This is a genomic window from Vibrio genomosp. F10 str. ZF-129 (assembly GCF_000287055.2).
In the GTDB taxonomy this organism is placed as follows: Bacteria; Pseudomonadota; Gammaproteobacteria; order Enterobacterales; family Vibrionaceae; genus Vibrio.
Genome location: NZ_AJYQ02000068.1, coordinates 1 through 49,937, shown reverse-complemented (window position 1 = coordinate 49,937; position 49,937 = coordinate 1). Strand labels below are relative to the sequence as shown.

General features: G+C 44.2%; 36 protein-coding genes. 11 read left to right on the top strand and 25 right to left on the bottom strand.

Going from position 1 to position 49,937, the window contains the following annotated elements; translation table 11 throughout:
- Positions 1-91: 91 nt before the first annotated feature.
- The 3 genes from A1QO_RS07125 to A1QO_RS07115 are packed head-to-tail and all read right to left on the bottom strand — an operon-like array spanning position 92 to position 3,573.
- Positions 92-1,372, bottom strand: a complete 1,281-nt coding sequence (locus A1QO_RS07125) for an ABC transporter substrate-binding protein (RefSeq protein ID WP_017040474.1) — start codon at positions 1,370-1,372, stop codon at positions 92-94.
- 16 nt (positions 1,373-1,388) lie between these two features.
- Positions 1,389-2,825 (bottom strand): ATP-binding protein, encoded by a 1,437-nt coding sequence (locus tag A1QO_RS07120; protein ID WP_017040475.1) that lies wholly within the window; start codon positions 2,823-2,825, stop codon positions 1,389-1,391.
- Positions 2,826-2,868: 43 nt separating this feature from the next.
- The gene (locus A1QO_RS07115) at positions 2,869-3,573 is read right to left on the bottom strand and encodes a response regulator (RefSeq protein WP_017033421.1); all 705 of its coding nucleotides are present in this window, start codon (positions 3,571-3,573) and stop codon (positions 2,869-2,871) included.
- Positions 3,574-4,292: 719 nt separating this feature from the next.
- On the opposite strand from A1QO_RS07115, the gene A1QO_RS07110 reads away from it, so the two are divergent.
- The 4 genes from A1QO_RS07110 to gnd all read left to right on the top strand — a co-directional run bounded on the left by A1QO_RS07110 (position 4,293) and on the right by gnd (position 8,728).
- Positions 4,293-4,556, top strand: coding sequence for a YdcH family protein (locus A1QO_RS07110; protein ID WP_026026572.1), 264 nt, complete (start codon positions 4,293-4,295; stop codon positions 4,554-4,556).
- Positions 4,557-5,035: 479 nt separating this feature from the next.
- Positions 5,036-6,538, top strand: a complete 1,503-nt coding sequence (gene zwf / locus A1QO_RS07105) for a glucose-6-phosphate dehydrogenase (RefSeq protein WP_017033419.1) — start codon at positions 5,036-5,038, stop codon at positions 6,536-6,538.
- On the top strand, positions 6,535-7,251 hold the full coding sequence (pgl, locus tag A1QO_RS07100) for a 6-phosphogluconolactonase (RefSeq protein ID WP_017033418.1): 717 nt from the start codon (positions 6,535-6,537) through the stop codon (positions 7,249-7,251). The genes zwf and pgl overlap by 4 nt, the downstream gene beginning before the upstream one ends.
- Before the next feature lie 28 nt (positions 7,252-7,279).
- Positions 7,280-8,728, top strand: coding sequence for a decarboxylating NADP(+)-dependent phosphogluconate dehydrogenase (gnd, locus tag A1QO_RS07095; protein WP_017040975.1), 1,449 nt, complete (start codon positions 7,280-7,282; stop codon positions 8,726-8,728).
- 129 nt (positions 8,729-8,857) lie between these two features.
- Here the strand turns inward: gnd and A1QO_RS07090 are convergent, their stop codons facing one another.
- Complete coding sequence (locus A1QO_RS07090; protein WP_017033417.1) at positions 8,858-10,018, bottom strand: MFS transporter; 1,161 nt, start codon at positions 10,016-10,018, stop codon at positions 8,858-8,860.
- 337 nt (positions 10,019-10,355) lie between these two features.
- Here A1QO_RS07090 and A1QO_RS07085 point away from each other — a divergent pair, with 337 nt between their 5' ends.
- Complete coding sequence (locus A1QO_RS07085; RefSeq protein ID WP_017040479.1) at positions 10,356-11,015, top strand: nitroreductase family protein; 660 nt, start codon at positions 10,356-10,358, stop codon at positions 11,013-11,015.
- Positions 11,016-11,040: 25 nt separating this feature from the next.
- On the opposite strand, the gene A1QO_RS07080 is transcribed toward A1QO_RS07085, so the two are convergent.
- Together A1QO_RS07080 and A1QO_RS07075 are read right to left on the bottom strand one after the other, a co-directional pair.
- Entirely contained in the window at positions 11,041-11,997 is a 957-nt protein-coding gene (locus A1QO_RS07080; protein ID WP_017033414.1) for a LysR family transcriptional regulator, read from the bottom strand.
- A gap of 132 nt (positions 11,998-12,129) precedes the next feature.
- A complete protein-coding gene (locus A1QO_RS07075; RefSeq protein ID WP_017040974.1) occupies positions 12,130-12,321 on the bottom strand; it encodes a hypothetical protein in 192 nt (63 codons plus the stop codon).
- Between the two features lie 169 nt (positions 12,322-12,490).
- Between A1QO_RS07075 and A1QO_RS07070 the strand changes: the two genes are divergently transcribed.
- Positions 12,491-14,881: a bifunctional diguanylate cyclase/phosphodiesterase gene (locus tag A1QO_RS07070; RefSeq protein ID WP_017040973.1), complete on the top strand. Its 2,391-nt coding sequence runs from the start codon at positions 12,491-12,493 to the stop codon at positions 14,879-14,881.
- 77 nt (positions 14,882-14,958) lie between these two features.
- Here A1QO_RS07070 and A1QO_RS07065 read toward each other — a convergent pair whose 3' ends face one another.
- Complete coding sequence (locus A1QO_RS07065; RefSeq protein WP_026027030.1) at positions 14,959-15,579, bottom strand: LysE family translocator; 621 nt, start codon at positions 15,577-15,579, stop codon at positions 14,959-14,961.
- A gap of 178 nt (positions 15,580-15,757) precedes the next feature.
- Here A1QO_RS07065 and A1QO_RS07060 point away from each other — a divergent pair, with 178 nt between their 5' ends.
- On the top strand, positions 15,758-16,417 hold the full coding sequence (locus A1QO_RS07060) for an alpha/beta hydrolase (RefSeq protein ID WP_017033410.1): 660 nt from the start codon (positions 15,758-15,760) through the stop codon (positions 16,415-16,417).
- Positions 16,418-16,471: 54 nt separating this feature from the next.
- On the opposite strand, the gene A1QO_RS07055 is transcribed toward A1QO_RS07060, so the two are convergent.
- The 12 genes from A1QO_RS07055 to A1QO_RS07000 form a co-directional block, all read right to left on the bottom strand.
- The gene (locus tag A1QO_RS07055) at positions 16,472-17,884 is read right to left on the bottom strand and encodes a sensor histidine kinase (protein ID WP_017037673.1); all 1,413 of its coding nucleotides are present in this window, start codon (positions 17,882-17,884) and stop codon (positions 16,472-16,474) included.
- Entirely contained in the window at positions 17,874-18,530 is a 657-nt protein-coding gene (locus A1QO_RS07050) for a response regulator (RefSeq protein WP_017037674.1), read from the bottom strand. The genes A1QO_RS07055 and A1QO_RS07050 overlap by 11 nt, the downstream gene beginning before the upstream one ends.
- 3 nt (positions 18,531-18,533) lie before the next feature.
- Entirely contained in the window at positions 18,534-19,223 is a 690-nt protein-coding gene (locus A1QO_RS07045; RefSeq protein WP_017033313.1) for a tetratricopeptide repeat protein, read from the bottom strand.
- Positions 19,224-19,237: 14 nt separating this feature from the next.
- Positions 19,238-20,077, bottom strand: a complete 840-nt coding sequence (locus tag A1QO_RS07040) for an SDR family oxidoreductase (protein WP_017040971.1) — start codon at positions 20,075-20,077, stop codon at positions 19,238-19,240.
- An 8-nt stretch (positions 20,078-20,085) separates the two neighbouring features.
- Positions 20,086-20,784: a TenA family transcriptional regulator gene (locus A1QO_RS07035; protein ID WP_017037677.1), complete on the bottom strand. Its 699-nt coding sequence runs from the start codon at positions 20,782-20,784 to the stop codon at positions 20,086-20,088.
- Positions 20,785-20,794: 10 nt separating this feature from the next.
- The gene (locus tag A1QO_RS07030) at positions 20,795-22,366 is read right to left on the bottom strand and encodes an AMP-binding protein (protein ID WP_017040970.1); all 1,572 of its coding nucleotides are present in this window, start codon (positions 22,364-22,366) and stop codon (positions 20,795-20,797) included.
- A 7-nt stretch (positions 22,367-22,373) separates the two neighbouring features.
- Positions 22,374-22,985 carry a thermostable hemolysin gene (locus A1QO_RS07025; RefSeq protein WP_017040969.1) on the bottom strand — a complete coding sequence of 204 codons (612 nt, stop codon included), beginning with the start codon at positions 22,983-22,985 and terminating at the stop codon, positions 22,374-22,376.
- A gap of 272 nt (positions 22,986-23,257) precedes the next feature.
- Positions 23,258-24,088, bottom strand: a complete 831-nt coding sequence (locus A1QO_RS07020) for a hypothetical protein (protein ID WP_017040968.1) — start codon at positions 24,086-24,088, stop codon at positions 23,258-23,260.
- Positions 24,073-24,945 (bottom strand): ABC transporter ATP-binding protein, encoded by an 873-nt coding sequence (locus A1QO_RS07015; protein WP_017040967.1) that lies wholly within the window; start codon positions 24,943-24,945, stop codon positions 24,073-24,075. The genes A1QO_RS07020 and A1QO_RS07015 overlap by 16 nt, the downstream gene beginning before the upstream one ends.
- Positions 24,942-25,328 (bottom strand): GntR family transcriptional regulator, encoded by a 387-nt coding sequence (locus tag A1QO_RS07010; RefSeq protein WP_017033320.1) that lies wholly within the window; start codon positions 25,326-25,328, stop codon positions 24,942-24,944. The genes A1QO_RS07015 and A1QO_RS07010 overlap by 4 nt, the downstream gene beginning before the upstream one ends.
- 87 nt (positions 25,329-25,415) lie before the next feature.
- Positions 25,416-27,179: a glycerophosphodiester phosphodiesterase gene (locus tag A1QO_RS07005; RefSeq protein ID WP_241790423.1), complete on the bottom strand. Its 1,764-nt coding sequence runs from the start codon at positions 27,177-27,179 to the stop codon at positions 25,416-25,418.
- A gap of 325 nt (positions 27,180-27,504) precedes the next feature.
- Positions 27,505-28,680: a linear amide C-N hydrolase gene (locus A1QO_RS07000; protein ID WP_017040966.1), complete on the bottom strand. Its 1,176-nt coding sequence runs from the start codon at positions 28,678-28,680 to the stop codon at positions 27,505-27,507.
- Positions 28,681-28,825: 145 nt separating this feature from the next.
- Between A1QO_RS07000 and A1QO_RS06995 the strand changes: the two genes are divergently transcribed.
- The 3 genes from A1QO_RS06995 to A1QO_RS06985 all read left to right on the top strand — a co-directional run bounded on the left by A1QO_RS06995 (position 28,826) and on the right by A1QO_RS06985 (position 40,943).
- The gene (locus A1QO_RS06995) at positions 28,826-29,854 is read left to right on the top strand and encodes a GGDEF domain-containing protein (protein ID WP_017040965.1); all 1,029 of its coding nucleotides are present in this window, start codon (positions 28,826-28,828) and stop codon (positions 29,852-29,854) included.
- 136 nt (positions 29,855-29,990) lie between these two features.
- Positions 29,991-30,230, top strand: a complete 240-nt coding sequence (locus A1QO_RS06990; RefSeq protein WP_017037683.1) for a hypothetical protein — start codon at positions 29,991-29,993, stop codon at positions 30,228-30,230.
- A 318-nt stretch (positions 30,231-30,548) separates the two neighbouring features.
- Positions 30,549-40,943 carry a retention module-containing protein gene (locus tag A1QO_RS06985; protein ID WP_017040964.1) on the top strand — a complete coding sequence of 3,465 codons (10,395 nt, stop codon included), beginning with the start codon at positions 30,549-30,551 and terminating at the stop codon, positions 40,941-40,943.
- A 242-nt stretch (positions 40,944-41,185) separates the two neighbouring features.
- On the opposite strand, the gene A1QO_RS06980 is transcribed toward A1QO_RS06985, so the two are convergent.
- The 4 genes from A1QO_RS06980 to A1QO_RS06965 all read right to left on the bottom strand — a co-directional run bounded on the left by A1QO_RS06980 (position 41,186) and on the right by A1QO_RS06965 (position 46,133).
- Positions 41,186-41,479, bottom strand: coding sequence for an isoamylase early set domain-containing protein (locus A1QO_RS06980; RefSeq protein ID WP_017037685.1), 294 nt, complete (start codon positions 41,477-41,479; stop codon positions 41,186-41,188).
- Positions 41,480-41,814: 335 nt separating this feature from the next.
- Positions 41,815-42,744: an agmatinase gene (gene speB, locus A1QO_RS06975; RefSeq protein WP_017039712.1), complete on the bottom strand. Its 930-nt coding sequence runs from the start codon at positions 42,742-42,744 to the stop codon at positions 41,815-41,817.
- Entirely contained in the window at positions 42,745-44,655 is a 1,911-nt protein-coding gene (gene speA, locus A1QO_RS06970) for an arginine decarboxylase (protein ID WP_038131378.1), read from the bottom strand. It lies immediately after the preceding gene.
- Between the two features lie 266 nt (positions 44,656-44,921).
- On the bottom strand, positions 44,922-46,133 hold the full coding sequence (locus A1QO_RS06965) for a glycosyltransferase family 4 protein (protein ID WP_017039714.1): 1,212 nt from the start codon (positions 46,131-46,133) through the stop codon (positions 44,922-44,924).
- Between the two features lie 364 nt (positions 46,134-46,497).
- Between A1QO_RS06965 and A1QO_RS06960 the strand changes: the two genes are divergently transcribed.
- Complete coding sequence (locus tag A1QO_RS06960) at positions 46,498-47,421, top strand: glycosyltransferase family 2 protein (protein ID WP_017039715.1); 924 nt, start codon at positions 46,498-46,500, stop codon at positions 47,419-47,421.
- Positions 47,422-47,594: 173 nt separating this feature from the next.
- Here A1QO_RS06960 and A1QO_RS06955 read toward each other — a convergent pair whose 3' ends face one another.
- Together A1QO_RS06955 and A1QO_RS06950 are read right to left on the bottom strand one after the other, a co-directional pair.
- The gene (locus A1QO_RS06955; protein ID WP_083249880.1) at positions 47,595-49,202 is read right to left on the bottom strand and encodes an ABC-F family ATPase; all 1,608 of its coding nucleotides are present in this window, start codon (positions 49,200-49,202) and stop codon (positions 47,595-47,597) included.
- Positions 49,203-49,554: 352 nt separating this feature from the next.
- The gene (locus tag A1QO_RS06950) at positions 49,555-49,776 is read right to left on the bottom strand and encodes a hypothetical protein (RefSeq protein WP_017040199.1); all 222 of its coding nucleotides are present in this window, start codon (positions 49,774-49,776) and stop codon (positions 49,555-49,557) included.
- Positions 49,777-49,937 lie beyond the last annotated feature (161 nt).

Below are 49,937 nucleotides of genomic sequence, written 5' to 3'. Positions count from 1 at the left end.
ATCAAATCAAATCAAATCAAATCAAATCAATCAAACTGTATTTTTGTTCTTATGGTTAGTCTTTGGTGTTGTCTATGCTTTTCCACATTTCTTAGTTGCTCTCGGCGATAGAGATGATCCGCTTAACGACTTCGTTCTCAGTGACGCTCGCATCGCGATAATAGCGGAAGATCTCTGAGTTGATGGCTTGTTGAGCCATTGGGTTTACGGCCATAGAATCCGTCATACTTGGTGCGGCCAAGCCATGCTCCATTGCATAGTTGAAGTCTTGATAGGATTGGATTTGGCAAGGGTTAAACGACGTAATATCAATATCAGAACGAACGGGTATTGATCCTTTAGCTTTATTGAATCGGGTTTGAAACGATTTGTCTGCAAGTATATTAGCTAATTCGATGGCGTCTTGTTGTGAGAAGTTTTTACTCTCCATAAAGATGAAGCTGTCCATGTTGTAGAGGTAAATGTTGTGTGACTGCGGTGCTGGATAACAACCGATATGAGAAGGAACAGAAACCCCAGCGGCCAGTAAATCGCCTAAAATCCAATCGCCGCCAAGCTGGAACAACGCTTTGTCATTCGCGAGTGCAGCGGTCGCCGTGTCCCACTTTTGATTAGCCAACGGCTCACCGTGAGATTCATTAAGTAACAGGCTTAAACGCCTTAATTGCTTAAGTGCATGACGCATCTGTATTGAATCAATATTGTTTCGGTTTAGATCCACTAAGGCGGTTTTGTAAAAATCGACACCACCTGATGCAATAACAAAACTTTCAAACAATTGGGCGATTTGCCACGGTTGTTCACCGATCGCCAGAGGAATAATCCCTTGCTGCTTGGCCCTGTGCATTGCATCAAACATGTCGGGCCAGGTTTTTGGTGTATCAAGCGCCAACTGATTGAGCAGACGATGATTTACCCATAGCCAATTTAACCTATGTAGTGTTAATGGTAGCGCCACGTACCCATTTTCAGTTTTATTGATGTTGACAGATAATGGGTAGAGCACATCATCCCACTCGTGCTTTAGAGCGACTTCATTGATGCTGTGTAAAATCCCGATGGCATCCCACGCCTTGATACTCGGTCCTTCTATTTGAGCAAAACTCGGCGTATTCCCTGCCAATGCTCGTGCTTGCAATACGGTCATCGCACTGTCACCGCCACCACCTAAAACAGAGGATGTAGTTATTTTTTGTGGTGATTGAGATAAATGTTCTTCGAGTATTGTCAGTGATTTTTTTTCACCATTTGACGTCCACCAATGTAAAAACTCAACCTCTGCCATTGCATGGAAGCTGGGCAATAGCAGACTGGTACCAAGTGCAGTCAAGGTACATAACGTCGTATAAGTGCCGCGATAAAAAAGTGTCATAGCGAATCTCTGGGAATTAATCTCTTGGAAACAGTAATGTGGCGCAAAGGCCACCGCGCTGGGTTATGGTTAGTTCAAGGCTGCCCCCATGGGCTTTGATGATGCTTTGAGAAATCGTTAGTCCTAAGCCATTACCTTCTTGATCTATGTCGGAAGCCGCTCGAAAATAGGGTTCACAGAGTTTTTCAAGGACGCGACTATCAACATCGGTCCCTTTATCTTCTATGGTTATTCGTAATTCTGTCACAGAATCAATAAGCAAAATGTTGGCCTTTTTACCGTATTTTAATGCGTTGTCGACCAAGTTCTGTATGCATCGCTTGATGGCTAAGGGCTTCCCAGCAAACGGGGCATTGGCGTGGCCATTAATGGTAACAAGACTTGGGTCTTCACATACGTACGAGGCGATATGGTGAAGCAACTGCTCAATATCAATGGGTTCAATCTCTTCGTGAATATCGGTTTCTTTAATGCATTGCAGTGCCCCTTTGACCATCAAATCTAAGTCATTGGTAATGCGAGTGAATCGCTCTCGTTCTTTGTCATCATCGAGCATTTCAGAGCGTAGTTTTAAGCAGGCAATAGGGGTTTTTAGATCGTGAGAAATAGCACCAAAGAGCATTTCTCGGTCTTTGATATGGCTATCAATCCTGCGGTTCATTTTGTTAAAGGCTCTAACCGCGGCTCTCAGTTCGGTACTGCCTTCCTCTTTCACTTCAGGTACTTTTAATCGTGTTGACATTAAGGTTGCCGCTTTTGCCAATTGTCTAATAGGGCGGATCTCTCGACGCACAACAAACCATGTGCAAAGCATCAATAACACAGCGGACAATAATAGGGTGAACCATTCACGCAGCTCAAAATAACTGGTTTCGAGTGCCGCATATGGGGCGGGTAATACTGCGGCTAAATAGAACCATTCGCCGCGGGCTACCTCAACTTGCATCACTAATATTGGCGGATTGAGATCGCCATAAGAAAGAGAATAGTGAGCCCATAATAGGGGGAGCCCGTCGATAGAGAGTTCATTGTTGAATACGCGTAAATCATCACGCAGGGTGAATTCCACTTTTATGTCTGGTGTTCCTTCCAGCTCATTGTGAAGGACAGATTCCACTTCATTAATAACAAGTGTTTTTCGTGCACTTTGAGGCAGCGGTTTCACCGGGATTTCATGGTTATTAAGTGAAACAAAAAATCGAGTCCCCCCCATACTGCGTAGCTGGTTAAGAACCAAATGGCGATATTCCGAAGGTAACGTTTGGAAAAAAGAAATGGTGGAAGAGGCACTGCGTGCCAAGCTATTAACGGTAGTAATTAGCCCTTGTTGGTCGCGTTTGCTTGAGTGCTGGTACCAAATTATACCCGCGAGAATTTGAGCCAACATAATCACCAGAAGTAAAAATAAGCTTGTGCGTACCGCTAACGAATTAGACCATAGCTTAGCTTTCATTGTGTTTAACCTTATTAGCACTGAGCATTATTGATAGCGCGCGTTATTCATAGATCGCGTTGGCGGTCAGCATGTAGCCCTTGTTGCGTACTGTGATAATGAGGGAACGATCCTTATCTTCTAGGTGATGACGTAACCGGCTGATTTGCACATCAATTCCTCTTTCTAGTGGTTCTGCTTCCCGCCCCCAAATCTCACGGGCGATATCATCTCTAGAAAGAATGGATTCAGCGTTACTTACGAACAGAGAAAGAAGTGTAAGATCGGCACCGCTGAGTTGCTTAACGGTGTCACTAGGTATATGAATGAGCTGACGGGTCACCGTATCTATCCGCCAGTCATCAAATCGAACTTTACGAGCTAATTTGGTGGGATTTGAAACGAGACTGCGACGTAAAATAGTTTTGATTCGAGCAAGCAACTCACGTGGGCTAAAGGATTTGGTAATGTAATCATCCGCGCCCATTTCTAGCCCTGCTACACGGTCTGCTTCCTCTGTGACCGCAGTCAGCATAATAATGGGCACATCAGATAAGCGTCGCAATCGCTGACACAAAGTAAAACCATCATCGCCAGGCATCATGATATCCAGAATAATTAAATCAGGCTGGTGGTTGCCTAAAATGCGCCACATTGCCTCGCCATTCTCAGCTCCGATAACCTCAAACCCCGCTCTTCCGAGGTAGTCAGTCAGCGCTTCACGCAGCTCCATATTATCGTCAACAACCAGAATTCGCTTACTATCCATACTGTTTGATCCATCGTGTTTTTGACAGAAAGTGTTATCAACGCATGGACAACTCGATACAATTTTCTGGCGCGATAAAAGCAGTCGGCTTTATAACAAGCAGCGGCTTGTTTAATCGGTAGTATTGCTCGTCTTGATAAGTGCTTTCACGTTGATAAATGTATTTGCGGATCGATAAGAGGATTTATGCCATTTAGGAAATAATCTTATCAATACAATGAATAGCATGATGCACTGACCCATTCGTGAACTCAATTGTTGTTAATGGAATTTGCCACTCGCAGAGCACTTTTTTTGTAAGTAAAAGCTTACAAAATCCTATTCATTTGTAACCTTCGCTTTTCAATCTTTCGATATGATCATTGGGTGTTCAGCAATTAGGCCGTTACAGCCGACATTCATTACAGCCGACATTGTTATGGCATGAATTATTACCAGCCATCTTTGGTACGCAGTCCGATAGTATAAAAACTGAAATACACGGAGTGCTAGCGATCTCCTGATCTTACCACCCCCCTATGTGCTAGACGTGCATTAGCAAATCAAATAATGCGCTATAGCATGCGGTAAGATTCCAGCCAACTCTTTGAACACGTCGTTCTTATGGGTTGGCTTTTTCGTTGTTGCTTTCGTTTTGGCTCAGGTTGTGTTTTGAACCACATTTTTGTCGGTCGAATGGCTCTACAATAGCGAAAGAATCAATGAAAGAGTGAATGCCGATGCTAAATGAAAACCATGCTTTTATCTTAGATTTCCCAGAGCTGAAATTAGACATTGTCCAGCTTAACCACGACGATCCCACCTTTAAAGCTGAGCTTCAGCGATATCATCAGTTAGATTACGATATTAGACAGTTAGAGATATCGGGCAGTCCTATCGACGACAACAGTATGCATACGCTCAAGCTCCAGCGAATGGAATTAAAAGACGCACTCTACGTTCAACTGACGAAACATCATGAACAGGCGGTGAGCAGTTCATAGTTTGTTTGTTCTGTGTTTCTGTTTTAGCTGAACGCTGTTTTGCTTTGCCACCGTGTTATTAAGCTTGTTTATTCTGCTGTGATAATGTGCGCAATCACACGCACATAAAGCTGATCCAAAAGAGTTCTAAGCCCATCCAATAAGCGTATTAAATGGATTAATACGCTTACATTCATGACTTCCCTAACTCCTTCAATGCGACGAAAACGATTCAATGAGCTGACGGTATGTTTCGATCTGTATTTTCCTGCTGCACGCCGAAATGAGAAAAAAACAGGACTTACCTCACAAACCTGACTTGATGTAAATCAATTTGTAATAGACAATACGCGCCCATATCTAGGTGACTTTTCAACTCTGTTACCAATCAACGTCATCGGTTTTATCTATCATTATGATAGGCAGAGCCTAGTATCTATTTAAGGATGTCGCTGTTACCTTTAGCGCATACTTAATACCTCGTTTGCAAAGGAAAGATGATGGTAATACCTGAAAATAGCAGCATCGTAATTTTTGGTGCTTCGGGCGATCTTACTTATCGTAAGTTGATCCCTGCTTTATACCACCTTTATGCAAATAATCAGTTACCAGAATCTTTTGCGATTCTTGGCGTAAGTCGAACTGATTATAGCGATGAATCTTACCGCTCCAAATTAAAGCAATCGCTTCAGGAAATGGAAAAAACCGAACCAGAAGTGTTGAATGCCTTTATCGAGCATCTGCATTACCAAGCAATTAACACCTCGGATGCAGAAGATTATGGTCGATTAGCAACGCGCTTAGAGCAAATCGAACAAGAGTATCAATTCGACAACCACAACACATTATTCTATCTGGCGACACCGCCTAGTTTGTACGGCGTTATACCTGCAAATTTAGCCAAACATGGCTTGAATGATGAGTCCAATGGTTGGCGTCGTCTTATTATCGAAAAACCTTTTGGTTATGATCTCGAATCAGCCCAGAAGTTAGATGAAGAAATTCATCATCACTTCAAAGAGCACCAGATTTACCGAATTGACCATTACCTAGGTAAAGAAACGGTTCAAAACCTTCTGGTTCTGCGCTTCTCTAACGCGATGTTCGAACCATTGTGGAACCGTAACTTCATTGATTACGTTGAAATCACAGGTGCTGAGTTCTTAGGTGTAGAAGAACGTGGTGGTTACTACGATGGATCGGGCGCGGTGCGTGATATGTTCCAAAACCATTTGCTGCAAGTTTTGGCAATGGTAGGGATGGAGCCGCCTGCACAAATCAATGCCGATTCAATTCGTGATGAAGTGGTGAAAGTGCTTCAGTGCTTGAAACCGCTTGAAGAAGAAAACCTGCGTAAAGACCTCGTGTTAGGTCAATACACCGCGTCAGACGTTCGCGGCCAGCACTTACTAGGCTATCGTGAAGAAAACGGCGTAGCTGATGACTCGCGCACTGAAACCTACATTGGTTTAAAAGCGTACATCAACAACTGGCGTTGGAACGGTGTTCCTTTCTATGTGCGTACGGGCAAGCGTTTACCAACGCGAGTGACTGAAATTGTGATTCACTTTAAGAACACGCCGCACCCTGTTTTCGGTCAAGATGCGCCTGAAAATAAACTGATTATCCGTATCCAACCGGATGAAGGCATTCAGATGAGTTTTGGTTTGAAAGAGCCAGGCGCAGGATTTAAAGCGAAAGAAGTGAAAATGAACTTCTCTTACTCTGACCTGCCAGAAACTCAGATGCTCACGGCTTATGAGCGTTTACTTCTTGATGCGCTAAACGGTGATGCGACCTTGTTTGCACGTACCGATGCGGTGGAAGCATGCTGGAAGTATGTGCAACCTATTCTAGATTTCAAACAAGATCCACAAGCACTGTTTGGTTATGCGTGCGGAACGTGGGGCCCTCAAGAAGCGTTTGAACTTCTGGAAAGAGACAATCGAGCATGGCGTTTCCCATGTAAAAACTTAACGGATACGGACTACTGCGAACTATGATCAATCACAAGATCTTTGCAACGCCAGAATTGGTCGTTGAAAACCTAGCAAACGAAATGAAAGCGTACAGCGAGCAGGGCAAACCTGTTCACATTTCATTGTCTGGTGGCAGCACGCCAAAAATGTTATTTCAGCTTTTAGCCGAGGCACCATATGCGGAAGGTATTCAATGGAATAACCTTCATTTCTGGTGGGGCGACGAACGTTGCGTAGCACCCGATGACGCTGAAAGTAACTTCGGTGAAGCCAACGCACTGCTATTTTCAAAAGTGAACTTGCCTGCTGGGAACATCCACCGCATCCGTGGTGAAGATGAGCCGAAAGCAGAAGCAGAGCGTTTTGCAAAAGAGATGAGCGATGTGATTCCAACTGAAAACGGAACGCCAGTGTTCGATTGGATTCTGCTAGGTGTTGGTGCCGATGGTCATACAGCGTCACTCTTCCCAGGCGTGACTGACTACCAAGATGAGAACCTATCTGTATTAGCTTCTCACCCAGAGTCGGGCCAGATCCGCGTTTCTAAGACGGCGAAAGTGTTAGAAGCCGCAAAACGAATCAGCTACCTAGTACTGGGTGCAGGTAAAGTTGAGATCGTTAAAGAAATTCATACAACACCTGCTTCAGAACTGCCTTATCCGGCAGCGAAAATCCAGTCTAAAACTGGTGAAACAGAGTGGTTCCTAGATTCAAATGCAGCAAGCGCTATCGCGTAATCGCGACTAGCCGCAAGGAGATAAAATAATGAAAGGTGATATCGGTGTAATTGGCCTAGCAGTAATGGGTCAGAACCTTATCCTAAACATGAACGACCACGGCTTTAAAGTTGTGGCTCACAACCGTACTGCTGCTAAAGTAGACGAGTTTCTAGAAGGCCCTGCTAAGGGTACTAACATTGTTGGTGCTTACTCTCTAGAAGAGCTCGTTGAGAAACTAGAAGCGCCACGTAAAGTGATGCTTATGGTTCGTGCGGGTGACGTTGTCGATACGTTCATCGACAAGCTTGTGCCACTTCTAGACAAAGGCGACATCATCATTGATGGTGGTAACACTAACTTCCCAGACACTAACCGTCGTGTTGCCGCTCTTCGTGAGAAAGGCATCCACTTCATCGGTACGGGTGTTTCTGGTGGTGAAGAAGGCGCTCGTTTCGGTCCTTCTATCATGCCTGGCGGTTCTTCTGAAGCTTGGGAAGCGGTTAAGCCTATCTTCCAAGGTATTTCTGCGAAAACTGACGCGGGTGAGCCTTGTTGTGATTGGGTTGGTAACGACGGTGCTGGTCACTTCGTTAAAATGGTTCACAATGGCATCGAATACGGTGACATGCAGCTTATCACTGAAGCCTACCAGTTCATGAAAGATGGTCTAGGCCTGAACCACGACGAAATGCAGGCTGTATTTGCTGACTGGAACAAAACTGAGCTAGACAGCTACCTAGTAGAAATCACGGCAGACATCCTTGGTTACAAAGATGAAGACGGTGAAGCACTCGTTGAGAAGATCCTAGACACTGCTGGCCAAAAAGGCACGGGTAAGTGGACTGGTATCAACGCGCTAGACATGGGTATCCCACTAACGCTCATCACCGAGTCTGTATTCTCTCGTTGCCTGTCTGCACTTAAAGACCAACGTGTTGAAGCTGAGAAATTGTTCGGCAAAACTGTTGCTCTAGTTGAAGGCGACAAGCAAGAGTGGGTTGATGCACTGCGTCAGGCTCTACTTGCTTCTAAGATCATCTCTTACGCTCAAGGTTTCATGCTAATGCGTGAAGCGTCGAACGAAAACGGTTGGGATCTAAACTACGGTAACGTTGCTCTTATGTGGCGTGGCGGTTGTATCATCCGTTCTGCATTCCTAGGCAACATTCGTGATGCTTACGAAGCGAATCCAGAGATCGCATTCCTAGGTTCAGATGCCTACTTCAAAGGCATCCTAGACAATTGTATGGGCGCTTGGCGTAAAGTGGCCGCTAAGTCTATGGAATCGGGTATCCCAATGCCATGTATGACTTCTGCACTAACGTTCCTAGACGGCTACACAACAGCTCGTCTTCCAGCGAACCTTCTACAAGCTCAACGTGACTACTTCGGTGCTCACACTTACGAGCGTACTGACCGTCCACGTGGTGAATTCTTCCACACAAACTGGACAGGTACAGGCGGCGACACGGCTTCTACCACCTACGACGTATAATCGTTGGTTAATGTTGGAACCATAAAAACAAAAGGATGCCAAACGGCATCCTTTTTTAATAATGATAAAACGAAACAAACTAAGCGCTGTGAGTAAAGTCTAGAATGACAATACGATAGGAGAATTGCATTATTCGCCTGCCATGATTTGACGTTTGCCTTTCATGCTAGCAAACAACATGTATAAACAGGTCGACAGTAATGCCACGAATAAATACCCAATCAATCCATATTGTGACTGCATAAACCAATCCGCGAGTACAGGCCCAAGTATTGAGCCGATGCTGTAGCTAAATAGCATCACCTGAGTGGCTGAAACAATGTAGTTTGCATCAAGACCATCGCATCCAAGGTTGATGGCGATCGGGTAGAGTGCAAAGCTCGCCATTCCTAATATGAATAAGCAAACAGCAAACGTACCCATGTCTGTACTCATGGCAGAAAGTGCCATGGCTGTGACACCTAATAAACAAAACATGGCCATAAGAAGTGTTCGGCCGAGGTATTTAGACAACCAAGGAACCGTAGGTTGAACGGCCATCCCACCGAGTATCACCAGTGCCATCAAGCTGCCTATTTCACTATTTCCAATTCCGCGGTGGCTAAGCTCTAACGGCATTAGCCCATAAACAGCACCTAATACTAAGCCAGAGACGATGCACCCCATTATGGCAGCATGGTTCAACTTAGCTATTTGGCGGATAGACAGCCTCGATGCTTCTTCGCTTTCTGGTTGCTCCGATTTTCCGAAAATTAAAACCATGATGGCCAGTGACAACAAAGAAAAAATAGCGATGTAAGGAACGCTACCATTAACGCCGATATAGCCAATACCCAGTTGCCCTAAAGAAGAGCCGCCATACAAGGCCCCCATGTAAAGACCTAAGCGTTTTCCTCTGCTGGATTCATCACCATGTAACAGCCATGATTCTACGATAACGAAAACACCAGCGACTGCGATACCCGCCACAAAGCGAGCGCCTAACCAGATGGATGAATAAGAGAGAACCGGTAACACAACAATAGAGACCATAAAGATCAATAAGCACGAAATAAACGCATTACGATGCCCAAGCTTCACTACCATTGGTTCAATAGCGATCGCACCGATTAAAAGCCCCGCATAAAATACACTGGCTAGCCAACTGGCCAAGCTACTTTCTAGGCCATAGTGAGGCAGCATCAGAGGCATCAAACTCATCAAATAACCAGATGCAATTGCGTAAAGAGAGAGCGCAATAACCGGTACAGAGATGCGAGCTTTAGGCTCGGTAGTAAGAATGTTTTCCAATGCAGGAGCCTCCGAAAAAAGTAAGTAGGGTGTTTTTCGGGGCGAATATGGACGGGATTGGGAAAAAGGTAAAACGAATCATTTTTTTCTTAACGACAAATATAATTTATCGTTGAAATCGTTATGAAAATAAAGACGTAATAGCGCCAAAAAGAACAGTTCAAACCTTATCGACTCATTTTAATCTCACGCTATGATTGTGGAACTTTATTTCCATAGTCATTGGCTGTTCACGCTCTGTTTGTTTGGTCGTTTTTTGTTTATCTTAATTCCATCAACAACATATTGAGCAGATGGTCTCTCAATAACTTTTGTCCATTCAGTTTAGGAAATAGATATGACGCACCCAATCATTGCCGATCTCAATACTCGCTATACGGCTAAAAAATACGATGCAAGCAAACGAATTTCAGCGGAAGATATGGACGTGATCAAAGAAGCGATCCGCCTATCTGCGTCTTCCATCAACTCGCAACCTTGGAAGTTTATCGTTCTTGAAAGTGATCACGCCAAAGCGCGTTTTCACGGAACGTTCGCCAATATGTTCCAGTTCAATCAACCTCATGCGAAAGAAGCCTCCCATACAATTCTATTCGCTCATCATCCTAAGTTTGATAAAGAGCAGTATCGTAAAGTGGTTGATGCAGAAGTCAGCTCAGGTCATCTTCCTGCGGAACGTTACAATGACATGCTTGAAGGCGCGTTTGGTTTTGTTGAGTTAAATACCGATGACACGGGTTTCAATGGCCATTGGACAAAAGCGCAATCGTATATTGCTTTAGGTAATACGCTGCATACGCTTGCTCGTATGGGTATTGCCTCAACGCCAATGGAAGGGGTCGATGCCAAGCTTATCGGTGAAGAATTTCAAGAGGAGCTGAATGGCTACGTGTGTGATTTTGCACTTGCATTGGGTTACCACAAAGAAGTCGAAGATTACAACCATGGTTTACCGAAAGCACGCTTACCAATGGACGACGTTATTTCGGTGTTATAGCTGACACGCACGCGATAAACCCGCGCTATTCATTTCGCTTGTACAGTGTATCGAAATGGGCGATATGTTGCTCCCAAAGTGGTTTATCGCCAATATAATTTTGCACGGCTTTGATGAACTCAGTGATCAAAGCCGTTTGTTTTCGATGAGGGTAAAGGGCGTACAATCCTAGTCCTTGGTTGCAAAGCGTGTATTGTGTGAGCAGTGGTTTGAGGTTCATGTCTTCTATTGGACACGATAAGTTAGAAGACGCAATCATGGCATAACCGAGAGACTCTTTTACTGAGCTGATTAATGTACTCACATCGTTAACTCTATATTTTCCCTTCATTTTATAGCTGGTCAGCTCGTTGCTTCCTGGCGTTTCTTTAAATCTGAGCGTGTCTACTGTTATGTTTCCATTGCTATAGATGACCGATGGCAGTTTGGTTAATTCTTCAGGGGTGGTCGGTTCGCCATGCAGAGCGATGAAGTCGTTAGAGGCGAGTATGACCGAGCGAATATCCGCTATTTTTCTCGCAATCAAACTGGAATCTTCTAATCGACCAAATCGGAAAGCAACATCTAATTGATCAGAAATAATATCAGAGCGTTTATCGTCCATTAACAAAGTCACCTCTATCTCTGGATAACGCTTCATAAACTGGGTGATCACAGGTTGCAGGTAGTATTGCCCAATATGCAAAGGGGCAGTCATTCGGATCCGGCCTTTTAGCTCGGTATGGTAGGACTCGGCAATGGTCTTTACGTTGCCTAATGTACTCACCAAACTATGGGCTTGCTCTAGGATCTCTTCTCCGGCCGATGTTAACGAGAAAGAACGGGTAGACCGGTTAAGAAGCTGCACACCCAGCTCTCTCTCAAGCTTTTTAATCTGTTTAGATAGGGAGGAGTTATCCATGTCATGAAGCGCTGCCGCCTTGGTAAACGAACCTTGCTGTACAACATCAATAAAAAGTGAAAGCTGATTAACCAACGACATGACATTTCCTTAAAAACAACCGACCATTCACTATACAACAGATAGCGCTATTCGCAGAAATCCGTTAAACCAAACAGCAAGAAAAGTCGTCTATTCAAAGTCAGGCTAGGGCGCACCTACTCCTGTTACGAATTATGCGCCTTTTTCTTTGGTCCTATTTTTTACGATATCAGCGAAATAGATAAAAGCGCTGAATAATAAAAAGGCCGCTGAAACAAAGAAGAGTAAGGGCATTTTTAATATCCATGCAAAGGTAGCAGCAAGAAAAGCACTAAAGCAAACTAACCGGCTAGATGACATAACACGACCCAGTTTTGTGTTCATAACGCCTCCCGAATAAGGTCTGTTTTCCTCATGGGCAGTATCTCATTGTCGGTGAGAAATTAATCTAAATCGTTATCAAAAAACCTGATTTAGTGATCCAGATGGCGTGTATTCAGACCATATCGCGAATATTAAATAAATAAGAATCATTATCATTGGCGAGAGGGCTATGATAGAGTTGTATTTATGTAATCTATCAATAGAGCGTGACACATTGAAGTTCCTGTTTTTTCGTAAATCTTTCCTCGTAATCTGGGTGATAGGGCTTGTCGTCGCCTTTTTCAGTTTTCGCACTGTCGAGTTTTATGAGTCCCGTAAGTTGCACGATCAACTCGAAATCCAATTTCACGGTAAGGTGAAACTGCTCGAGCAATCAATACGCTCATTGTCTGAGTTGATCTATGCAACTCAAAAGTTTATGCAAAACGGTAACAGCCCATCTCAATCTCAGTTTCAACGATTCCTTGATACCCGAACGGGAATAGGGTCGGGCATTCACTCTGTACTGTGGGTGCCTTTGGTGGCGTCCGATGACGTGATGGAATTTGAACAGCAAGCCAAAAAAGAGGGGCTACTCGGTTTTCGATTATTGCCCAGCATGGATCAAACGAGTTCATGTGCGTTTGGGTTAGGCAGCGCAACGTTACCTGTTTATTATGTTTCACCTCAGTTTGAAGCCAGTGACTTTTTGGGGCAAAGGCTGGATACTCACTGCGATTATTCAACAGCGATGAAATCGTCACTCCTGGATCAAGGTATCGCGACGAGTGTCTTTGAAGATGAGAACAACCCTGGGGTAAAATTGTTTCTTCCCGTTTTAGGGAGTGAAAATGAACTGCAGGGATTCGTGGTGGCCAGCGTTCTATTCCATGAGTTTTTGGGTGTAACATGGAAAAGTGAAATTAATTCTAACAAGCTCAATATTTCGGTTGCCAACACCAGCACACAAAACGATTCCGTTATTTTTCAATCGCATGTCAATTTAGCTTTAGAGAAAGCCTCTTATTATGATCAGGTGCTTGTTTATACCCAGGTGGTCGAGCTACCACTCATAGGCCAAAACTGGACAATATCGATCTCGATGATTGATGACAAAACGAGACTACTGATTTACGGCTCGACTGCAGTGATCCTTATACTGTTATTGACCGTGTCGGTTTCGATTGGTGTCAGTTTTTATGCCCACCGTTTGCAAATTTCAGATCGAATTGTTAAAGAAAAAACCGAAAGTCTTGAAATTCAGGCCACAAGAGATGAATTGACAGGCCTATTTAATCGGCAGTCATTGAGTGAGAAAATAGAGCATCAATTAGAACTCATTGGCCAAGAAAAAACGCGTGGCTTTTCTATTCTATTTGTCGATCTCGATAGATTCAAAGTCATCAACGATTCAATGGGGCATATTGTTGGTGACCATGTATTGCAGCAGGTCGCGTTTCGTTTAAAGAATAATGCACGGAAAGGCGATATCAGCTTTCGGTTTGGTGGGGATGAGTTTGTCATTTGCTTACCCAATCAAGTGGATGAAAAAATCGTAGGAGATTTATGTCAGCGATTTTCTGATCTTTTGTCTAAGCCATACAGCATTAAAGGGCAAACCTGTCATTTAGGTGCGAGTATCGGGGTGTCTATTGTTACCTCGCCTTCCGAGTCGCTTGCGAGCATCTTACGAGAAGCCGATACGGCGATGTACAAGGCCAAACAATCCGGCACCGAAAAAGTGGTGTTTTTTAATGACTCTATGTTTATACAAGCGAAACAGCGCTTTGTATTGGAGCAAGAGCTGGCTATTGCCATAGAAAGCAATCAGTTATCTTTGGTATACCAGCCTATCTTTTGTCAAAAAACAGAGAGGGTGTCTGGGTTTGAGGCTTTGCTTCGTTGGAACCATCCTGAAAAAGGGCTCATATCCCCGGCCGAATTTATCCCTGTGGCGGAAGAAGCCGGTTTGATCATCAAAATGGGCGACTGGGTAGTCAGGCAAGTCTGTGAGATATTAGAATTGCTTTGGCATGACTCATCATTAAGCTATATACCTCGGATCAATATTAACGTGTCGGCCAAGCAATTTGAGTCGAATCACATCATCCATACTTTGCAATGTGCGTTAAGCAAAGCTCAGTTTCCAGCCAATTTATTGGGTATTGAAATAACAGAGTCACTGCTTCTTAGCGATTCATCATGTACGGTCAATGCGCTAAAGGAAATAAAAGACTTAGGTGTGAAGATCTATCTCGATGATTTTGGTACGGGCTATTCGTCTTTATCGGTGCTTAGTGAGTATCCCGTGGATACGGTCAAAATCGATCAGAGCTTTGTGCGTCAGATTGATAACGTAGGTCATAAGTCGAGTCGCTTGTGCAAAGGGATTATTTCAATGGCCCATTCAATCTCGCTCGAAGTGGTGGCTGAAGGGGTTGAAACGGACATGCAGTTGGCTACTTTACGAGGTTGCGGTTGTAACTATGTTCAAGGTTTCTTAAAAGCAAAACCGGTGAGTAGTGATGTTATGGGGGAGTATTTGACTTACAAACCAAGTTACGCCCTTCAAGCGAGCTAGAGGGCAGTGAGCCACATTTCATTAATGGCTTCACTGCTTTGACCGGCGAAAGAGGGCGCCGGTCTGCATACCTTGTATTAAGTCAAAAATAACCAAACACCGACGCCCATCATTAGGGTTCCTGCAATTCTGTTCATTAATCGCACATTTTGTGACTGACCTAATAGACGCTTCAACCCTTTACCACCAGTGGCGTACAGCGTCATGCAGATGAACTCGAACAAAAGAATGATCGAAACCAAGACAACCAATTGAGGCGCTAAATCAGCACTTTGATCGATAAAGGGCGGCAAGAGTGAAATCATAAAGGCCCAGCCTTTCGGGTTGGCAATGGCTGTCACAAAGCCTTGAACCACCAAGTCCCAATCACTGTGTGTGACGGGCGATGTGTCATCGAGGTTGATGGCTAGCTTTCCTCTCGAACGCCACATCTGTATGCCCAAATAAAATAGGTAGCTACCACCAATGAATTTGAGTGCGACAAACAACCAGGGGTAATTGAGCATGACCGCTGCAATACCCAATACCGCTGCAACAGCAACCAAGCCGACGCCCACAAGTTCACCGGCCATCATCCATAAGGCGCGGCGATAGCCAATGCTCATACCCAATGTGAGTGCGAGCGTCATACACATGCCTGGAGTGATCGAGACAAAGAAAAAGGTTGGAATGAACATTCCCAGCAAAGCGGTATTCATAATCGTTATATTTTTATTATTAAATGTGTCGTTAACATAAAGCAATGCCTGACTAAAGCCAATATCAATATGAGTTGATGAAGCATAATGAGTCGATGAGGCAAACAGATGTGGGCGCAATAACCGATTAGCGGTAGACTAAAGCGATTTTCCTATATCAACGGCAAAGAGAGCAACAATGACGACTTTATTGACAGCGGAAGTTGAACCAAAGACCACAGCAAATGCTTCTGTTATTTGGTTGCACGGATTAGGGGCCGATGGCCATGATTTTGAACCTATCGTAAGAGAGTTAGCTCTTCCTAAAGCGTGCGCGATTCGATTTATATTTCCTCATTCACCTTCGATTCCCGTCACCATCAATGGCGGAATGGTCATGCCTGCTTGGTACGACATTTTAGATATGAGCGTTGAGCGTAAGGTCGATTTACCACAATTAAATGCGTCTGCAAGCGCGGTGCAAGCATTGATTGACCGTGAGATTGAGCGTGGGATCAAATCTGATCGCATTATTCTTGCTGGTTTTTCTCAGGGTGGCGCGGTTGCTTACCAAGCGGCACTGACATACCCACAGCCGCTGGCAGGGTTACTTGCGATGTCGACGTATTTTGCGACCAAAGAGACGATTGAACTCCACGAGAGTAATAAACATATTGATATCAATATTATGCATGGAACTCTTGACCCTGTGGTGGTTCCGCAATTGGGTGAGCAGGCACTTAACGCTCTTCAAAGTAAAGGCTATCAGCCCGCTTATCATCAGTATGCGATGGAGCACTGTGTTTGTGCCCAGCAAATTAACGACATTTCACAGTGGATACAAAGACGTCTGAGCTGAACAAAGCGGCGGTAGGTCTCGCCGTTGAAAGTGAGAGTGTTGGCATCAACAAGACTAGCCGTTGGCAAAGCTCACGACAAAGGTATTTACACTGTTGGTTCTTGGGGCAATCTCAATCGTTGCACTATGCAATACAGCAATGTCGTTGCAAATTGCCATTCCCAAACCCGCTCCATCGCCTTTTTCTGATTGGCCGCGATAAAACTGTTCAAACATTCTTTCACGTGTTTCTTGGGGTATTTCTGGTCCACTGTCTGTAACGAATACTTTGGTCGAGTGTTGCTCTTGAGTAACACTGACCAGAATTTCACTGTGTGTTCCTGAGTACCGAATGGCGTTATCAATGAGGTTCCGAAATAGCACCTCTAGCAGCATTTTATCGCCAGAAAGTTGAGCTTGAAATGGGTTTAGACTGATGTCTTGATTTTGTCTCAAAGCGAGTGGGGCGAGATCTGCAATAACGGTTTGTAAAAGAGGCATGAGTTCGACGGGATCAAAAATACGCTCTGAAAGACTGTCTACTTTGGCTAGGGTAAGCAACTGATGAATCAGTCGATCGGTTCTTTCAATGCCTTGTAAGATATTTTGTAAGTCACCGTGTAATTGCTCTGGGTCGTTACTTTGCAGTGCATTTTCTACGTTTAGGCGTAAGATCGTTAACGGTGTTTTTAGTTCATGTGCCGCGGCATGGGTAAAACGTTTTTCTCGTTGCCACGCGAGTTCAAGTTCTGATAGCAACGAGTTTAGGGCATCGACTAATGGATCAAGTTCTAAGGTGTGTTGATTCACATGGATTCGGTCCAAATGGTGAACATTGCGTTGGGTTATGGCCGTTCTCAGCTCGCTAATTGGACGAAAGTATTTGTCGATCAACCAAAATAGTAACAGCAATAAAGTCGGTAGGAGTAAAAACTGTTCAATGGAAGTGGACAGGGCAATTTCACTAATGATTTCTTGCCTGATTGCTTGTTTTTCGGCGACAACAACGTATTCACTTTGGTCAGTGGAGCTAGGAAAAGAGAGCTGGAATGTTCTCCATTCAATTCCTTCCTGTAGCACGTCTGCGTAACCGCTGTCATTCGCGGAAGAAGATAACGGATTAACGTGGGAGGAAGAGCTCCAAAGCAGTGCATTGTTGCGGTAAAATTGAAAGACGAGATTTTGTTCATAGGGGTGGCCGAATGTTGTCGCCTCGTCTTCATCGTGTTGCGCGAGCTGATCGATATTGGCCATCCATTGTTCGAACTGTGTGATGTGGCTAGACAGTGTTTGTTTGTCTGTTGCAGTAGACAGAGTAAAGAGCATTAGCTTGGCGGATTGTCCAAGCCTTGCATCGTAAACTTCTTCAACTTCATGCTTCGCAGATTGAAAGCTAAAATAGAGAGCGATAATGAGCAGGGCGCTGACCAACATGCAGACAGACAGAGTGAGTTGGCGTTTGATCGAATACGGCTTTTTATTTTTCAAGAATGTACCCTACACCACGAATGTTTTTAATGACAACGTTTGGCGCCTTTTTACGTAGATTATGAATGTGCACCTCAATCGCATTATCACTGGCGCCTTCATCCCAGCCATGAAGTGATTGTTGTAACTGCTCTTTACTTTGAACACGCCCCACGTTGGTCATGAAGCTGGTGAGAATTTTGAACTCATTACGAGTGAGGTTGAGCGGTGCACCGTCATAACGAATCGACTGTTCCGATAACGACAACGACAGCAATCCCACTTGAATGATTTCGTCGGCGCAGCCAGATTGGCGTCGAATTAACACTCGTAGCCGGGCCAGTAACTCTTCTAACGCGAAAGGTTTACCCAAGTAATCGTCGGCGCCACCATCTAAACCTTGAACTCTGTCTCGTATGTCGTCTCTGGCTGTCAGTATCGTCACTGGCAGTGTGAATCCTGCTCGGCGAATATTCCGCAGGACTTCTAAACCATCAATGTCGGGTAGAGTGAGATCCAAAATCACGGCTGTAAATACCTCCGTTTTTAGAGCACTTGTCACTCCTGATCCCCTTTCAACCCAGTCTACGGTGTATCCATGGCGAGTTAATGACGTCACCATAGAGACACCCAATAGTTTGTCATCTTCTACGAGTAATAAGCGCATAGGCTATTTCATTTTCCTTAGTGTTGCTTCAATGTCTAGTTTTCTGCCCTCATCGGCCAATGGGCGATCAGGGCGTATTGGCGCTTGCATGGCGCGAGCAAGATAGATCTTCGCTTCTTTCTCTCGGCCTTCTTCAGCAAGGTAATCCCCATAAAAATAGTTTGGATCGATACCTTTTGGATTGATCTCTAACGCTGTTTTTAACATTTCTTCGGCTTTGTCATCATCACCAAACCCAATTGGCCATCCTGGCACCTTATAGTATAAAGAGCCTAAACTGGTGTAAGCAGAGCCATTTAATGTTTGCGGCGACGTTTCAATGACCTTTTCAAGTAGAGATTTCGCTTCTTTGGCCAAAGATAGAGCCCCTAAACCGCCCTGAGCGCCTGCTAAGGAGGCCTTATTGATTGCAAGCCAAACCGTCAGTTCAGAGTTATCTGGTGAGCGGCTCAGATAACGGTCAGTTTTTGCGATGGCTCGATGGAAGCAACGCTCTTTATCATCGCTATCAGGAGTGCGGTATTGGCATTCAGCCCAGGTTTTTTGCACATCTTCAAGCGGAGGCATGCTGGCAAACGCGTTCGCTGAAAACAGGGCTAAACCAATCGTTAAGGTGCAGTATGCCTTGAGGGTGTTCGAGATTGTGAAGATTCTACATACTGTTAAATTAAAAGCCAGTTTTGTGGTATTCATCATTAATATCCTTATTAGTGGCTAACTCGGGTTACAAATTGGTGAATGGTTTTGTGCTGTTTTCGAATGGCCGATGAAACAACGCTAGGAAACAGTTGGTTGATACGTGCAAATAGTTTTTCTGGCCAGCCTATCCACTTTGCTGGAATTTCCTTCTCTAACATTGTGACAACATGCTGTGCGACAATTTTCGGGTCATCGGTTTGGTTGCCTAATTGTTGATTCATCTCGTCTACGGCATCACTATTTAGCGACGTTTTAGTTGCCCTTGGCGCTAAATATAACGCTCGAATACCCGTGAAAAAAAGTTCCCTGTCGAGTGATTCTGTAAAGCGATGAAGCCCTGCTTTAGCTGCGCAGTAGGAGGTATAGCCCGGGTAACCAATAGATCCGAACGTTGAACCAATGTTGAGGATAATTCCCGGCTGATTTAGCCAAGTGAGTGCCGATTGGCTCAAAAGAATCGGAGCGATAAGGTTGAGCTGAATCTCTTTCTCAATTTGTCCTGAATGCTTGTGGCTCAGCAATGAAAAGTCATTGCATCCGGCATTATTAATCAGAGCATCGATTTTTTTCCCCAGACGCGCGTGTTTGTTTCCCGTGTGTTTGTTTTCCGCGTACTTGTTTTGCGCGTATTGGTTTATGACATCAAGCCCTTCTGAGGTCGTGATATTTGCGATCAACACCGTGTGATTGTTTTCACTCGGCAGCGATGCTTTCAGCGCCATTAGTTTTTGTTCGTTTCGTCCTACGAGAATGAGTTGAGCACCGCTGTGGGCTAACTCAGTGGCAATGGCCTGACCTATACCGCCAGTCGCCCCGGTAATTAAAATCGTGCTGTTGTTAATTTTCATGGTTTACCTCACGCGGCTTGTTGACTTTTTTGCTTGTTTACTGGGGCAGCGGGTAGGGCTCTAAGCATTTGCCCGTAGAGTGAAAACACCATATTGGCGGAGTCAATGATGGCTTTCTGGTCTTCGCTGCGGGTGACTTTGTTCATCAATAGCTCAAAGAAGCGCAAATGGTCTTGATCTAACACACTGTGGGAGACGAGATAAGTCATCGCGGAAGGGGGGAGGTTCAGGGTGGATTGGATTTGTTCTGCCATTCTCCCCCCAATACCAACACTGGTCCCTTCTAAAACCCAAACCATACCAAACAATGCCATTGGGTTATGCCGATCAATAGAGTTATAGAGGTACGCCACCATCAGTTCAATCGCCTGACCAATGGCACCTTCACCCAGATTATTACGCACGGATTGCGCATCACCATTACACGCTTCGATATCATTCAATATCCATTCTTGATGGCCTTTTTCTTCATCAATGTATTCGGCAATGGCTTCACGAACCCATTCATATTGGTCTGATAATCGCCCGCCACACGCCATAAGTAACGGTACGGTGTGTTTTACGTGGTGATAAGCTTGAGTAAGGAAGGCAATGTATATCTCTTTAGAAATGTTCCCTTGTTGAACCTCAGTAATAATTGGCGCGGTCAACATGGCCTGCTGAGCCGATGAAGTGTGTTGTTTAAGTTGTTCGAAAAATAGAGTCATAATGTTCCCCTTAAGAAGCGATAGATTGTTGGAATGGTAGGTCAATTATTTGGACCTTTTGGCCATCCAGTGTTAATTCAGATGTTTTACAAGACAGAAACTGAGAAACGCTTTGCTCGATTTGATCTCGTTTGAGTTTTCCATTTTCGGTGTACCAGTGAGTGATCGCCTGTGGATTTTCAATAATCAGCAACATCCTGATCTGCGCGTAATCGGGGAGAGTGCTATTTAGCGCTGCTATTTGCGCTTTAATACTGTCGCAATTTCCGTCGTTAAGGTCGTCGCTAATGCCGTTGTAACTTGCGGCCACCGCACATAAGGCTTGTTGAGTATCGCCCGTGACAATTAATGGTGTACTTGGCAAGAATGATAGGGCTTCAGATTCCACCCATTCCGGCGAAATGTTTCGTCCGTAAGCGGTGACGATGAGGTTTTTTTTACGGCCAGATAAGGTGATGTAGCCGTGATCGTCTATTTGCGCTAAATCTCCTGTGGCTAACCATTCTTGGGCGAATGCCTCATTTAAATAGCCAAGGGCCGTATTACCACTGACTAACAGTTCTCCATCTTCTGCAATACGCACCTGCACATGGGGTAACGGCTTTCCACTGGTGCCTGGTTTGAAATGAGAAGGTGTATTTAGGCAAACTACCGATCCACATTCTGATAACCCATACCCTTCAAAAGCGGGAATGTGTAAAGAGTGCGCCGCATTAATTAGCTGCGATGAAACCCTTGCGCCACCAACCGCGACAAACGTCAAGGAGGCTGAAAGCTCAGGTTGTTGCTGAATGATCTGGATAAGTGCAAGTAACAACGCAGGGGTTAACACCAAGCTATCGGGCTTTACTCTTGCTAAAGCTTTCGCAAACATAGTCGTGTCAAACTGGCTGGACCCCGTTAACCCCGTTTGCTCTCCGGGAAGGATGTATGAGGTTCCTCCTAAGAGTAACGGGACGTATATGCCCGTGATGTTTTCTAAAAGTGTAGAAAGAGGCAGCAAGACAAGGTGTGTTCGAGCGATGTGACGGACACTTTGCGCCAGCGAGTTGGCGACTTGATAAAGGTGCTCGTTACTCAAACACACGCCTTTGGGTTGCCCTGTTGATCCAGAAGTGAAGGTGATTTTGCCTGTTCCTGTGAGATAAGAAACCTGCTCAGGGGCGGTTCTGAACATGAGAGGAAGCCCAGCGATGACAATATTGTTAACCTGAACCGCACTGAACTTTTTTTGTGATAAGTCTGAGAATGCTTGCCAATCGCCGATCAAAGCATCAACGCCAGATTGATGTAATGTATGCTCCACCTGCGCGATAGAAAAAAAGGTTGGAATAGGCACAACGACAATATTTGCATGCATGGCCGCTAGGTCGATTATTGCCCAGTTTGGGCTGTTTTGTGAACGTAATGCCAGTACTTTGATGTTCTGTGCTGTTAACGCTTTTGCTGTTTTTAGGATTTTTTCTTGCAGTTCAATATAACTGATTCTAACCGATTGACCTGAGTTATCCTCACCAACAAAAGCTAGGTTTTCTGGTGTGGTTTTCGCCCATTTATTGATGGTTTTTAGAAGAGTATTCATGGCTCACCTATGCTTGCTTGCGCATTCTTTTTTGAATCAATTGAAGACGTTCGAGCCCTTTACGTAAATTCCCAGCAAGCACTCGGGGTTGGTGTTCGTAATAAGATCCCCATGTTGATTTTGCATCAGGGATTTTGTTTTGGTCGGCGTTTGCGATGATTTTCGGCTCTAGACCAAGGCGAACCATCATGGCGTGTAGAGGATCGGTTGCGGTAAAAATGCACCACTCAAAACCGTTATCCACTAACATTTCTGCAATGAGATAGAAGTGAAGGGACGACATGCCGTTCGCAAACGATGCTAAGTGTCCAAATTCGACTAAGTTGGAGCGTTCTACGGTACAATCAAAGGTTGAAGTCACCAACGTTTGGGCATCATCATCTAGGTATTGCTCCAGGAAGAGCCGTTGGTCTTGTGCAGTACTAAAACCACAAACAGAAAGAATGTCGTCATGATTCATGAGCGTTAAATACGCAGGCATAAATTGTTTTAGGTCAGCATTGAATGCCTGGTGATAACGTTGAGAAACATGGTTGATAACTTGTTCCCAGAGTGGATGCATAGGGGACACAATCTCTAACGTTACGTTCTTTACAGAAGTTTTCGTGTTGTGTTTCATGAGCGCTTCCTTTGCTTTATGGATTATGAACACAATAAAACGCGAAACTTAAGAAACTCTTAAGAAACTCTTAAGAAACTCTTAAAAAATGGGAAAAAACTAAATAAAGGGTTGATAGGTCGTGGCTAATCGTCGATCCATCAAGATTTCAGGTAAAGGAGTGTTGAAAAAAGAAGCCGGAAAAACAAGAAGATAGTGATTAGAGGTGAAAATAAAAAGCGAGGTACTCCCTCGCTTTAGTGGTGGTTCAAGCTAGCTTAATTAAATCAAATTTAACGTACGGTACGGCTGAATTTCAAGCTCGTCATCCATGCAAGTAACCCGATGGCGCTGTAAATACCGACATTGAACCAACCAGCCTCTGGAATCGCAGTGAATGGGTGTGGAGCCAAAAGCGCATGCAGGGGTAGGTAGAAGACCTTTGAGAAAAACTGATCCAAGCCGTCGTAGTTGAACATCGCTATCGGCATCCATCGCAATGCGTAAACGGCAATTAAGATGACCAAAAGCGGCGAGTTTACCTTTTGCGAAACGGACATCGCAGCGAGTGCCAATGGCAACAGTAGAATCCCTACCAGCACCATTCGGAGTAGAAACTCAACCCAATTCAGTAATACGTACCCGAGTGAAGCTTGACGATAGAGCAGAGCCAATTGCTGGTCAGTGGCGATGTTTAAAACCCACAACATTAAGTCTGCGGATAAGACCAGTATTGAACACACTAAAGGGATAACCAACAAACCAAAAGAAAGCTTAACAAGGTGAGTTTTGGTGTCGCTGACCGGCATACTGCGCCAAAACATAATGCTGCCTTCTGAACGAGCTTTACGCAGCGTTCTAGGGAAGTATTGTGTGCCAAGTAAGATGGATAATAACCCTGCACCACCCATTATCAGCATATTGATATCATCGCCCATTTCTCGGTGTATATCGCTAATATCACCACTGATGCTCATTTGAAAAAACAGATCGTGCTGTAAGGTCGAGCTGCTCATCAGACTGACAAATAGCAGCAAACCACAAGCAAACATAAACAATGGAATACGCGTAATCAGCGGATTTTCTATCCACTCTTTACGCAGCATGGCTAAGATTGAATGCATGACACTGACTCCTTCTGTAAAGCTAAAAACAGATCCGCTAACTTGACACTATAAATGCTGCCCAGCTCTTCTACTTGCGCTGCATATTGAGAGGAAAGTAGCCATTTAGTCGTGCCCAGTCCTTTTTGTGAAGAGAGCGGTGTTAGCGCTTCGATTTGCTCGCGATGCTCGTCGCTGGCATCCAAGATAAAATACTCTTCGCTGATGCGCTCCATCGATGTTTGAAGCACTGGCCGACCTTGTTTGAGAATCAGTACATCGGTGAGCAGATGTTCGATCTCAGCGACTTCGTGGCTGGCGATGATTAGCGCGCGTTCGCCATCGTGGAACCATTCCAATAAGTGCCGATAGAAAGTATCTCGGTAGACTAGATCCAGCCCCAGAGTCGGCTCATCCAAGATAAAAATTTGAGTATTGGTGGCAATGACAATGGCCAAATGCAATTGCACTTTCATTCCTTTTGAGAGGGATTTAATGCGAGCACGCGGCTTAATATCGGTCTGATCAAGCAGTTCATCTGCTTTGTGACGGTTGAATTCTGGGTGAACACCTTCGGAGTAGTCGAGAAGCTGTGCCACCGTCATCCAACCGGGAAGAACATTCACATCCGAGATATACGATAAGCTCTGCATAATTTTATCGCGCTGCATAATGGGCTCAAAACCCTTGATGCGAATCGTGCCTTGATACTCATGTGCTCCAAGAAGAGCGTTAATAAGGGTCGATTTTCCTGCGCCATTATGACCGAGCAGTCCAAGCACTTGGCCCGCATGCAGATCAAAACTCACGCCATGCAGAACATCTCCCTGCTGGCGATATTGCTTAGCGACGTTTTTTACACTGATTAATGCGCTCATTGGTCACCTTTTATGTGCGTTTCAAGTAAATGAGGTTTAAGTTGTTGACTGAACTCTTCGAGTGACATGTTGAGCCGTTCTAGAGTGGCCGCGATCTGCGGAATTTGTTGTTGAAGAAAGCGTGCTTTTTCATCGGCGAGCAGTTTTTGCTTGGCACCGTTGGCGACGAACATGCCTTGCCCCCTCTTTTTTTCGACTAATCCTTCATCAACCAACAGCTGATAGCCTTTCATGACGGTCAGATGATTAATTTTCATATTCGCAGAAACACTGCGCACGGAAGGTAAAGCTTGCCCTTCTTGCCAAATCCCTTGCAGTATCTGTTGAGTGATTTGATCAGCCAACTGACGGAAAATCGGTTGGTGATCATGCCAATGTGTCATGAACGGTTCCCTTGACTGAATTGGTGTTATAGTTATGTATAACACCAATTCAGTAATAAGAGAAGAAAATCGAGTCAATAATTCAGTTTATAAGGACAACCAATGCCGTAATGTGAGTAGGGCACGCTCGGAAAATTCCATATCATCAATCGCTGATTTGGCTTCTAAAGCCAGTTTGGGCTCATCCGTAATAATACCATCCACGCCCAGCAATAAGAGTCGCTTCATAGCGGCTGGGTTGTTAATGGTCCAAACCAGCACTTCTTGCTGACGTTGTTGTATTTCGATAATCCGCCACGGCTCTAGCCACTGTTCGCTGACCATTAACATATCTACTTCGCGTTCTAAGCTGATTTCACCAACGCTGGCCGCATAGATCAGGGCGTAACGAAGATTTTCTGGACGCGAGTGCTTTAACTGACTCATCAGGTGTGTCAGAAGTTCGACATCAAGGCTTGAAACAATCATTGCTTGCTGATAATTCGGCAATAACCTGGCCATCGCAACGGCAAGATCCAAGCTTTGGTTATAGCGTTTTAGTTCGATGTTAAATTCTATATCCTGGGCATAGTTATCTAATAGCTGTGTTAATAAGGGGGGAGGTACGCGGCCCTTTTTTTGATAGGCTTCAACAATGTCAGCATAGGTAAAGTGTTCAATGAGCAAGGGATCACCGAGCATACGGCCTAAATCACGATCGTGAAATACCACGATTTGCCCATCTTTGGTTATCTGTACATCAATTTCTGTGCTTTTAACCCCTAAGGATATGGAATACAGAATGCCTGCTTCACTGTTTTCAGGGTGCTTAAAACCACCGCCGCGGTGTGAGGTAACATAGCTTGTTGTATCCGTTTGCAGGTGCTTAACGAAGTGGCGAACTTCGGTATAACTGTTGAATACGGCAAATACCAGGACAGATAGCATCGCAACTATTAACAAAGTGCGCCGTTGTGTACTGTGTTTCAAACCAACAAACCGTTCTTGGTCATTGACCAACTTGAGGCGTTTTGTTTGTAAACGCAGTACATAATATTGACAGCTGGCGTAGATAAATCGGTCGATGAAACTGAGCAGTAATGTCACGCCAATAAGCAGCAAGCTGGCTAACACAAGCCAAGAATAACGTTCCTGATCGGAAGTCGCCCAGTTCAGTATTGGTTCAAGCGCAAATAAAAGGCTGCCTGCGAAAATAGCCGTAATGGCGACCCGACCAAATAACCACGCAATGTGACCGAATAGAATATGGGGGTAAATCGCTTGGCTTAAACGTTGAGATTGTTTGAAAAGCTGCCATTGGGTGCAATTTTGTAACAAGCTTAGGGGCAGGGCAAGCCACCAATTGGCCCAATAGCGAAGAACCAGAAATACAACCGGTAAGCTGATTAAAATGAGTAAGCCAACAGACATCCAAAGCGAACTTAATTGATGACTGACATAGTAGTTGATATCCCAGTCATTAAGCATGAGCCCAAAGATCCAGCGTCCACACCAAAGCAAGGTGGCAAAGAGCAAGCTGATCCCCACTGACTGTGCAAGGACGACTTTAACGACTCGCCAACTGCGTTGAGCAATCAGTGCAAATGTATCGAGGATTGACCGTTTACCTAAGTCATGTTGAGCGAGTAAGATGCTGATCGCAGACTGCTCTACAAAAAAAGCAAAGCTCAATTGAGTCACAAACCATAAATTAAGTAGAAAGCCTGCAGGTGAAAGAAAAAAAGCGAGCAATTCCTGGTTGGCAATGGCATTCACGCCATAGAATCCCATCAATTTGGAACTGATCCATAAATCGAATGGAACAAAAAGAGTAATAAGAGCACTGCGAACGAGAAGAAAGCTGGCTAGCATTTGTAAACCACTAGCTTTAAGCCTATGCCACATAAAATACAGAATGTGACGACTTCGATGAAAAAATGCGTGGTTCAAGTGTTTGTTTCGCCTAAGTTGTATTCAGTTTGAGATTGTAGCGCTGCCTGAGAGTGTCGCACTCCCTGATATTGTAACAGTGAAATAGCATAGACGGTCAGTGCAGAGAAAGGAAATGCTGAAGATGAACAAGCACGTTAATGAGTTGGCTTGTTCATTAATCTAAGATGAATAAGCCCCCCGACTATCTTACTTAGCTTTTTTATGGAGGCTTTTATGCTTCAGTTGTTAACGCTTTAATCTCACTTTATGAAGAAATCGCAGTAAAAGGTGCGCTACAAGGCTTCATGTGCTCATTCAAATCACCATAAATAGGCGCCTTGGGTTCTTTTTCGACATCACTCTCGCCAATTAACAGCACTCGTTCTGAATCAGAAGAAAAAGGCTTAAAGTCGAGCCATTGATGGCCGAGAGAATGTGTATTAACGAAATGATAACAGAGAAGGCGTTGATCGCTGATACTTGTCCACTGGGTCGTGGCTGAAGGCACTGCGTTTTCAGATTGACGTTCAAGATGAACACCCAATGGTGTGGCACAACTTGCCATTAGTGAGCGAGTTTGAGCTAGAATATTATCAGTGCCTGTTTGGGGTTGAGCAAAGTTATAAAAGTAATTAGCACGAGCAAATCTTTGGTGTGTTGCCGTACCTCCAGGGACATCGAATAAGGTTAAACCAGCGAACTGTTTTGGGGATTGCCATTTTTCTAGCCAAGGTTCTAGTAACCACTGTTGGACCTCAAATCGGGGTGTCACAGTCACCACATTGTAATTACAACTTTCATTGACAGTAAACCCATCCCCCCTCAATTCGATCACGCTCGAATTCCCGGTGGGATCGGAGAGTGCCAAATGAAGCTTTGTTTTGGTAACCTGCTCGTGGCCATCAGGAACATTTCCACTGTAGATAAAAAGATTATCCGGATTAGAGCGAAAGTATTCTGCCGCCTCTTGCACGGAATCAAATCGATCGAGTACAAATTGGACCCAACGCAGCGAGCACAACAGCGTTGCATCATCTGGAATTGAAATATCATCGTTGAAAGCTTTTTTATCTTTCTCAATCAGCTCTCTTATCTGATGAACCTTTGCTGCCAAACTATCACTGGTGCTGATGATCTCGGTTGCATCTTCAAAATGTGCTAATAAATCTTCTAAGCCATTGACCACTAATCCCTTGTCATTAATACCGTCGATAGCAGCAAACCCAAGTTGATCGCTCCCTAAATAGGCGCAGATGCTGGCGTGATCCACTTTCCATTCGAGTGAGGTATGTGGAGAGGTCAAATCGAACTGGCCGCCGACTCGAACTTCACCATTCGCTTGTTGACGATAGAGGTAGGTTGTTAATGGGTAATGCCAGTCAAAGTTTCTGCCGGTCATGACGTTTTTTTGGTCTAGACTATTGACTATACGAGTGCACATGATTATTTAGCCCTATTTGGTCTGTAAATTGTTAATTACAAAACAGTAAATAACGTTGCAAAATATCCTAGGTTAGAGAAAACTGATACAGTCCGAGAGATTTTTATAAACAGATTGAGACCTTAGGTCTATTTAAAGGGAAAATATGAGTTCTAACTATTTGGATTCGACGGATCGAATCAGGAAAACCGTACTCAGTTCGGTTAGCTTTGCCTTTTTCTTTATTGTCACTGCATTGGCCATTTTTAACGTTGTTTACCATAGCCAATACCTATTTGCCGCTTTAGAGATGGTATTTGCTTTGTTTTCACTTTACATGTTCATTCGATGTCGAAGAGGGCAGTATTCCGTTGTTTCTGTTTATTGGTACTTATGGTTTATCGCTGTGCTGATTATATTGGGTACGGCATTGCTCCCTATTACCGATGTCTTGTTTTTGTGGGGATTCTTTTTTCCAACCATTGCCTATTTATTGTTAGGCGGGCGTTTAGGGTTTCAACTGAGCCTCATTGTGCTCGTGCTTGTTCTATCGGCCGTCAGTTACAAGGTCTTCGGGACTGAAGGGTTACCATTTGCACCTGTATTTATTAATTTTTTCACTTGCTATTTAGCGATCTGGTGTGTATCTCATTTCTTTGAATTGAGTCGAGCCCAGGCCAATGAATCATTGCAGAAATTGGCATTGACAGATTCGTTAACCGGATGCAACAACCGTTTGGCGTTTACCGAGTCTTTGGAATCTCATAGCGATGATTATTTATTAATGCTCGACATCGATGACTTTAAGTCGATAAACGATGACTATGGCCATGATATCGGTGATTTTGTGCTAAAAAAAATCAGTCAACAATTGATGAAAGATGTTGAGTTAAATCGAATATTTCGAATCGGTGGTGAAGAGTTTTGTGTTTGGCTATCAGCCAGTGATATCGACAGTGCATTGGCCAAGGCTGATGGGTTGCGTGATAACGTGGCGAGACTTCTCGTGAATATTGAGGGCAGTATGATCAGTTTGTCATTCAGTGGCGGTTTGGTGAAGAATAAACAAGGCTTATCAGAAAGTGATTTGCTCAAACGCGCAGATCGGCTTTTGTACAAAGCCAAAGCGCAAGGAAAAGACCAAGTTATCGCATCCAGTGAACGAGAAGTTTTTGAACCTGTGTTAGTTGGGTAGGCGTTACTTAGCCTTGAAGTGAACTGAACTAAGGGAACATTCCGTTCTAATTTCAGCGTAATAAGATGTTAAGCTGGGAAGTACTTTACGGGCCTTAACGTCAATGAGCCTGTTACAAATGATTGGACAATAGATAATGAACTGTATTTGCTTGCAACTTGATGATAAAGCAAAAGATTTAGTGAAAGAGTTACTTCTTCGCATAGAAGATGCCGATATACAAGACGTTAACTCAGAAGAACAGGATGACTGGATCACGATGACACCGCGTTACGCAGCCCAGATAGATGCTCAACTTATTGAAAGCCAATATATAGGTACCGTGGGCTGGTTTAGTGAGTCTGACTTTATTGAAAAAAAAATAGAGTACAAATAAGAAAAATAAGGATGCTAATGCGTCCTTATTTTTTGTCGTTACATTTCTAATCCTAATCCTAATCCCAATCCCAATCCCAATCCCAAAGCCTAAAACTCTCCTTTTTATCTGCTAATTCGACTTATTTTTGAGACTGTGGAATAAGTTAAAGTTATCGTTCTGGATCATAATATGCATAGCAATATGCAACAATGTATGGTTTGCGGTGTAAAAACATGACGTCACACGAATTATTTGCTACTTTGACGTTATAACAATGAAATTGTAACGATTAATTTATTTGCTGTTGATTTTTTAAAAATGGCGCTTGAGGTTTTTATGGATGTAAACGTTTTACGACACAGTCAATTAGTTAAAGAAGTCTCTGGGGATGTTATCGCCGTTTCACCAGGTGGAAGTGCTCGTAAAGTGTTAGCCGGGGAGACCATTGATAGCGACAACATTGTTATTACGATAAATGGCGCGAGCGTTATTATGAATAACGCAGAGTCTCAACTTAGCGTCATTGATGAGAATTGTGTTGCCTGTGTCGATGAAACTTCAACTTGGAATGTCGCGCCTATTGCCGGTGATGTGAGTGTCGATCTGGATAAACTGAGCGGTGCTGAGTTTGGTGAAGATGATCTGGCTGCCATTCAAGACGCTATTTTGGCTGGCGAGGATCCAACAGAACTGTTAGAAGCCACGGCCGCTGGTGGGGCAGCAGGTTCTGCCAATGCAGGCTTTGTAACCATCGATTATACGGGAGCCGAAGTCTTAGCCAGCACGTTCTTTGAAACGTCAGCGTTGGCTACTGAAGAACAAGACGATGATGACGATGAACTAGACACAACAGCCCTAGCCGTTGGAGGAGAAGCTTTCTCGGAATCGTTGCAAGAAGGATCTCTTTCATTAGGGAATTACCCGCAAACTATTACCTCTAGTATCACCATCTTTTCAGGAGACTTACCTCTAGACCCTGAATCGTTTGTTCCTGAGTCATCATCACTTGCCGCGCTGCTTTCCGAGTTGAATACCGACATTACTTCAAGTGGTCAAGCCGTCACTTTCAGTTATGATTCAACTGAAAACGCCATTGTTGGAATCCGAAATGCTGATGCGGCAGAAGTACTAAGCATTGACTTAAATGCATCGCAAAGTGGGAATGACGTCTCATTGACAATGGTCACCACAATCAGCCAGCCTATTGACCATATTGTATCGATTGGTGGTGGACTTGTATCTCTGGCCGATGATCAGATTACGATTACCTTTGATATTGAAGGTGCTGATTCTGGCGGCAATTCGATGTTGGCACCAATTGAAGCACAAGTAGCCGTCATTGATGGCGCTGATCCGGCACCGACAACCGTTAATATTGAAAATACGGAAACGGATACTCAGGTACTCGCAGGTGAGTTTGTTCAAATTGGCAGTGATTCACTGTCCACCGTTGCTTTTCAACCGAGTGCTTTAGCTCAATTCGACGGCTTATTCAGTGATAACCAAGCTACGCAGGCGACGCTTTCAAATGATGCGAAGACCATTACGCTTTCGTTAGTGGAAAGTGATGATCCAGTACTTGTTATTACTATTGATACTGACGGCCGTTACCAATTCCAACAATTTAAATCATTAGAACATAACGAGTCTGATGAGCTGATCCTGTCACTGCCCACTACCGTGACTGACTTTGATTTAGATACGGCCACCAACGCGATTACTATCACCATTATTGATGGCCAAAACCCGGTTATTAACAATGTAACGGCCATCGAAGTGGATGAATCCGGTATTTCGGGTGGTTCCAATGAAGGTATCTCAGCGGTCAGTGGAACGGGTGACATTACGGCTAATGCAGGCAGCGACGCGATTGATCATTTTGAGCTGGAACCGAGCGAGTTCAATACCGATGGATCGCTGACATCGCAAGGGCAAGCGATACAGCTGGAATTAGCCAGCAGTGACAATGGTGTTCGCAGTTACCAAGGTTATATTGTTCTTGATGGCACTCGGGTCACCGTTTTTGAAGCTCAAATTGATACCCCTGAATTAGGTAAATATCAATTTACCTTGTTTGAGCAACTTGATCATTTAGGAAACCAAGATTCTTCTCTAACGATTAATTTACCGATTTATGCGGTGGATACCGATGGCGATCGTTCGAGTGTCACGGAAGGTTCTTTAACTAACGAAGCGGCCTGGATTCAAATCAATGTGGCGGATGATGCTCTGGAATTGGTGGACAACACTTTTTCTGTCACTGAACCAACAGAAGACGGTGACACCACTTTCTCACACAGTTTGTTTACTGATACACCTAGCTCGGAAGGGGCAGACACTGCGACCATTCAATCATTTACCTACTCGGGAAACACATACAATTTAGCCCAAAGCGCTGAAGATAACGCATCTCAAACGTTCACTCTGACTGAAGGGACGTTAACCATTTCACTCAATGGTGACTTCTCTTTTGACGTCGCTCGCGATATTGATCATTCAACCAATGAGACGATCAATAAACAATTTGTGTTTACTGCGAGAGATGGAGACGGTGATATCGATACCGCGACTGTCGATCTTGCTATTACAGACGGGCAAATCCCTGACATAAAAGTGGTCCCAAAAGTCGACCTTTCTGAAGCTTCATTGTTGGATGGAACATCGCCAAACAGCGCTTTAGTCAGCAGTTCCGCATCGATTGTCTATGCGCAAGGAAGTGATGATGTTAGCCACTTCAGAATCGACACCGTTCAATTTAATTCGGATACTTCACTCTCATCAAATGGTCTGAAAGTCGAGCTTCGAGAAGTCGGGGATTCAGGTCAGTACATTGGTTTTACGACCAGTCTATCAGGGGTTGAAACGCAGGTATTTACGTTAACGTTTAATAATTACGGTGATGTAAACAGTACGGATAAGGGCCAGTATACCTTTACTTTGCTTGAGGCCGTTGATCACATCGAAGCCATCGACAATGATTCACTCAGTTTTAATCTACCGGTTTACGCGGTCGATAGTGATGGTGACGATTCCGTCATGAAGCCGCTTTCGGTGACCATTGAAGATGATATTGCAACGATTGACGACACCACTAACGCCAGTCAATTTAGCCTTGATGAAAACAGTATCAGCGATAACAGTGCTCAAGTCAGTGGTGATTTTGTCACGACACAGGGCGCTGATGGGGTTGAATCTTACCAATTGGATAATTTAGTTATCGCGGCAGAAAACCTGTATTCCTCTGGTCATAAAGTGACGATTGAAGAAGTCACCGGGACAGCGAACACAACCCATTATCAAGGGGTGGCTAACGGTAAAACCATCTTTACATTAGCACTTGGCGATGATGGCGCTTATACCTTTACCTTGTTGGAGCCTCTCGATCATTTAAACGATGCCACGAGCCTAACGATTCCATTTGATGTCGTGGCGGTTGACCGAGATGGTGATGCATCAGAGGCATTCGATTTACCGATTGAAATCGTTGACGACACGCCAAATCTATCAGGGTTTACGGGTGAGCAGCTGGTGGATGAAGATGATTTAAGTGGCATTGGATCCGATCAGCGTACCGATCCACTTAACGATACAGCCATTTCTGGCCAGTTTAACATCAATGAAGGCGCCGATGGAGTGGTCGAATATCGACTCGTCGATGCTTCAGCGACCATAAAAGATCTTACCAGCGGACAAGAGCCTCTAGAATGGGGCACTTCGTCTCAAAGTGGAACCACGTTTACCTATACCGCGCAAACAACGAGTGGCACGCCCATTTTTAACATTGTGTTTGACGCTGCAGACAACCGTTATCAGTTTGAATTGCTCGGTCCTCTTGACCACCCGATTGCGAACAGCGAAGACAGTATTCAACTGGATTTTTCAGTTGTTGCCATTGATTTTGATGGGGATGTTTCCAATTCAATCACATTGCCGATTACGATCACAGATGATGTGCCGACCATAGCCGTGGTCGAAATTGTGCGCGTTGAAGGAGCGGGCTTCGATGACATTACAGTAAATATGTTTGAAGCGAGTAATGACGCGGGTGCTGACGGCGCGAAGCTTACTCAAATTGAAGGCACCACCTCTAACGGCGCCACAATAGTTTTTGGTAACTCTTATCAGAGCTCCATTAATCTGCGAGATGGCGAACAAAATGTTCGTGTTTATGAGCAAATAAATGATGCCTCAGGGGACACAGAGACACGCCAATTAGGTGTGTTAAGAATCAATTCTAATGGCGAGATAGATTTTCGCGCAAGTAACTACCTCGAGCATGACGGTAACGACATCAACTTTTCCATCAACGTCACCGCAACGGATGGGGATCTTGATTCCTCGATAGCCCCAGTGAATATCACCATAACGGATAGAGAAGCCAGTCCTGTTCGACTCAAAGTAACGACGTTTGAAGATGCAGGCCGAGATCCGGATATTAAGTACGCTTCAGGTGATGCGCCAGAAACAGAAAATGATCTAGATAACCAGCAGGGCTTGGCTGATACGCCAGCTCAGATTTCACTGAAAGTAAACCTGCATGATGATGATAATGATGAATCAATCGGCTCCTTGACGATCAAAGAAGGCGATCATCACGGGACTTTTTACTATTTGAAGGATGGTGAATTCCATAAGTTGGAAGCGGATCCAGCGACCAATAATATTGTGTTTGACGGTTCTGTATTGCAGCAAAGTCATTCACTTGAAGGCAACAATACTATAGCCACGATCAATAATTTGTATTTCGTTCCAGATAACGATTATTCAACAAATAACGATGGCGTCAATATTCATTATCAGCTTGAGATAAATAATGGTGGAGTTGCCGATCACACGATAGATTCAACATTTAATATAGAAATTGAAAGTGTTGCTGACATAGCGACATGGAATGACGATCGAAGTACTTACTACTATAAAGCCGATGAGGATGATAACAACATTAGTTTGCAGCTTAATGCCGAGTCTCAAGATACGAGCAGACCTGAAACCATCACTTATCAGCTAAGAGTGACACAAGGCGAGGGCAATTTTGAGCTGTTAGATCGAAATGGCAGTGTCATTACGCCTGAAAATGGTGTGTACATCATAGCTTCAAATCAGATAGACCGAATTAGTGTGAACCCAAACGATGATTTTTCAGGTCAAATTCGATTCGAAGCCACCGCAGTGACGAAAGAACGTTCAAACTCCCACAGTGTTGATAAATCGACAGCAGTATCAGAACCGCAAGAACTCATTATCGATGTGACGTCAAGTGCGGATAGTGGAAATTTTGGCGTTAAACGAATCCAAATTAATGAAGACAATATTGCTGACCCTAACGACTACGAAAGTGATGACAATTACAAGCCGTTTACGTTAGATCAAGTGATTACAATGGCACCTTCTGTTGATGCCGATGGGTCAGAAACCCTGTATGTGCGTATTTCCGAGGTGACTCAAAACGCAGAATTGGTATGGAAAGGTAACGGTGATAGCCAAATTGAAAACATAGAGATTGATGGCGTTGTCTATGCCGAAATCCCGTTTGATCAGCTCTCTAATGTGCATGTCGTGCCTGAAAAACACAGTAACGAGGACTTTACGTTTAAAGTCACCGGTGTCATTAAAGACAGTGCGACTTTGTCGGATGGGAATGTTCATACTGACGAAGAAGTCATTGGTTCAAAAGTTGTCAATGTTGAAGTGAAAGGTGTGGCTGATACCCCAGGTGGAGCAACACTAGGATCCCATTGGAAAAATTTTGATGATGGTGATGTCCAAGGGGTGCAAACCACGATTAATGAAAGCCAAGGTGGTGATAATTTTGCCGTATTAGATTTTACTATCATCTCAGGGGAAAGAGCCGATAAGCTGCTTGATGATTCGGAATCGGTGACCGTACTTTTATCTAATATCCCAGAAGGGGTGGTTATTGAAGACAGCGATGGTACCGAGATCGACCTGAACTTTGTTGGCTATGACAGTCTGGGGCAACCGATTTACGAAGCCAATATTACTGGGGTTCATAACACCTCTGGCATCATCATCCGACCGGTGGATTCTTCCACTGAGAATATTCATGTGACTGCCAATATTATTGTGACTGAAAACGATGGACACACTCATATATTCAGCCAAGAAGTGCGAATCAAAGTTGTACCAGTGATTGATACGACGAATGAGTATAAGACAACCTCACTAGGCAACGAAGATAGCCCGATTAATATTCACTGGCATCCAGAAGGGGTTGATTACATCGACAGTGATGAGCACTTTACTGCCATCATGATCGAAAACATTCCTGTCGGCGCCCAGGTCATCGTTAACAATGCGTCCGTTAATATGAATGTCATTGATGTCATGGATTCAAATGGCATGGTGGTGTCTCAGACATTGACGATAGACCCTAATGGCTTATCTCCATCAGAGTTCACCGACATAGCAATGAATTCGGGCTTCATTCAAATCGTGCCACCGAAAGATTCCAGTTCAGATTTCGAGCTCAGTACTACGGTTGAAATCGAAGAGCGCGATCATGAATACACCAGTGATGGCATCATTGGCGAAGGTGGTCGAGTCACAGCAACGTTAACAGGGACAGTGAATGTCGTCGTTCGTGCAATCGTAGAGCCAGAAGATGACGACAATAAACTCACCGTGACCAATGAAAATGGTGATATTGACTATTCTCCTGTTACGAATGGAGATGGTGAACTTGAATACCCTCCAATCTCTGCAGACGATAAGGGAGTGATTCGTTTTACCACCAACTCAGAGAATTCGAGTCTCAGCGGTGAATACGTTGTTAAATACAATGAAACCGATCAGTTTTCTGAAGAAGTTGTTGGTGATGTCATCATCCAGCTTACTCATACAAATGGAACCGCATTGGAAGACAGCGTTATCGACCAACTACTGGTAACGGGTGCTGCGTATGAAGGAAATGGACGCTGGATCATCACCAATGAAGCTGCGTTTAGCATTAGTGCACCGCGTGGTTTGGATTTAACGCCTAATGATGAAACGGATGCAAATACAGTCAACCAACTTCAGTTGAAAATAGAAACGTTGGTGAGTGATAAAGGTGAGGACGCCAACGAACGTTCCCCTAATGAATTCAGATCAACATCGGTTAACCTTGAATTCCCTGAAACGGTTGCTCCTGGTGCGGAAGTTGCGGCCAAGACGACCATTGCTCCAGACAGCGTCATTGATGCGACGGAAGATATTCAGGTCAATCTAGGTGAGCAGTTAGATAGCATCATCACTTTCAGTAACAAAGACGGCTCACAAGATGAAGTAACCATTATTATTGACGATTCCGTCACGATCGATGGCGTGACTTACCCAATCTCAATTGGGGGTGCAGAGGAAGACTTTGTTAATGGGCAATATGTTTTCCAAACTCATATCTCCGAATCAGGCGATGTCGGCTCTTTGAACGGTTTAACGCTAACATTGCCCAAAGATTTTTCGGGTGACTTTAGGCTGCCTATTACGGTTATCACCAAAGATACGACATCAGGCGATACGAACGTTGAAAGTGGCAATGTGATTATCCATGTTGACCCGATTGCCGATGTTGTGGGTAATAATCCCAAAATAACACTAGAGGTGTTGGGATCGCTTGATGATGACATGAATGCCATTGATCAAGATGATAATGGACAGCCTGATAAGGTCGGTTATGAAGACAGCTATATACAGCTTGACTTAGGTTATCAGCTGGCGGATCAAGTGAGTGGCATAGAAGGTGGTCAAGAAGCACTGTCTACGGTCACTATTACGTTACCAGACAATCCTTCCGTCGGTGCATTTTATGCGCCAGATGGTAGCAAAATCGGTACGTCATTAACGTTTGACCCAACTCAAATAAGCAACGGTGCACTAAGTAATATATTGTTTAGAGCAAATCCAAATTACCCCGGGGATGATGACCAAAATGAAGTCACCCTGACTATCTCTGGAACCGTGACTGATACCGCTGTATTTGATGAACTTGAACCTACAACGTCATCCGAACACTCGGATACCTTCACAACCACAGCAAGCTTTAACGTTATTCCTGTGGTTGACGATATTGTTGTCACAGACACCGATGGCAACCCATTGGTAGATGAAAATGGTGAGCCAGTAAAAGAGATACAAATAACGACCAATGAAGATCAAGTGGTGTCACTGGGTTCGTTATTATCTCCGGTTGCCATTTCACTGATCGACCTCGACGGCTCAGAGCAATTTGTGTCACTCAAGTTAACGGGAGTGCCTGAAGGGTTTTTCTTATTGGCCGACTCAGGTTACACGGTTAAGAATAACGGCGATGGAGTGTGGAGCGTGAAAATTCCATCGGATGCTGGTGCGTCTGTTGACCTTGGCGCTATCTCTGTTCAACCGCCCAAAAACTTCAGCGGTACCGCAGAATTTGGTATTGCTGTCTTTACCCAAGAATCGTTGCTTGGTGTCCCAACGCTTGCAACCGATTTGCCTAAGTTCGTTTTGGATGTGATGCCAGTTGGTGATGATATTGATGTGGATGCTACAGATTCGGTAGCGGGTTCAGAAGGCATTAATATCGATATTGATATTAACGCGTCGGTGGTCGATAAAGTCGATTCTATCTCGGGAAGTGGAATCTATAGCGAAAACGGCCCAGAGGTCTTGCGCGTTGAGGTGACGGGAGTCCCTGATAACGCGTCTATTTATTATTCTGATGGTACAACACTGGCCACCTTTGATAGTGCAGCCAAAGTATGGACACTGGATATTCCAGCACAGCAACTGGATAAAATCGTCTTCAATTCTGGCGAGCACAATAGTGATGATGGCAGTGTTCTTGGTATTACAAACCCACTGACGATCACGATTCAATCTGTCGATAAAGATGCGGAGAATGGAGAGCATCTTGGTGACCCAGTAACGATTAACGTTGCGCTCGACATCGATCCTATCAATGACCAACCGACGTTTGTGGCTGTCAGTGATCTAGAAACTCAAGAAGATACCACTATCGCGATAAATCAATTTTCTATTGCCGATATTGATGCAATCTACGATGACCCTGATGCCAGCTACACCTTAACGTTAAGCTTCGATGCTGATGTCCACGATGGATTGCTGGAATATGTTTCGTACCCGGGTGTTGACGTGATATTGAATGATGGCAATCAGTTACAACTGAGCGGAAAAGTCGCTGATATAAATGCGGCTTTAGCGGCAGGGAATGTCACTTTCAAACCTGCCGACGACAGTAATGACATTAACTCGGGCAGCGCGATCACCATGACTGCGGTTGTCGCTGACAACGGAAACAACGGTAGTGTCGATTCAAGTGGTACGAGTGCTTCATTGAGCAATCAAACCTCATTTCAGATCAGTGTAACGGAGGTGAATGACCAACCGGTCGTGAATGGCGATACCGTGACTCATATTATCAACGAAGCGGAAGGACAACTCATCAGCGGGATCAGCATCAGTGATCCAGATTATGTTGGCGACTTTGCCGATGATTTGATGACGGTGACGCTAACTGTCAGCGATGGTGTGTTGTCGGTCAGCTTGCCTACTGGATCGACGCTATCGGTGTCTGGTGATAACAGCGATGCGCTGACGTTAACCGGAACCTTAACCGAACTTAATGCGTTACTGGATAACCCCGAAGACCCAAGCGGTGTCCACATCGATGCCAGCCTTGTCACGGGTAATGCGATTGATTTGCAAGTGGTCGCCAAAGACAGTGGGAATCCATCAGGAATTAGCATTGAAAGCGACCCTAAACAATACAGCATTGCAGTGACTCCGGTGGCAGATGCTCCCACCTTGAGCGTTGACCCCAACTTCAACTACATCAGAAACATAACTGCAAGTCAGACGGCAAGCTCCAATGGCATTGCGATAGTGGGCTTATTAGCCGCATTGACCGACTCTACCGAAGCGTTGACATTGCAGCTTTCTGGGTTACCAAATGGGGCTAAGTTAACCAGTGAGAACGGTGAAATAACCCCTAATGCAGGAGTTTGGACGGTAAACCCTGAGGACATAGAGTCGTTAAAAATCGATAGTGCTCCCGTTGGTGAGCATACTTTAAGCGTCATCGCGGTATCGGAAGAGTCAAATGGAGACACCGCATTCTCTGACCCTGTTAATTTACAGCTTAATGTTGTTCTAGATGCGGCGGTGATTGATACATCGAATAAAACAGACGCACAGCAACTGCTAGGAGAGGGAGATAACAGCGCTTTAACTTCTGGTAGCGGTGATGATCGTTTAGAAGGTGGCTCAGGTAATGACGTTCTAGTCGGCGGTGCAGGGAATGACATGCTCCTTGGTGGGCAGGGTGATGATACGTTAGAAGGTGGCGAGGGTAACGATACATTAGAAGGTGGCCTTGGTTTCGATGTGCTGACCGGGGGAACCGGAATGGATATCTTTGTTTGGCATGAAATCGATGATGGGGTAACGGATACGATCACCGACTTTCATATTGATGAGGGCGATAAAATTGATCTTCGAGATGTGTTACCCGAGTTAAACGCGGAAAATGTCAACATGGAGACGCTACTCGCGCATGTCGACGCTGCGGTTTCTGGTGATGACGTTACGTTGACCATCCACCCTGATGGGGTGGGTTCAGGAGAGCAATCAATATTGATTGAAGACCTTGCACCGCAACTCCAATTAGTGGGCAATGATTCAAGCGATATTCTGTCGGCCTTACTCGATCAACATGTGATTATTCATGAGCTTTGAGGCTAGCTTTGTAGACTGGTTTTTTAGGTTGATGACTCTGTTGACGAGGGTTTTTTGGTAAACAAAACTTAACCTTGTTTATTTCGGCAATAATGTTGTCTGTAATTAAAAAACTGTGAGTTTTGTCAGTAAAAGGCCATGAATTATCATGGCCTTTCTGTTTTATATCTATGGCGGAGAACGCTGCTCATCGTCATCAGAACTATCGTGATGAGTGCGATAGCCTGGGGGATTTAAAGGAATTATGTCGTTAACACACTGTTATCACTCCCGTAGGAGTTACCTACATATCCGTCCGCCGCGGGATCATTTTGCCATTCTTGGTCGTTGATGAGATAGCGAAACTCAAACTGTTTCTCTTTAGGTAGACGAATTTTAGTGGTGAATACTTTTTGGCGGTTGAGCTTCATCGGGGTTGATTGCCACTGGTTAAAATCGCCACACACGGCAATGCTGGTGACTGCTGGATCTTCCTTTGGCCATTGAAACGTCACTTCGACTTCATCTTTTGTTTTAAAATACCGTTTAATAAACATATCTATTCCTATTAGAAGTTAACTACCTAAAACAAAGCAAATTGAATGCCACCCCAAAAGTGCTGTATATCCTATGGGTGCTTTTATGCTGCCTCCAAATTTGCATTTATATGGTGCAAAATGGTGTAATTTGGTGCAACTGATTGAGTATCTCGCTTTGCATGATTTTACGTGACTAAACCGGTTCGTCAAGGTGTTCAAACATCGTTTTATTAAAAGAAATAGCAATAGAAATAGATAAAGACAGAGAAATGAGCAATGAGAAGTGAGAAGTGAGAAAGAGATAGCGGTACTTAAAAGACAACGTGCCCATATTTGGGCACGTTGTTGAGGGTCTAGTTAATGGCTTTAGGCCTAGAAGCCCATACATACAGCATCTCTAACGCAATAGTCGCGCCAGCCAGTGCGGTCAGGTCGCTTTGATCATAAGGCGGTGAAACTTCCACAACATCCATTCCAACGACATTAATTCCCGCAAGCGCACGTAATATCTTCAACGCTTTATCGGTATTAAGACCGCCGCAAACTGGGGTGCCGGTTCCAGGAGCAAACGCTGGATCAAGACAGTCAATATCGAAGGTGATGTAAACCGGCTTATCGCCAATGGTCGCCTTGATCTGCTCAACGATGGCATCCACACTCATGTCGTTGGCTTGCATAGCGTTAATGACATTAAAGCTGTGGTTGTCATAGCTATACTCAGTACGAATTCCGATCTGTACGGAATGTTTGGCCGAAATTAAACCCTCGTTCGGTGCGTGATAGAACATGGTTCCATGATCATAAGCACTACCGCTGGCATACGTGTCTGTGTGTGCGTCAAAGTGAATCAGCGCCATTTCCCCGTGATGTTTGGCATAGGCTCTGAGTATCGGCAATGTAATGAAATGGTCACCACCTAGTGCCAACATGGCTTTTCCACTTTTTAATATTTCACTTGTCGCCGCTTCCAAGCGATACGTAAAGTCTTCAGCATCGCCACAATCAAAAACAAGATCGCCACAATCGATGACTTTATTATTGTCAAATACGTTAAAGTCCCATGGGAATTTCTTACCTTCCCAAGCAAGATTGACCGATGCTCTGCGAATAGCATCTGGCCCCATGCGTGCACCAGGGCGCCCAGACGTAGCTATGTCTAAAGGAACGCCTAGAACCACCACGTCAGCATCACAACCAACCGGGTCTTTAACCAATGGACGACGAACAAAGGTCATCGCATTTGAATACAGTGAATAATCCGTTTTAGTAAACAAATCGTTCATTTAAAAATCCTCTAAGTAGGTGTAACCCGTTAAACCTTGCTCAAGTTCTTGCAGCACAAGGCTTTGTTCATCGATATCAACAAAGCGATCAACCAGTTGGCGGTAGTTGCTGCGAATGGTGTCGAGATCGATATGAACGTAGCGCATCATGTCTTCTACCGAGTCACCTTCATCAATTGACTCAAACACGGTGTTCCCCTGATCATCAATCGTCACCACTGCGCTATGCGTATCACCAAACAGGTTATGCATATCACCTAAGATCTCTTGGTAAGCACCGATTAAGAAAAAGCCCATAAGATACGGTTTATCTTTATTCCATTCCGGAACAGCAAGGGTCGATTCGATACCTTGACCTTCAACATAGTAATCAACAACACCGTCAGAATCGCAGGTGATGTCTAATATAACCGCACGTTTTCCGTCAACATTTTGTAAGCCAGAAAGCGGTAACACAGGGAATACTTGGTCAATGCCCCATGCATCAGGTAATGACTGAAACAGTGAGAAATTCACAAAGAACTTATCGGCCAAGCGGCTATTTAGTTCGTCTAAAATAGGTCGATGGAAGCGATTTTTGTTACTCATCAAATCGCGCAGTTCAGCGTAAATACGCAATGACAGTTGTTCAACCCAAGCGCGCTGTTCCAGATTGATTACCCCGGTTGAAAATGAAGTGTGTGCTTCACCTAAATCGCTTTGGGTATCGTTGTATATTTCTATTAACGCTCGCGCATCAGTGCGTTCGGTTAGGTTCTGCCAGTTGCGCCACATGTTTTGCAATAGAGCGGGAGCGTCATCATTCGGAGCATCAATGGCCTCAACCGCATAGCTCTCAGTACCAATCACATTGGTGACCAAAACCGCGTGATGCGCAGTCAAAGAGCGACCAGATTCTGAAATGATCACCGGTTTTGGCTGTTGGTAGTCTTGGCAAACATCGTTGATCGTGCTGACAACATTGCGAGCGTATTCTGCCAAGCTGTAGTTCATCGAATTAGAGGACTGACTGCGCGTGCCGTCATAATCCACCGCTAAACCACCGCCAATATCAAAATAATCCAGTGGCGTACCAAGCTCACGCAGTTCACAATAAAAACGTGCTGCTTCATTAACACCATTTCGGACGTCACGAATATTGGCCATTTGAGAACCTAAGTGGAAGTGCACCAATTGCATGGCTTCCAATTGTTGTCCTTGTTTTAAGCGCTCGATAACCGTCAGCACCTGCGATGCTGACAAACCAAATTTTGACTTCTCACCACCGCTAGATTGCCACTTTCCTGCGCCTTGAGATGCCAAGCGGATACGCAAACCGAGTCGTGGTTTCACGCCTAGATCTTTCGCTTCGCGAAGTACAATGTCTAACTCTGACAATTTCTCTAAGACAATGAACACCTTATGGCCCAGTTTCTCGCCAATAAGAGCCAGACGCACGTATTCACGATCTTTGTAGCCGTTGCAGACAATGACAGAGCTCGCTTGCTGTGCAAGCGCTAACACAGCGAGAAGTTCGGGTTTGCTGCCTGCTTCTAACCCCAATTGCTTTGTCTCTAATTGCGCTTGGCTTGAAAGTATTTGATCAACGACTTCTTTTTGTTGGTTCACTTTAATTGGGTAAACCAGTAAGTAGTTATTGTCGTATTGATACTCGTCAATCGCTTGATTAAACGCATCACAAATGTTGTGCACTCGCTGGTGAATAATTTGCGGAAAGCGAACTAGTGCAGGCAGGTTTAAGCCTTTTTTCTCAAGTTCATTAGCAATAGAAACCAACGGTACTGAGTGTTGCTTGTCACTTCTAGGCGAGACAAACACTTCACCACTGTCATTAATGCCAAAGAAATCTTGACTCCAATATTGGACATTGTAGTCAGCGCGAATGTTGTCTAGCTTAGAATAATTGGTCACAAAATCAGTCTCATGTTTTGATGCACTTACATTAATTATCTGCATCCTTTGATGTGTATTAGTGACGTTCTTCCGTGATCATCACACTTAATATTTCGCATTTTTTTGAGTGCGATTATGAGGCGCATTAACTGATAAAAATGGGGGGCTGTCTAACAAAAGGATTTTGTCGTTAGGATAGAAAAACACAGATCTCTGAATGGGTGTATTGAGAAAGGATATTGATAGCCAATCTGGGGGCAAAGAGTGGGGTAACAATTGAAAAACTATGTTGTTGCTGGCGCTTCAATCCAACCAGACAATTGTTTTGCTTGTAAAAAGGCATCAAAATTCTGAGTAACATGTTTATGGGCTAGTTGCCCCATTTGGGTACGTTCTCGAATACTGAATTGAGAAAATTGCATGATACTCTGTTTCAGTTCAGCAACGCTTTTTTCGCTGACTAAGAACCCCGTTCCAGGGGCGACAATTTCTTTGCATCCCATAATGTTGGTCGTGATGACCGGGGTTCCAACCGCCATTGCTTCTTTTAATACTAATGGCCCCGTATCAACACAACCTGTCTGTGAGAAACAAAACGGAGCCACCAAACAATCGTACTTGGCCAAATTCTGTTTTACCCACTCGTGCGGTTTGGCCCCTAAAAAATGCACGTCTTCTAATAACCCTTGCTGTTTTACCTGTTTTTCTAACTCATGGAGCATTTCTCCAGTACCGACAATATCCAAGCGAATACTCAATGGTTTAGCGATAGGTGCCAGTGCCTCGATGAGGTGATGAATGCCTTTTTGTTCAACTAACCGACCTAGAAAAACTAGCCTCAGTTGTCTGGTTCTTGTCTTTGTTTCCAGAACGAACTGATCGGTTTTTACCCCACAGTGTAAGAGCTTAATCTTAGCGCTTGCTGTTTTATTTTCTGGTGATTGGTTCTCGGATGATTTGTTGTGTGCGATTTTGTCACTCATCATACTAACAAAGTCATCGTGCATGCTTTTACAGACAGCGACAACGAAGTCACTGGCCTGTATTTTTTGCTCAATGTCGTAAGCCGACTCATAAACATCGTGTCCATGAGCAACAAAAGAACAGGTGATATTGAGTAATTTAGCTGCCACGATGGCATGAGCTGCAGTATGTTGACAAAAGTGAGCATGAACGTGCTCAACGTTCAGATCGGCAAGTTGAAGAGCGAGCTTGACGCCGTAATTGAAAAGCGACCGTCTCGGCATGCTCTTTTGCTGCTGAACAAATTTGATGGCGTCTAATAGACCAGGAAAATAAAACTTTTTGCATAGGCCTGCTTTGACTTTTGAGCCGATCTTTATGACGCTGTAGTCAAACGTTTGTTGGCTTTGTTCTATTTCAAAGGTTAAAACGCAAACGTGATGCCCACATTGTTTGATGGCGTCTATTTCAGTTTGAATAAAGGTTTCACTGAGTACGGGATACGTCGGAGTAACGAACGCCACTTTTTTCATAATTAAGCCCTATAAACATTTCAACACGTTAAACGGTGCATAAATAAGATAGCAAATGACGCGCCAACTAATTTAACTCATATAATCATATGGTTAAATTGGAAAAAATCAGAAAGGCGTCAATATGGCGAGATCATTCTCAAAATGAAAATCAATATGAAGTTACAGAGGCTATATTGCTGTTTTCAATTTTCCATTTAGATAAAAGATTGATAATTCCCCATAATTCAATCGTTTAGGTTTTGGCTTGAACTATGCATCAGAAGCTGTACTGCAAGAACGGTGCATTTTTAACGACTGATCTAGAGTCATGCATTGTGATTGTCATACTCGTACAGAGTTAACTTCATGAAGAGAATGGGTTATGGCTAAAGTATCAGTGATTATTCCAACTTATAACTGCCGGGATTATTTGCCAAAAGCGATTAGCAGCGTGCTTGATCAGACTCATCGAGATATTGAATTATTGATCATCAACGATAACAGCAGTGACGACACCGCACACTATTTAACGACATTGACTGATCCGCGGATAATAATTATGACCGCACATGGGGTAGGAGCCTCTAAAGCACGTAATCTAGGAATACAAAGATCGAGTGGTGAATTCATCGCGTTTTTGGATGCCGATGATTTTTGGTATCCAGATAAATTGTCGTTGCAGCTGAAACTCCATAAGAACAAGCCCGACTTGGCATTGAGCTTTACCAACTACGATCACTTCACCGAGCGCTATCAGGTGATCATCGACAGTTTTACTTATTGGGAGCAGTTCCAAAACTGTACTCAAGAGTCTTTTACAGTAGAAAACCCCTTGGCTCTGGTCATTAAAAACAACGTTATTGGTACTTCAACGGTCATGCTCAGAGCCAATGTGTTGTCGAAGGTAGACCTGTTTGATACCAATATTCGGTATGGGGAAGACTGGGAGTTGTGGCTGAGGATATGCGAAAGTCATGGTGTTGGGGTACTCAATTCAGTTCAATCAGGCTATTTAATGCGCCAGAGTTCGGCGACTCAATCTTATCGCTTTCGGTTAAAGAACTTACAGTCGATAGAGTCGATTTTGCAACGATATGAGAAGGAGAGTGATCGATGGAATTTGTCACCCTCTACATTAAAAAGTGCCAGAGCGCGATTAATGGAAGGGTATGCAGATTACCATAGAGGCTTACATCAGAATACGACGGCAATTTCGTTTGGTATCGCTGCACTGATTCTTGCCCCAAAAGTCCGAAGAATAAGAAGCTTGCTTGGAGATTGCAAAAGTATGTTTCGGTTTGCTTAAGAAAAACGATTCGCAATTAAGCGCGACAGGAGGGTATAGAATGATTGGCAGAAGGCAGAAGGCAGAAGGCAGAAGGCAGAAGACAGAAGGCAGAAGACCGATATTGAGAAGTTAGACTCATCGACAGTAAGATCGAATTGCGCTCCAGTACAAGGCTGGAGCGCAATGATTTTTTATACCGCAGCCGCCAATTCTTTTTTCTGATGCGCTAGGTATTCGTTATAGGTGCCTTGGAAGTTCACCAGTTTTTTATCTTTCACATCGATAATTGATGTAGCCAAAGAAGAGACGAATTCACGGTCGTGGCTAACGAAAATTAGCGTTCCTTGATAGCCTTTAAGGGCATTGTTCAATGCTTCAATAGCTTCCATATCCATGTGGTTGGTTGGCTCATCCATAACGAGAACGTTGATGTCTTGCATCATTAGCTTACCAAACAACAAACGGTTCTTTTCACCACCAGAGCAGTTTTTCGCTTTTTTATTCGCATCGTCAGCGGTGAACAGTAAACGGCCTAAGATTCCACGTACCATTAAGTCATCATGTTTTGTTGTACGCCACTGTGAGATCCAATCAAAAATAGAGAGATCATTATCAAAGTCTGCGGTGCTGTCTTGCGGGCAGTAGCCAATAGATGCATTTTCTGACCATTTAACAACGCCTTGAGTTTGTTCTAACTCATTAACTAGGCAACGCAGTAAGGTCGTTTTACCAACGCCATTTTCACCAATGACCGCTAAGCGAGTTCCTGCCTCTAACAGCAGGTTGCCTTTTTCAAACAACAACTCATCATCAAAGGCATGCCCCAAATCCTGCAGCTCAAGCGCAAGACGGTGCAGTTTTTTACCTTCACCAAAATCAATAGACGGGCTGATACGGCTTGATGATTTCACTTCATCAAGTTTGATCTTGTCCATCTTTTTAGCGCGAGAGCTGGCTTGTTTCGCTTTAGAAGCATTCGCGCCAAAACGGTTTACAAAATCTTGCAGTTCACTGATTTCCGCGGCTTTTTTAGCATTGCTTGAAAGCAACTGTTCGCGAATAAGCCCAGACGCTTCTAAGAAGTACTCGTAGTTACCTGGGTAGATACGAAGCTCACCGTAGTCGATATCGGCCATGTGAGTGCACACTGAATTTAAGAAGTGACGATCGTGCGAGATGATGATCATGGTACATTTACGCTGATTCAGTTCTTCTGCAAGCCAGTTAATGGTGTTGATGTCCAAGTTATTGGTCGGTTCATCGAGCAACAAGATATCTGGATTCGCGAACAGTGCTTGAGCCAATAACACACGAAGTTTCCAACCGGGAGCGACTTGCTGCATGAGGCCGAAATGGAACTCTTCTTCAATACCGGCTTGAATTAAAATATCACCAGCACGACTTTCAGCGGTGTAGCCGTCCATTTCAGCAAACTCACTTTCAAGTTCAGCGACTTTCATGCCATCTTCTTCGCTCATTTCTGGCAGCGAATAGATACGGTCACGTTCCTGTTTGATTTCCCACAACTTTCGGTCGCCCATGATAACAACATCAATCACGTTGTGTTCTTCAAAGGCAAATTGGTCTTGGCTAAGAACACCAAGTTTTAGCCCTGGTGTGATCGAAACGTTACCTGAACTAGGTGCTTGTGCGCCACTTAGGATTTTCATGAACGTTGATTTACCACATCCATTGGCTCCAATTAGGCCGTAACGGTTACCGTTACCAAATTTAGCCGAAATGTTTTCAAATAATGGCTCTGCGCCAAATTGCATAGTGATGTTAGCAGTAGATATCAAAGAAATATTCCTAGGTGTAGGGACTGGCTAATCACATGTAGTAGACGCCAATTCAGCTAAAACGAAAGTAAGAATGAATAGGCGGCGAATTATACAGAGTTATTAGGGAAAGAACAGTTCTGAGAGCTAAGTCACGATCAGTAAATAAGGGGGATTTTGTCAATAAAGTCCCGTTAGAATGATATTAAGGCATTAAGAGGCTTAAGATAGCCATTGGTATCGCGAATAAAAGTACTTTAACGGAATGCGTATTAGGACATTCATCATTCATCCATCGGACTCGATCTGGTGATGTAATGTGCGATGCATGTTGATGCATGTTGATGCATTGAATAAGTCGGATGTTACGGCGTCACTTCTTGTTGGTTTTTCTAGAGGAAGGCTTACGTCTTTTGCTCGCTTTTTCTGAAATGCTCAATATTGACATTTTTTGTTTGGGTGAAATTAACTGCCTGGTCATTGCTCTATGGTGCATATCTGAAATGAAGGTTTTCTCCCAAGAGTTCAAGCTTGTGAATGTCAGCAACATCATATCATTGAGTAAATTAAAGAACTCGTGCTCTTTAGCGTCCATCTGAGGTTCCTAATATTGATTATGGCTTTAAGTAAATAGCCGGTGGTAACTTCGATTTTATTACAGTACTTGTGACTAGTTGAAGCTGAACGCTGTGAAAAATGGGGTGGAGAAAACGCACAATACCATACTTACTAGGGCGTGTTGATCTTTCGCGGTTA

Bases quoted from the DNA above. Each gene is read 5' to 3' on its own strand.
- A1QO_RS07125 (WP_017040474.1), bottom strand. From the start codon at position 1,372: ATGACACTTTTTTATCGCGGCACTTATACGACGTTATGTACCTTGACT.
- A1QO_RS07120 (WP_017040475.1), bottom strand. From the start codon at position 2,825: ATGAAAGCTAAGCTATGGTCTAATTCGTTAGCGGTACGCACAAGCTTA.
- A1QO_RS07115 (WP_017033421.1), bottom strand. From the start codon at position 3,573: ATGGATAGTAAGCGAATTCTGGTTGTTGACGATAATATGGAGCTGCGT.
- A1QO_RS07110 (WP_026026572.1), top strand. From the start codon at position 4,293: ATGCTAAATGAAAACCATGCTTTTATCTTAGATTTCCCAGAGCTGAAA.
- zwf (WP_017033419.1), top strand. From the start codon at position 5,036: ATGGTAATACCTGAAAATAGCAGCATCGTAATTTTTGGTGCTTCGGGC.
- pgl (WP_017033418.1), top strand. From the start codon at position 6,535: ATGATCAATCACAAGATCTTTGCAACGCCAGAATTGGTCGTTGAAAAC.
- gnd (WP_017040975.1), top strand. From the start codon at position 7,280: ATGAAAGGTGATATCGGTGTAATTGGCCTAGCAGTAATGGGTCAGAAC.
- A1QO_RS07085 (WP_017040479.1), top strand. From the start codon at position 10,356: ATGACGCACCCAATCATTGCCGATCTCAATACTCGCTATACGGCTAAA.
- A1QO_RS07080 (WP_017033414.1), bottom strand. From the start codon at position 11,997: ATGTCGTTGGTTAATCAGCTTTCACTTTTTATTGATGTTGTACAGCAA.
- A1QO_RS07075 (WP_017040974.1), bottom strand. From the start codon at position 12,321: ATGAACACAAAACTGGGTCGTGTTATGTCATCTAGCCGGTTAGTTTGC.
- A1QO_RS07070 (WP_017040973.1), top strand. From the start codon at position 12,491: ATGATAGAGTTGTATTTATGTAATCTATCAATAGAGCGTGACACATTG.
- A1QO_RS07065 (WP_026027030.1), bottom strand. From the start codon at position 15,579: ATGAATACCGCTTTGCTGGGAATGTTCATTCCAACCTTTTTCTTTGTC.
- A1QO_RS07060 (WP_017033410.1), top strand. From the start codon at position 15,758: ATGACGACTTTATTGACAGCGGAAGTTGAACCAAAGACCACAGCAAAT.
- A1QO_RS07050 (WP_017037674.1), bottom strand. From the start codon at position 18,530: ATGCGCTTATTACTCGTAGAAGATGACAAACTATTGGGTGTCTCTATG.
- A1QO_RS07045 (WP_017033313.1), bottom strand. From the start codon at position 19,223: ATGAATACCACAAAACTGGCTTTTAATTTAACAGTATGTAGAATCTTC.
- A1QO_RS07040 (WP_017040971.1), bottom strand. From the start codon at position 20,077: ATGAAAATTAACAACAGCACGATTTTAATTACCGGGGCGACTGGCGGT.
- A1QO_RS07035 (WP_017037677.1), bottom strand. From the start codon at position 20,784: ATGACTCTATTTTTCGAACAACTTAAACAACACACTTCATCGGCTCAG.
- A1QO_RS07030 (WP_017040970.1), bottom strand. From the start codon at position 22,366: ATGAATACTCTTCTAAAAACCATCAATAAATGGGCGAAAACCACACCA.
- A1QO_RS07025 (WP_017040969.1), bottom strand. From the start codon at position 22,985: ATGAAACACAACACGAAAACTTCTGTAAAGAACGTAACGTTAGAGATT.
- A1QO_RS07020 (WP_017040968.1), bottom strand. From the start codon at position 24,088: ATGCATTCAATCTTAGCCATGCTGCGTAAAGAGTGGATAGAAAATCCG.
- A1QO_RS07015 (WP_017040967.1), bottom strand. From the start codon at position 24,945: ATGAGCGCATTAATCAGTGTAAAAAACGTCGCTAAGCAATATCGCCAG.
- A1QO_RS07010 (WP_017033320.1), bottom strand. From the start codon at position 25,328: ATGACACATTGGCATGATCACCAACCGATTTTCCGTCAGTTGGCTGAT.
- A1QO_RS07005 (WP_241790423.1), bottom strand. From the start codon at position 27,179: ATGCTAGCCAGCTTTCTTCTCGTTCGCAGTGCTCTTATTACTCTTTTT.
- A1QO_RS07000 (WP_017040966.1), bottom strand. From the start codon at position 28,680: ATGTGCACTCGTATAGTCAATAGTCTAGACCAAAAAAACGTCATGACC.
- A1QO_RS06995 (WP_017040965.1), top strand. From the start codon at position 28,826: ATGAGTTCTAACTATTTGGATTCGACGGATCGAATCAGGAAAACCGTA.
- A1QO_RS06990 (WP_017037683.1), top strand. From the start codon at position 29,991: ATGAACTGTATTTGCTTGCAACTTGATGATAAAGCAAAAGATTTAGTG.
- A1QO_RS06985 (WP_017040964.1), top strand. From the start codon at position 30,549: ATGGATGTAAACGTTTTACGACACAGTCAATTAGTTAAAGAAGTCTCT.
- A1QO_RS06980 (WP_017037685.1), bottom strand. From the start codon at position 41,479: ATGTTTATTAAACGGTATTTTAAAACAAAAGATGAAGTCGAAGTGACG.
- speB (WP_017039712.1), bottom strand. From the start codon at position 42,744: ATGAACGATTTGTTTACTAAAACGGATTATTCACTGTATTCAAATGCG.
- A1QO_RS06965 (WP_017039714.1), bottom strand. From the start codon at position 46,133: ATGAAAAAAGTGGCGTTCGTTACTCCGACGTATCCCGTACTCAGTGAA.
- A1QO_RS06960 (WP_017039715.1), top strand. From the start codon at position 46,498: ATGGCTAAAGTATCAGTGATTATTCCAACTTATAACTGCCGGGATTAT.
- A1QO_RS06950 (WP_017040199.1), bottom strand. From the start codon at position 49,776: ATGGACGCTAAAGAGCACGAGTTCTTTAATTTACTCAATGATATGATG.